Genomic DNA, 57,194 nt, shown 5'->3' with positions numbered 1-57,194 from the left:
CCTACAGAACCTGCTCCGCTGTAGGGTGGATAAGGCGCGCCGCTCGGTGTCAGGACCCCGGCACGGAGGTCGCGCGCGCCGCATCCACCTTAGGGCAGCGCGATGTCGCCCAAATTCGGAATTGCTGTCCGCGGCGACGTGCCGTTGGGGTTGCCCCTGCGCCAAGCGTACTTTGGCGGCCTCCCGCTGTTGCGCCCGCTCCAGGCGCGAGCGGTGCTTCACGACTACCCGCGGGCCGTCCGCCGCGTCGCGCCCGATGGCATCGACCCCCGTGTCTGCGCTACAGTCGAGCCCGGCAGGACCTTCGATCATGTTCCGTTCCCCTCGGTTGGTTTGCACTGCCAAGGGTACGCAATTTCGGGGGTCCTGCCACTCCCCCGCAGGTGATTAACCAAGCCTTAGACTGGGTCTTGGCCGGATTTATGATCAAGGCCGTCGTCGATCAAGGACCGTAACTCGGTGGCGAGTTTGCCGTGTCCGGCTCGCGCCTCGTGGGCGGCAACCTGCATCGCGATCGAGTAGAAGCGCTCCTCGTCCCCCTCCGCGTGGGACTTTAGCAGGGCCTTAAGTTGGTCGGCGCTCGGCATGGGTTGACGTTCGGTTGATGGTGACCAAGGAAACGGGTGCCTGAGGCCAGGCGAGGCTGCTCGGGGCGGATGATGTGAATTGAATCATAGCAGGCAGCAATAACGTGCGAGTCAGGAATCGTCCGCAGCCAACAACGCATGGTATGCGGCAGGACAAGAACGCGCGTGGAGGCGGTATCGTCAGACACCCATAAAAAAGCCCCGCCAAAGCGGGGCTTTTTCTCACCAAACCGGTGAAGCCTTGCGGCTTACATCATGTCCATGCCGCCCATGCCACCCATTCCGCCGCCGCCCGGCATGCCGCCGCCGGCGTCGCCCTTCGGCTCTTCAGCGACCATGGCCTCGGTGGTGATCATCAGACCGGCCACGGACGCGGCGTTCTGCAGCGCCGAACGGGTGACCTTGGTCGGGTCCAGGATGCCCATTTCGACCATGTCGCCGTATTCGCCGTTGGCGGCATTGTAGCCGTAATTGCCGGTCCCCTCGGCGACCTTCTGCAGCACCACGGACGGCTCGGCGCCGGCATTGGCGACGATCTGACGCAGTGGCTCTTCCATTGAACGGCAGCCGATGGCGATGCCGACGTCCTGGTCGTGGTTGTTGCCCTTGATGGTGTTCTTGATGGCCATCAGCGCACGAATCAGGGCCACGCCGCCGCCGGGGACGATGCCTTCCTCGACTGCCGCACGGGTGGCGTGCAGGGCATCTTCGACGCGCGCCTTCTTTTCCTTCATTTCCATTTCGGTGGCGGCACCGACCTTGATCAGGGCCACACCGCCGGCCAGCTTGGCCAGCCGCTCCTGGAGCTTCTCCTTGTCGTAGTCGGAGGAGGTTTCCTCGACCTGGGCGCGGATCTGCTCGCAACGGGACTTGATGTCGGCCTCGGAGCCGGCGCCGTCGATCAGGGTGGTCTCTTCCTTGGTGACCTGGACCTTCTTGGCGGTGCCCAGATCGTTCAGCGTGGCCTTCTCCAGCGACAGCCCGATCTCTTCGGAGATAACCGTGGCGCCGGTCAGCACCGCGATGTCCTGGAGCATGGCCTTGCGACGGTCACCAAAGCCGGGGGCCTTGACCGCGCATACCTTGATGATGCCGCGGATGGTGTTGACCACCAGGGTGGCCAGGGCTTCGCCCTCAACATCTTCGGCGACGATCAACAGCGGCTTGCCGGACTTGGCGACGGCTTCCAGTACGGGGAGCAGGTCGCGGATGTTGGAGATCTTCTTGTCGTGCAGCAGGATGAAGGGCGCTTCGAGCTCGACGCTCTGGCTCTGCTGGGTGTTGATGAAGTAGGGCGAGAGGTAGCCGCGATCGAACTGCATGCCCTCGACCACGTCCAGCTCGTTATGCAGGGACGTGCCTTCCTCAACGGTGATGACGCCTTCCTTGCCGACCTTTTCCATTGCCTGCGCGATGATCTCGCCGATGGAGTCATCGGAGTTGGCGGAGATGGTGCCGACCTGGGCGATCGCCTTGGTCTCGGTGCAGGGCTTGGACATCAGCTTGAGCTGCTCAGTGGCCGCCGTGACGGCCTGCTCGATGCCGCGCTTCAGATCCATCGGGTTCATGCCGGCGGCAACGGCCTTGAGGCCTTCGCGGACCATCGCCTGGGCCAGGACGGTGGCGGTGGTGGTGCCGTCACCCGCGACATCGGAGGTGTGGGAAGCGACTTCCTTCACCATCTGGGCGCCCATGTTCTGGAACTTGTCCTTGAGCTCGATCTCCTTGGCCACGGACACGCCGTCCTTGGTGACGGTCGGGGCGCCGTAGGACTTCTCGAGTACCACGTTCCGGCCCTTGGGACCCAGGGTGACCTTGACCGCGTCGGCCAGGATGTTCACGCCTTCCATCATCCGGGCGCGGGCTTCGCCGCCGAACTTAACGTCTTTTGCGCTCATAGGAATCTATCTCGATCGAAATTTGTTGTCAGGTGGAAATGCGGACGGGACGGCGGGCCGATCAGACCTCGACCACGCCCATGATGTCGTCTTCGCGCATCACCAGGAAATCTTTGCCGTCGAGTTTGACCTCGGTGCCGGAATACTTGCCGAACAGGACACGGTCGCCGACCTTCAGGTCCAGCGGACGGGTCTCGCCGTTGTCCAGAATCTTGCCGTGGCCGACAGCGATCACTTCGCCCTGGATCGGCTTTTCGGTGGCGGAATCGGGGATGACGATGCCGCCCGCGGTGGTGCGCTCCTCTTCCATACGGCGGACGACGACGCGATCGTGCAGGGGACGAATGTTCATGTGGTGTCTCCTTGAAGGGTGTTGGCGGAGGGGAGTGCGTGCGCGGCGCTGGTCGCGGCCGGGATTGTTAGCACTCATCAGAAGCGAGTGCTAATAGTAGGGCCTAAACGACGAGTGTCAAGGTTTAAGCGGTGCTCAGTCTTCGCGCCGCCACCGCCCCTCGATAACCCGCGGCCCGCGATCCGGGCCCGCGGTCGGGACCGGGACGATGTGGATATACCGGCGAATCAGCCGGCGACGCAGCGGCGGGACCAGAAGCAGAAACCCGACGAGGTCGGTGAGAAAGCCGGGCAGCAGCAGGAGCAGGCCGGCCACCAGGATCAAGGCGCCGTCCAGGAGTTCCAGCGCCGGAATCTGATCGCGCGCCATGCTGTCCCGGACCCGCATCAGCACGCCGAAACCCTGGTGACGCACCAGCCAGGTCCCGAGGATGGCGGTGAGGATGGCCACGGCGATCGTCGGGAAGGCGCCGATGACCGAGCCGACCTTGATCAGAAAGTAGACCTCGATCAGGGGCAGGCCAATAAACAGAAGCAGCAGAAGGAGAGGCACGGTGAAGTTCTCTGGGTGGGTTGCGGCGGTTCGCCGCGGAGTGGTATCCGATGTCCGGCCAACGCTTAAGGTCTGTGCCAGGGCTACGCGTTCAAGTAGCAGCCAAACACGCGCGGACACCGTATCATCCCACATCCGCCGTCGGCACCGCGCCAACCGCCGGTCCGCCACCTGCCCGACCGAGTGATTCATGACCACCGACACCGACTGCCGACTGGTATTCTGCACCTGCCCGGATCAGGAGACCGCCGCCCGTATCGCCGAGCGGCTGGTCGGCGACCGGCTGGCCGCCTGTGTGAACCTGCTGCCGGGCCTCACCTCGATCTATCGCTGGCAGGGTGAGGTCCAGCGGGAGGCCGAGGTCCTGTTGCTGATCAAGACGGTGGCGGCGCGCGTCCCCGCGCTGAGCGAGACGTTGCGCGGATTGCACCCCTACGAGCTGCCGGAGATCATTGCCCTGCCCATCACCGACGGACTGCCCGACTACCTGACCTGGATGACGACATGCACGCAAACAGACGACTGAGCCGCGGGTTCCAGCCTGCCGACCGTTGGATCCAGGCGGTGGTGCTTGTGCTTCTGGTCTTTGGTACCGCCGCGTCCATGGCGGTCGATGAGGAATTCCTGCTGCCGGAGCAAGCCTTCCAGGTCACCGCCACGGCGGACGGCGCCGCCGCGGTGCGGGCACGCTGGACCATCGCCGACGGCTACTATCTCTACAAAAGCAAATTCCGATTCACATCGCCCTTCCCAGACGTGGAACTCGGCGACCCGGAACTGCCGACGGCGCAACGCAAACAAGACGCGTTTTTCGGCGAGGTCGAGGTCTACCGGGGCCAGGTGGAGGTCCGCATCCCGGTCACCCGGCGGACAAACACCGACGCGCTGACGATCGAGGCGACCTCCCAGGGTTGCGCGGACGCGGGGCTCTGTTATCCCCCGCAGCGGCAAACGCTCGTGGTGCGCTTGCCCCAGACCGCCGCGGAAGCCGCCCCGCTGCGCGTCGCCGCCGCCGTGCCGGACGTCGCGCCGGCGCCGCTCACCGGCCATCGCCCCGGCGGGCCAATCTCAGGCATCGCGCAAAGCCTGGTGTCGCAAGTGGGACCTGGAATCGACGACGATCTCCTGACGGCTGAACAGGCATTCGTCTTCCAGGCCGAGCTGGGCGCCCCGGAGCGGATCGACCTGACCTGGGACATCGCCCCCGGGACCTATCTCTATCGGGAGAAAGTAGAGATTGCCCTGGACGGCGCGACCGACGTCTCCCTGGGCGCTTTCCAACTCCCCCCCGGCGAGATCAAGCGCAACACGATCCTGCCGGACGGCAGCACCGGCGATGTCGCGGTCTACCATGATCGGGTTGCACTCGCCCTGCCGTTATTACGCCATGGTCCGGCAGAGAGCGCGGTCACCGTGGTCGCCAAGTACCAGGGCTGCGCCGAGCGCGGCATTTGCTATCCGCCACAGACCCAGCGGGTCACGCTCGCCCTGCCGCCGGCCGCTCAGGTCGCTGCCGCCGGGCAGCAACAGGCCCAAGACCCGTCGGTCAGCGCGCCACCGGCGACCGACCGGTCAGTCAGTGCGCCGGAACCGGTCGCTGAGCAGGACCGCATCGCGTCCGTGCTGGCCGAGCGCAACCTGTGGACGGTCATCGCCCTGTTCTTTGGCTTCGGCCTCTTGCTCGCGTTCACCCCCTGCGTCTTCCCGATGATCCCCATCCTCTCCGGGATTATCGCGGGCGTCGGCCCCGGTATCACCACCCGTCGGGCCTTCACCCTGTCCCTGGTCTACGTTCTGGCGATGGCGCTGACCTATACCGTCGCCGGGGTGCTGGCCGGGCTGTTCGGCGCCAACCTTCAGGCGGCCTTTCAGAATCCGTGGATACTCTCGGCCTTCGCCCTGATCTTTGTGTTGCTGGCGCTCTCGATGTTCGGGTTCTATGACCTGCAACTGCCGTCGAGCCTTCAATCCAGGCTGGCGGAGGTCAGCAACAAACAGGCGGGCGGCACCCTGATCGGCGTGGCCATCATGGGCCTGCTCTCAGCCCTGATCGTCGGACCCTGTGTCGCCCCGCCGCTGTTTGGCGCACTGATTTATATCAGTCAGACCGGCGACGCGGTGCTGGGCGGGGTTGCGCTCTTCGCGCTGAGCCTGGGGATGGGCGCACCCCTGGTCGCCATCGGCACCTCGGCCGGCAAGCTGCTGCCCCGCGCCGGCGCCTGGATGGATGCGGTCAAAGCGGTGTTCGGAGTCGCCCTGCTGGCGGTGGCCCTGACCATGCTGGAGCGGATCCTGCCCGCGGCTGTGGCGCTGCTGCTCTGGGGGCTGCTCCTGATCTGCTCCGCGGTTTACCTGGGGGCGCTCAATCAGATCCCCGCCGAGGCGAGCGGCTGGACCCGGTTATGGAAGGGACTGGGCGTCGGGTTGCTGATCTACGGCGCTTTGATGCTCGTCGGCGCCGCGGCGGGCGGCAAAGACACCGTTCAGCCATTGCGCGGTCTGCTGGTCGGCGGCGGGGCCGGCAGTGCCCTGCCCCATGCGCAGTTCAAGCGGATCAAAACCACGGCAGACCTGGATCGGGAACTCGCGGCTGCAACCACTGCCGGTAAACCAGTGATGCTCGACTTCTACGCCGACTGGTGCGTGTCCTGCAAAGAGATGGAGCGTTACACCTTCAGCGACCCGACGGTGATCCAAGAGCTTGGCCGGTTTGTGCTGCTCCAGGCGGATGTGACCGCCAATGACGCCGCCGACCAGGCACTGATGCAGGGCCGCTTCAAACTCCCCGGCCCTCCGGCCATCCTGTTCTTCGATTCCGCCGGTACCGAGACGCCGGGGCTGCGTCTGGTCGGGTTCAAACCAGCGGACGCCTTTGCCGCCCACCTGCGGCGGATCGCACCATGAACGCGTTCAAGGTGGTCGGAGTCACCCTGTTGGCGGCAGGGATCAGCGTGGGCACCGCCCTTTTCGGCGAGCGCTGGCTGGCACGCGAAGGTCCGGCTGACCAAAGTACGATGGGGGGTGCTGCGCTCTTGCATGGCTTGCCCGACTTCAAACTGCCGGATCTCGGGGGACGCGAGGTGGCGAGCACCGCCTGGGCCGGGAAGGTGTTGGTCATCAACTACTGGGCGAGCTGGTGCCCGCCCTGTGTGCGTGAGATGCCCCTCCTCATCCAGACGCAGCAGGCGCTGGGTGATCGTGGGGTCCAGATCGTCGGAATCGCCATTGATCGGGTGGCGGACGTCAGGCAATTCATCGCGAAATATCCGGTGAACTATCCGGTCCTGATCGGTAACCCGGAGGCGGTCGAGATCTCGCGGCGCCTCGGGAACAGGCTCCAGGGGATGCCCTTCACGGTCATCTTCAATCGGCGCGGTCAGCGCGTCTTCAGCCGGATCGGCGAGGTCAGCGCCGCGCAATTGCAAACCCAGCTGGACCGGCTGCTGGGCGATACCCCGGTCCAGGCGCCGCCGGCCACTCCCGACGGCCCCGCATAACTGGACATGATCGCGCGAAATCCGGACAATTCGCGGCGAATCCCCGCCAGAGCGCGTCGTACCCGTCACGGCGCCCTGACGGCCTCGCGGCCGCCGCCAAACTCCCGCGGCGGCCCCATCCTAACCCCGACCCTGATAAGGGCCAGACACGCGACATGGCAAGCATCCTGGTCCTTAATGGACCCAATCTGAACCTCCTGGGCAGCCGTGAACCGGGCCACTACGGTCAGGCGAGCCTGGGCGAAATCGAGCGGCGCCTGCACGACCAGGCAATGGAGCAGGGCCATACTCTGGCCTTTGCCCAAAGCAATGCGGAACACGTGCTGATCGAGATGATCCACGCTGCCGCGCGTGAGGGCGTGCGCTTCATCATCTTCAACCCGGCTGCCTTCACTCATACCAGCATTGCCCTACGCGACGCACTACTCGCCGTTGCCATCCCCTTCATCGAGGTGCACCTCTCGAACGTGCACGCCCGTGAGGCATTTCGCCGCCACTCCTATTTTTCGGACATCGCGGCGGGAGTCATCAGCGGGCTCGGTGCATTGGGATACGAACTGGCATTGAGCGCTGCTCTGAACCGGCTGGCCCAAGTTAATTCCACCGAGAACCACTGAGCATGGACATCCGTAAGGTCAAGAAACTGATCGAGCTCTTGGAACAATCCAATGTATCCGAGATCGAGATCCACGAAGGCGAGGAGTCCGTGCGCATCAGCCGGCATGGCGGCGTGGCGTCCTTCATGACGCCGCAGACCATGCCCATGCAGCTGACCGCCGCGCCGACCGCAGCGGCCGGGCCACCAAAACCCGGCGATGAATTGCTCGACGGCCTGGCGGGAGAGGTCGTCCGCTCGCCCATGGTCGGAACCTTCTACCGCGCGTCCACCCCAGGCTCCGGACCCTTCGTCGAAGAGGGTCAGAAGGTCAAGGCCGGGGATACGCTGTGCATCATCGAGGCGATGAAGATCCTCAACCAGATCGAGTGCGAACAAGCCGGAACCGTGCGTCGCATTCTCGTGGAAAATGGACAGCCGGTCGAATATAACCAGCCGTTGTTCATTATCGAATGAGCCCTCCCCGCGTCCTCCGCCGACGGCCGCGCACAGCGGCCACGGATTCCGCGTGTCTTGCCGCAGCCAGCGGCCATCGCCCAGAGGCTACCCCCGCATGCCCGCCATGATCGAAAAGATCCTAATCGCCAACCGGGGTGAGATCGCGCTCCGGATCCTGCGCGCCTGCCGTGAACTCGGCATCCGCACCGTCGCGGTGCACTCCGAGGCGGACCGGGACCTCAAGCACGTGCTCTTAGCCGATGAGACCGTGTGTATCGGACCCGCCGCTTCGCGCGACAGTTACCTCAATGTCCCGGCGATCATCAGCGCCGCCGAAGTGACCGACACGGTCGCAATTCACCCGGGCTACGGTTTCCTGTCCGAAAACGCGGACTTCGCCGAGCGGGTCGAGCGTTCGGGGTTCATTTTCATCGGCCCGCGTCCGGAAACCATTCGCTTGATGGGCGACAAAGTCTCGGCCATCGCCGCCATGAAGGCAGCCGGGGTGCCCTGCGTCCCCGGCTCGGACGGTCCGATCGACGACGAGGACAAGAAGCGCACCCTGGATTTGGCCCGCAACATTGGCTACCCGATCATCATCAAGGCGGCCGGCGGCGGCGGCGGTCGCGGCATGCGGGTGGTGAATTCGGAGGCGACGCTGCTCAATGCCATCTCGTTGACGCGGGCGGAGGCCGGAGCGGCCTTCAATAATGAGACTGTCTATCTGGAAAAGTACCTGGAGAATCCCCGCCATATCGAGTTTCAGCTGCTGGCGGATCAGCACGGCCACGCCATTTATCTGGGCGAACGCGATTGCTCCATGCAGCGCCGTCATCAGAAAGTGGTGGAAGAAGCCCCCGCCCCCGGGATTACCGAGACCCAACGCCGCGAGATCGGCGAGCGCTGTGCTCAGGCCTGTCGGGATATCGGTTACCGCGGCGCCGGCACTTTCGAATTTCTGTACGAAGACGGGCGCTTCTACTTCATCGAGATGAACACGCGTGTACAGGTGGAACACCCCGTCACCGAGGTCGTCACGGGGGTCGATATCGTACGGGAACAAATCCGAGTCGCCGCCGGGGAGCCACTGCATTACCGCCAGGAAGATATCGTCATCCGGGGCCACGCGGTGGAGTGCCGCATCAATGCCGAGCACTCGGAGACCTTCCGGCCCAGCCCAGGAAAGATCACGGAATTCCACGCGCCCGGTGGACCCGGTATTCGCCTGGACACCCATATCTACTCCGGCTATACGGTTCCGCCCCACTATGATTCCATGATCGGCAAACTGATCGCTCACGGGGAAGATCGCCAGTGCGCCATTGCCCGCATGTGCAATGCCCTGCGCGAAACAGTCATTGAGGGAATCGACACCAACATCAAACTCCAGCGCTCCATCCTCCGGGATGCGGCCTTCCAGGCCGGCGGGGCCAACATCCATTACCTGGAGAAAAAGCTGGGGTTATGACTGGCGACAGCGCGACGCGCTGTCGCTCACGCCTGACCCCGTTCGGGTCCGCTGCCCACCCGCCCCTTAGGTAATCACATGCCCTGGCTGCAAATCACTTTTACCGTCGAGCAGGGCCGCGCGGCGCTGTTCGAGGCCGCGCTGGAAAACGCGGGTGCCCTTGCCGTGACCTTGGGCGATGCCGGCGACGATCCCCAACTCGAACCGCCGCCTGGTGCCATGCCCCTGTGGCAGGCGGTGCGGCTGGTCGCGCTGTTTGAGGATGGGTGCGACGTACAGCGCATCGCTGACGGCCTGGCGCCGCAGAGCCTGACCTCACCCCGGATCGAAATCGTCGCCGACCGTCCCTGGGAGCGGGTCTGGCTCGATGACTTCAAGCCCACCCGCTTCGGTCGGCGACTCTGGGTCTGCCCGCAGGGACAACCGGCCGGGTCGCCCGATGCGATCGTGGTTGACCTGGACCCGGGACTTGCCTTCGGGACTGGGCATCACCCCACCACGGCCCTGTGCCTGGAGTGGCTCGACGGGGACGATCTGGTCGGCAAGACTGTCCTCGATTATGGCTGCGGCTCCGGGATCCTGGCGATTGCCGCACTCAAACTCGGCGCCGCACGGGTGATCGCGGTTGATCACGACCCGCAAGCCATCGAGGCGACGCTGTCGAACGCCGCCGCCAATACGGTCACTGCCGGCCTGAGTGTCTGTCTACCCGCCGAACTGGCGACCGTCCTGACCGGCCCGCCGGTCGATGTGGTGATCGCGAACATCCTGGCCGGACCCTTGATTGAGCTCGCCCCGTTGCTGATGGAGCGTCTGCGCGCGGGCGGCGATCTGGTGCTCTCCGGGGTGCTGGAGGAGCAGGTGCCGGGCGTAACCGCGGCCTACAGCGCGTGCGTCGAATTTACGCCGGTCCGGGTCCGTGAAGGCTGGGCGCTCATCACCGGACGCAAGTGCGCGACCCGGCACCCATGCACCTGATCACTCACGACGGACAGCGGCGGGGAGCAGCGCGCATCGAGCAGGTTGAGTCTCTATGACCAAGGCACTCCGCCCGGCACCCTTGCGGCCGTTCATGATCGGACCCTACCGGCTTCCCAACAACCTGGTCCTGGCCCCGATGGCGGGGGTCAGCGACCGACCCTACCGGGTCCTGTGCCGCCGGTTCGGGGCCGGGCTTGCGGTCTCCGAGATGGTGTCGTCCGATATTCGGCTGCGTGGATCGACGAAATCCTTGAAGCGCCTGGATTTCGCGGGCGAGATCGGACCCATTTCGGTACAGATCGTCGGCACCGACCCTCACGCCATGGGTGAGGCCGCCCGCTTTCACCAAGACCTGGGCGCACAGATCATCGACATCAACATGGGCTGCCCGGCCAAAAAAGTGTGCCGGGTGGCGGCGGGATCCGCATTGCTGCGCGACGAGGCGCTGGTTGGGCGCATCCTCACGGCAGTGGTGCAGGCGGTCGCGGCCCCGGTCACGCTCAAGATCCGCACCGGCTGGTCGCCGGAACAACGCAATGCGGTCACGATTGCCCACATCGCCCGCGAGTCGGGCATCGCGGCACTCACCGTGCACGGCCGGACCCGTGCCTGCAGCTATGGTACACCGGCCGAGCACGAGACCATCCAGGCGATCCGTGCACAAGTTGACATTTCGTTGATCGCCAACGGCGATATCGACTCACCACAGGCCGCACTCCGGGTACTGGACTCCACCGGTTGCGATGCTATCATGATCGGACGCGCAGCCCAGGGACGCCCCTGGATCTTCCGCGATATCGCCGCCTTCCTGGCAACTGGCGTCATACCCGACGCGCCTGCGCCGGACTGGATCAGAGACCTCCTGATCGAGCATCTGGACGGGCTTTATCAGTTCTATGGAACCTATGCCGGAGTGCGGATCGCGCGTAAGCATATCGCCTGGTATTGTCGCGGACTGCCCGGCGCGGCCGTCTTCCGGGTCGGCATCAATCGCGCAAACTCAACGCGAGACCAGGTATCGCAGGTTCTCGCCTTCTTCAACCAAGATTCAGGAAGAGAGGACGTGGCGGCATGACGACGGCGATTAAGGATGACGAGTCTGCTCCGGCGGCCCATCATTTGCGGGTGATCCAGGCCGATGGCACTGACCCGTTGGCGAAGTGCGTTGCGGATGCCCTGGAAACCTATCTGCGGAACATGGATGGGCACGCGGTCAGCGATCTCTATCGCCTGGTCATTGTGGAGGTCGAGCGCCCGCTGTTCGAGACGATCGTGCGTCACGCCAATGGCAACCTGACCCAGGCCGCCCGGATGCTCGGCCTGACCCGCAGCACACTGCGCAAGCGCCTGACCGAGTATGGCCTTGCGGGACGCTGAGGCGCGCCCGCCCAAGGCCTGCTAATTCACACGCGCGGACCAGGCAACCCCCAGCACCGCGAACCGAGCCTTCCCTGCACCTTACGTCAGACCCTACTCTGACCCTGTGGAAATGAATTGATGCAACCCATAAGACGCGCCCTGATCAGTGTTTCGGATAAGACCGGTGTCATCGACCTGGCCCGCGGCTTGGCCGCCCGCGGGGTCGAGATTCTATCCACCGGCGGCACCGCCGCGCTGCTGAGCGAGCAGGCGATACCGGTCGTCGAGGTCTCAGACTACACCGGCTTCCCGGAGATGATGGGTGGGCGCGTCAAGACGCTGCACCCGCGGTTGCACGGCGGCATCCTGGGGCGTCGCGGGATCGATGACGCGGTCATGCTCGAACACGCGATTCCGCCCATCGATCTGGTCGTGGTGAACCTCTATCCATTCGAAGCAACGGTTGCCAAACCCGGCTGCGACCTGGCGAGCGCGATCGAGAACATCGACATCGGCGGACCGACCCTGCTGCGCGGCGCCGCCAAGAATCACGCCGCGGTGACCGTGGTGGTAGACGCCGCGGACTATCCGCGGATATTGACCGAACTCGCCGAATCCGGCGGCGTCAGTGAGGCCACGCGCTTCGACCTGGCAGTGAAGGTCTTCGAGCACACTGCCGGCTACGATCGGGCCATCGCCAACTATCTCGGCACGGTGATCGAACACCCCGAGGGCAAGGCCGAAGGCTTTCCGCGCACCATCAATCTTCAATTCCACAAGCGCCAGGCCATGCGCTATGGCGAGAATCCGCATCAGCAGGCGGCCTTCTATGTCGGCCGCGATCTGGCTGAGGCATCCGTCTCCACCGCGCGTCAGATCCAGGGAAAGGAACTCTCATTCAACAACATCGCCGACACGGATGCGGCCATTGAGTGCATCAAGCAGTTCAATGAGGCGCCCGCCTGCGTCATCGTCAAACACGCCAACCCCTGTGGTGTCGCCGTCGGCGCCAACCTGATGGAAGCCTATGATCGGGCCTATGCGACCGACCCGGAGTCCGCGTTCGGCGGCATCATCGCCTTCAACCGGGAACTGGATGGTGAAACGGCCCGCGCGATTTGCGAGCGCCAGTTTGTCGAAGTGATCGTTGCTCCGCGCATCTCGGCATCCGCCTCCGCCGCGGTCGCCGCCAAGAAAAACGTCCGACTCCTGGAGTGCGGTGAATGGAGCACCGAGGTGGTCCCACGACTCGACTTCAAACGCGTCAATGGCGGCCTGCTGGTCCAGGAAGCAGACCTGCACCTGATTGACGCCCTGCGCACCGTGACACAACGCGCGCCGACCCCGCAGGAAGAGCAGGACCTGATCTTCACCTGGCGGGTGGCCAAGTACGTCAAGTCAAATGCCATCATCTACGGCCGCGACGGCATGACCATCGGCATCGGTGCCGGACAGATGAGCCGGGTGAATTCAGCCCGCATCGCGGTGATCAAGGCGGAATTGGCCGGTCTGGCAGTTGCCGGATCGGTCATGGCATCAGACGCTTTCTTCCCTTTCCGCGACGGGATCGACCAGGCCGCTGCGGCCGGAATCACTGCTGTCATCCAGCCCGGCGGATCGATGCGTGACGACGAGGTCATTGCCGCGGCAGACCAGCATGGAATGGCCATGGTGTTCACCGGAATGCGGCACTTCAGACATTAGGACAGTGAAGATACACCCCACCGCCATCATCGAGGCCGGCGCTCAGGTCCATGAATCAGTGAGCGTCGGCCCCTATTCGATCATTGAGGCCGGAGCGGTGATCGGCGAGGGTTGCCGTATCGACAGTTGCGCCCGTATCTTCAGCCCGACCCGAATGGGCGCATTCAACCGCGTATGTCACGGCGCCACGCTCGGCGCCGATGCCCAGGACTTGGCATTCGACCCGGCCCACGCGCGACCACTGATTATCGGTGACCATAACTGTTTCAAGGAAGGCGTCAATATCAGTTGTGGGACCAAGAGCGAGGAAGGCACCCGCATCGGCAGCCATAACTACTGGATGGCGTATTCACACGCTGGTCACGATTGTGTCGTCGGGGACCACAACATTTTCGCCAACACCGCGACCTTGGCCGGTCATGTTGAAGTCGAACACCATTGCTTCCTCTCCGGCCAGGTGGCAGTGCATCAGTTCTGCCGGATCGGCGCTTATGCCATGATTGCCGGGGTGAGCGGATTACCTCAGGATTGTCCGCCCTTCGCGTTGGCCGATGGTCATCGGGCACGCATCGTCGGACTCAATGTCGTGGGGTTGCGCCGCGGCGGTTTCAGTCAGGAGCAACGCAGTCGGATAAAGGCGGTCTTTCATCTGCTGTTCCGCTCGAATCTGCGCCTTATGGAGGCATTGGCTCGCGCAGAAACCGAGCACAGCAGCCCGGAGACGGAACAAATTGTGCGGTTCGTTCAATCGAGTCGCCGGGGGTTGATCTCCGCGGCCTGAGCGCCCTGGGATGACTGATGCGATGACTACCTCAGGTGATCGAGGTATTTCGGAACCCCCTCCATTTCCAACCGCGCGGAACGTGCCTCGACCAACAAGGTGGTTGACGCTCCTTCCAATCGCAGCGCACAACGAATCAGGCCCCTGCTTGAAAAAGGGATCGGAATCATATCCCGATAAGTGTAAACGTTGTCGTCGATGTCACCGCCGGCACAGACCACTGAACCCGCATTCCAATCAGGCGGATTGCTGACATCTTCCAGCACCAGCACACCAGCCTGACTCCAACGGGTCCGCTCTTTCGAGCCCGTCATGTTTTTGATGATCAGGGCACACGGAAAGGCGATACGTACCGTGGACGATGTTGATTCAATCAGCTCGATTTCCGAGCCCTTCAGTTCAATGTAGCTGCTGTCCATCGAAACCCATGCGGCCTGTTGAATGCTGTAGTGTATCAATGATCACGAGGGTCTCCGAGCAGATCCGTGAGCCCCGCGGCTCACGCCTCTTCCGGATCACGCCCCAAGTCGAGTTGGAGTTCCTTGATTTTGCGCGTGAGTGTATTACGGCCCCAACCCAACAGTCGCGCCGCATCCTGCCGCCGTCCGCCGGTGTGCTCAAGCGCTGTTTGGATCAGAATCGTCTCGAATGCCGGCAACGCCTGATCCAAGAGTGCACCTTGCCCGCGTTTGAGACTTTGCCGCGCCCAGCGTCGAAAGACCATCTCCCAAGGCTCATCGCGACCAACCTCGGTACTTACGGTGTTCAACTCGGGCGGCAGATCCTCCGCGTGAACCTCTTTGCTCGATGCCATCACCGTCAGCCAGCGCGCGGTATTCTCGAGTTGACGCACATTTCCCGGCCAATCGAGCCGCTTGAGTTGTTCAATCGCGGTCGGCAGCAGGATTTTCGAGTCACAGCCCAGTTCGCGAGCGGCTTGAACCAAGAAATGCCGCATGAGCAGCGGGATGTCCTCACGGCGATCGCGCAAGGCGGGAAGCTGGATGCGGATGACGTTGAGGCGGTGGAACAGGTCCTCGCGGAATCGCCCCTGCCGCACCAGGTCTTCCAGATTCTGGTGGGTCGCCGCGATGATCCGCACGTCGACCCGTATCGGCGCGACCCCGCCGACCCGGTAGAACTCACCATCGGACAGAACACGCAGCAGTCGGGTCTGAAGCTCGGCCGGCATATCACCGATTTCGTCTAGAAAGAGCGTCCCACGATCAGCCTGCTCGAACCGACCCTCGCGTCTGGCCTGTGCCCCGGTGAAAGCACCGCGCTCGTGCCCGAAGAGTTCGGACTCCAACAAGTCGCGCGGGATCGCGGCCATATTGAGCGCAATAAAGGGCCGATCGCTGCGTGGACTATGGCGATGCAGTGCGTGCGCCACCAGCTCTTTACCGGTCCCTGATTCACCATTGATCAGCACGGTAATGTTCGAGCGCGCCAATCGGCCGATCGCGCGAAACACCTCCTGCATCGCCGGTGCCTCACCGATGATGTCAGGCCCATGCAGAACCACCGTCTCTTCCGGGACATCAGAACGCACGCGGCGACAGGCCCGCCCGACCTGGCTGACCGCCTCGTCGATATCGAACGGCTTGGGCAGATACTCGAATGCGCCCCCGTGAAACGCTGAAACAGCGCTGTCCAGGTCGGAATGGGCGGTCATGATGATGACCGGCAAACCCGGATAGCGAGAAGTCACCTGCCGCAACAGGTCCAGCCCGTCGATCCCGGGCATCCGGATATCAGAGAGAATGACGTCCGGCTGTTCCCGCTCCAAGGCTTCCATGATGCCGACGCCGTTGGAGAAGCAGGTCACATGCATCTCGGCCTTGCGCAGGGCACGCTCCAGCACCCAGCGAATGGATCGGTCGTCGTCGATCACCCAAACCCGGGGTTCTCTAGGCATGTTCTGGCTCCAGCGGTAAATAGACATAGAAGTGGGTGTCGCCTGGACGACTCTCACATTCGATCAATCCCCCATGCTGATTGATGAGATCCTGGGCGATCGGGAGTCCGAGGCCACTTCCCCCCGGATGCCCGGAGACCATCGGGAAAAAGATCTGGTCCTTGATCTCCTCGGGAATTCCCGGCCCGTTATCGCTGATCTCGGTCAGCAGCACGAGTCGATGGCGCCTGCTCCCAATAGTGAACTGGCGTAACACGCGGGTACGAAGCTTGACGAGACCGTGGGCGCCGGTCGCGGCAGCAGCGTTACGGGCAATATTCAGGAAGGCCTGTATCAGCCGATCCTGATCCGCGCTGAGTTCGGGCAGGCTCGGATCATAATCCCGACGCACCTGCGGACCGGAGGGGAACTCGGCACTGATCAAACCACGCACATGTTCCAATACCGTATGGATATTGACCTTCGCACGGGTCGGCATCCGATTGGAACCGATCATCCTGTTCATCAGCGCCTGTAACCGATCGGCCTCATCAATAATGATGCGCGTGTATTCGCGTAATCCTGGATCAGGCAGTTCCCGCTCCAACAGTTGAGCCGCGCCGCGAAGTCCGCCAAGCGGATTCTTTATCTCATGGGCCAGACCCTTGATCAGCGCCTGCGTCGCTTGATGCTGAGACAGCAGGTGCTCCTCACGGGTGATCCTGAGTTGTCGGTCGACCTGATGAAGTTCAACGAGGATTTCCGGCTCTGCATCAAAATGATGCAATGGAAGCACGGTGCAGTTCACCGTAATGGTGCGCCCGTCCAGGAGAACAACGTTCAGTTCGCGTTCCGTAAAGGGATGGCGCGAGGTCAGGGCATCGCGAAGACGCCGCTCCACTTGGGTCCCAGGACAGGGAAGGACATTACCGGCGTGGAGGCCAACCACATGGCGCGCACTGAACTGAAAAAGCATTTCCGCAGCCGGATTCAGATACTTGAGGCACAAATCGGCACCAAAAAGCATCACCGCCGTACTCAAATGATCGACGACCGTTTGTTCAAGTGGAGAAGGGGTAACGCGATTTATGCTCATGCTGAATGCCGATAAGAATCCATGACACACGCCGGTAACCGAGAAAAACCAAACGAGAGCCCAGCGAAGACAACCGCCCACGCAGTTGCGCAGCTGTTCACGAAGAGAGCGTCCCTGGAAACCCTGGAACGGGCGATTGGGAAAACAGATGCAAGAACCTCGCCAATTAGTCTGAAGCGATCAAAGATCGTGACAGTCTCGATGAAGGGCGATCTACGAACGGTGCGAAGCAGTGGGATCGGTTTAGGGGAGTACGCCAGGGGGAAGAGGCTTGCGTAAGTGAAACCTCACCGGAGTGGTCCGGGCAATAGTATCGCCCTTGGAATCGTGTATCTCGGCGAAAACCTGATGGCTTCCCCAAGGCACGTCCGTCAGGCTCATTTGCGTTGCGGAGGCCTGATCGACAGCAATAGGGACACTGTCCATCACGAGATTGAGCTGATGCCCAGGCATTAGCGGGGGGTCGATAATCAAACTGACGGGCAAGTTTTGCTGTGCCAGACGTAAGGTTTGATTTGGTTCGGGAGAAACGACTTCGAACGCCGTGTAGGGACCAAGCACGGATTGAGACGCTGCGCCGTCAACGCTTGCTGATTCACCGGTGCTATCCGAAGCACCGGCACCTTTCAGGTCGATTGCTTGCGCGTCCGGTTGTGGACGGTCAGAGAACTGGGTACGCCCTTCGGAATCGACCCACTTGAAAACCTTCCCGAACGCCACTGGGGAAATCGGGAGGAGGAAAGCGGAGAGCAGGATGATGTGTGTAACCCTGAACATACCCCCAAGCATAGACGAGTCTTTGCGACGACTCAACACGGCATTGATGCCTTTTGGCGATTTCTGTCGAATCCTGTACCACCCCGCTGGTCTTCGCGCCCGCCTGCCGCACCGCGCCGACAGTCGCATAGCCCAGCTATGTTCCTATCGGCGCGCTTCACTGCGGACGCACATCCTTCGCGATCTGATACAGGATTCCCCGGCTTTCGCCTTAGGTCGTTGCTGATCAAAAGCCTTCGGATCAGAGGCTGTAGTAAAGATCGAACTCGACCGGATGCGTCGTCATCCGCAGGCGGGTGACTTCCTTCATCTTGAGGCCGATGTAAGCGTCGATCAGATCATCCGTGAACACACCGCTCGTCGTCAGGAACTCCCGATCCTGATCAAGCGCGGTCAGCGCCATGTCCAGGGCATGGCAGACGGTCGGGATCGCCTTTTCCTCTTCGGGAGGCAAGTCATACAGATCCTTGTCCATCGGATCGCCTGGATGGATCTTGTTCATGATCCCATCGAGGCCGGCGAGCATCATCGCAGAGAAGGAGAGATAGGGGTTGCCGGTACAATCCGGGAAGCGCACTTCGATCCGACGCCCCTTAGGGCTGGACACGAACGGGATACGAATTGACGCGGAACGGTTGCGCGCCGAGTACGCAAGCATCACCGGCGCTTCAAAACCCGGGACCAAACGCTTGTAGGAATTCGTCGACGCATTCGTGAAGGCATTCAGTGCCCGCGCGTGCTTGATGATACCCCCGATGTAGTAAAGCGCGGTCTCGGAAAGACCACCATACTTGTCTCCGGAGAACAGATTCACGCCGTCTTTCGCAAGTGACTGATGGACGTGCATCCCGGTGCCGTTGTCGCCAACCATTGGCTTCGGCATGAAGGTCGCCGTCTTGCCGTAGGCGTGAGCCACGTTCCAGACAGCGTATTTCTGGATCTGCGTCCAGTCCGCGCGCTCGACCAGCGGAGCAAACTTGGTCCCGATTTCGCACTGCCCAGCGGTAGCAACTTCGTGATGATGAACCTCCACGGGGACGCCCATTTCCTCGATGGCAAGACACATCGCGGCACGCAGATCGTTGAGCGAGTCGACCGGCGGAACCGGGAAGTAGCCGCCCTTGACGCCAGGCCGGTGGCCCATATTGCCGTCTTCGAAAACGCGCTCGGAGTTCCACTCGGCCTCGTCAGAGTCGACCTTATAGAAACAGCCACTCATGTCCGAGCCCCACCGGACGTCATCGAACACAAAGAATTCGAGTTCCGGGCCAAAAAAGGCGACGTCAGCGATGCCGGTGGACTTGAGATAAGCCTCAGCACGCTTGGCGACCGATCGCGGATCGCGCTCGTAGCCCTGCATCGTGTTCGGCTCGAGGATATCGCAACGAATGATCAGCGTATTCTCATCGGAGAACGGGTCCATCACCGCTGTCGCCGCCTCCGGCATCAGGACCATGTCCGATTCTTCGATGCCCTTCCAGCCGGCGATCGACGACCCGTCGAACATTTTTCCATCCTTGAACATATCCTCGTCGATCTGGGATACAGGCATCGACACATGCTGTTCCTTTCCCTGTGTGTCCGTAAAGCGAAGATCGACGAACTTCACTTCATGTTCTTTGATCATCTTCAAGACATCTGCCATGGATTTCTCTCCAGTGCTGAAAAATGGGCACGCCGTATGGGTAGCGTCGCGTCGTTTCGATTTGCCGACTGCCGCATCCCCCAGCAGCGGAGCGTAACAGGCCAGCGGCAGCGCTGCATGCTGGACCCGTCCGGCGGGCCCCTGTCCGTTGCACGAGCCAGGAACATCGCTCAGGGTTGTCGTTTGGGGAAAGTCGGCAGGCGTGCGATATGCTGCATTTATCGGGCCATGTCTTATAAAACCGGATCGTAGCAAGGAACCTAAAGTGTCGGTAGGTGTCGGTGCCGATGATGCCGGTTTGACAGGAAGGCAATCCCGGATGGTACCGGCAAGAGTCTGTTTTCCGGCCGCTGGGCGGGGATTCTGACCGTCTGCTTTCGGGTGCGGTCCGACGTTCGGATCGGCAACAGGGCAGACTGCTGCCATTGACGCACCAAGCTGGACCTTTTTGGTGCAGGACGCCCCGTTTTAGGGCGTCGCGCAGCGACTGGAATATCGGTCAAGGGCTGGAAAACTGGTTCTAGGATCCAGCTTACAGATATACTTTCGCTCTTCGCAGTTCGGTAAGCAATGGTGGTATACCTTGAAGTTGGAGTCGGCAGATGTTTCCACGTTCCAAGGCATGATTTTTGCACTTGAGCGTTATTGGGCCAGCTTAGGATGTGTCGTTGTTCAGCCACTCGACATGGAGGTTGGGGCAGGTACCTTTCATCCCGCGACGTTCCTGCGCGCCATCGGACCAGAGCCTTGGCGGGCCGCATACGTTCAACCTTCACGACGTCCGACCGACGGGCGCTACGGAGAAAACCCCAACCGTCTACAACACTACTATCAGTTTCAGGTGTTATTGAAACCGTCACCGTTGGACATCCAGGATCTTTACCTCGAGTCCCTCAGGTATCTCGGCATCAATCCGCTTGTTCATGATATCCGGTTCGTGGAGGATAACTGGGAGTCGCCATCCCTAGGTGCTTGGGGCCTCGGCTGGGAGGTCTGGCTAAACGGCATGGAGGTCACTCAGTTCACCTATTTTCAGCAAGTGGGAGGATTGGATTGCCGACCAGTCAGCGGGGAAATCACCTACGGCCTCGAACGGCTTGCTATGTACCTGCAATCCGTCGAGAGCGTGTATGACATCGTTTGGGGTCGATCTGCTGGCAGCGTCGTGACCTATCGCGATGTTTTTTATCAGAACGAAGTAGAGCAATCCAACTACAACTTCAAAGAAGCGGACGTCGACACGCTGTTTAGCGCTTTCGATGCCAGCGAACGCATCAGTCAGCGACTCGTCGAAGCAGAGCTGCCTTTGCCGGCGTACGAGCAGGTACTCAAGGCCTCTCACGCGTTCAATCTGCTGGATGCCCGCGGCGCCATTTCGGTGACCGAGCGGCAGCGGTTTATTCTGCGGATCAGATCCTTAGCCCGTGCCGTGGCTCAAGCTTACTATGCCAAGCGGGAATCGCTCGGATTTCCGATGCTCAATCAAGAAACGCGTGATGTGACTCGATAATGAATAAGGAATTGCTTTTTGAAATCGGTACTGAAGAGTTACCTCCGACGTCATTGCGTGAGTTGGCCGGCGCTTTAGCAGCGGGACTTTCAGCACAACTCGACGAACAGGGAATCGATCACGGTAAGGTGCTCCAGTTTTGCACGCCTCGTCGGCTCGCGGTCATCGTGGAAGATGTGGCTGTGCGGCAGGCGGAGCAGGCGCGCTTTCGAAGAGGTCCTTCAGTAGCCGCAGCATTCGACCTGAATGGCAAGGCAACGAAGGCTGCGATCGGATTCGCGCAGTCATGTGGAGTCGACCTTGATGACTTGGAGAGAGAGCGCTCCGACAAAGGAGAATGGCTCGTCTTCAAGAAATTGGATGAGGGCCAGCTGACGGCGGTGCTATTACCGCGGATCTTCGAGAAAGTCCTGAACGACCTGCCGATTGCAAAGCGCATGCGATGGGGAAACGGGAGCGCCGAATTCGTACGGCCAATTCACTGGGTGTGCATGATTCTTGGAGAGCAAACCGTTGGCGGTGAGATCTTTGGCGTCACGATCGGGCAGGTCACCTTTGGTCATCGCTTCCATGCCCCGGGGCCAATTCGCGTGCCGACCGCATCGCATTACCCCGCACTGCTGAGGGAGCAAGGCTATGTTGAACCATCTTTCAGTGACAGGCGAGCGGCAATTGAAAACCAGGTTGCGGCATTGGCGTCCGAACACGAAATGAAAGCAGATCTGGCGGCGAGTTTGCTGGACGAGGTGACTGGGCTGGTCGAGTGGCCGGTCGCCATTTTTGCCTCTTTTGATTCTCAGTTCCTCGCAGTACCAGCCGAGGTACTGATTGAGACGATGCGCAAAAATCAGAAGTATTTTGCGCTTCGCGATGTCGCTGGTCACCTGCTGCCGAATTTTATTGCTGTCGCGAATATTGTCAGCGAAGCTCCTGAACAAGTGCGACTAGGGAACGAACGCGTTATACGACCACGATTCAGTGACGCGAAATTCTTTTGGGAACAGGACTTGGATCAACCTCTGCAGGACCATTTCGACCGGCTCAAGACCGTCGTCTTTCAAGAGCGGCTCGGTTCCGTTGCTGAGAAATCGCAGCGCGTTGTCAGACTCGTAAGGGAAATCTCCAGCCTACTCGGTGATAGCCCGAAACACGTTGAACGTGCAGCTTTTCTCGCCAAATGTGATCTGGTGACATCCATGGTCGCTGAGTTCCCCGCGCTGCAAGGGACCATAGGCAAGTATTATGCCAGAAACCGGGGCGAAGATCAGGAGGTTTGCGACGCATTAGAGCAACAGTACCTTCCGCGCTTTGCTGGGGACTCGCTCCCTGCCGGTCGCTGTGGGATCATCCTTGCGCTTGGGGATCGGCTGGACACCTTGGTGGGTATCTTCGGAATAGGGCAGAAGCCAACCGGCACAAAAGACCCCTACGGTTTGCGAAGGGCATCGATCGCGGTGCTACGAATTCTCATAGAAACGCCGCTTGATCTGGACCTGGGTGTATTGCTAAGGACAGCGGAACAGGGGTTTGATCAAACGACGATCGCTTTAGGTACGGCGGATAGCGTGCAAAAGTACGTATTCGACCGACTTATAGGATTTTATCAAGAGCAAGGGATTTCCCTGGATACGGTGGATGCGGTTATCGCGACAAATGAAACCGTTATCAGCCGGTTAGATCTCAAGATACATGCGGTGCAGCAGTTTCGCAATGCAGCGGGATGTCCGTCACTCGTTGCCGCGAATAAGCGTATTCGCAATATCGTGGCTAAGAGCGGGATGGTCATCGACGGCTCGATGGCACCCGACGCCGCGTTTTTTTCGGAGGCGGCTGAAGAGAGCCTTTGGCGGAGGGTGGCCGCTGCGGAGATAGAGATTCGCCCGCTGGTTGCGAGAAACGATTATAAGGCTGTACTCCAGACACTTGCGGATCTACGCGTTGAAGTCGATACGTTTTTTGATCAGGTGCTCGTGATGGATGATGACGCGAAAATCCGGGAGAACCGCCTGCGCCTACTGATGCGGCTTGCGGGGTTATTTCTCAACGTAGCAGATATTTCTTTCCTTCAGTAGAGTATGGCAGTGGAACGTTTCGTTGCGATAGATCGCGATGGTGTGATCAATGAGGACTCGGATGAGTACATTAAGTCCGAGTCTGAATGGAATCCGATCGCCGGCAGTATTGACGGAATAGCAAGGCTGACCCAAGCCGGATTTCGCATAGCGATCGTGACTAATCAATCCGGTCTCGCCCGTGGGCTTTTTGATCTTTCCGCTCTGAACGGAATTCATAAAAAGCTGCAGGATTGCTTATCCCGTCAAGGCGGCCGGGTAGAGATGATCTTTTTTTGCCCGCATGGTCCGACCGATCACTGCAACTGTCGAAAACCAAAGCCGGGGTTGCTTTTGGCAATCGAGGATCGGTTCAATCTTGACTTGACGGGGTTGCCGTTTATTGGGGATTCGTTTTCAGATATTGAAGCGGCGAGAAACGTCGGAATGGAGCCAATACTCGTACGGACAGGAAAGGGTGAACAGACTTTGCTCGATCATTCGCGAAGGCTTTCCGGTATTCGCGTCTTTACCAATCTGAACGAGGCAACACATGACCTGTTGAATCGTTGGAGAAACGCTTGACTATCTTGAGGTCGTTCATCTATCTGCTCTATCTCATCCTTTCAGTTGTCGTTTTTGGATCCGCTATCGTGGTGGTAGGCCGCGTTCTCTCATACCGACGCCGCTCCCGTCTTGCTCAGCTTTGGGCTAAGTCCAATCTCGAAGCGCTAAGGCTCACGTGTGGCCTTGGGTATCACGTCCGTGGATGGGAGTTATTGCCCTCCACCAACGCCATCGTGCTATGTAAGCATCAATCCGCATGGGAAACCATCGCGTTGAGGGCGCTCTTACCGGTTGAGCAAACCTGGGTCCTTAAGAAAGAACTGCTCCGGTTGCCGCTGTTTGGTGCTGCGTTGAACAGCTTCTCGCCCATCGCCATTGATCGCGCTGCTGGGATGATGGGGATGAAGCGATTACTGAAGGATGGAAAAAAATCTCTGAACTCAGGGAAATGGGTGATCGTCTTCCCCGAGGGCACGCGCGTCCGGTCGGGTGAGCGTCGTGCCTACAACATCGGAGGCGCTGTCCTTGCCGAGCGCAGTGGATATCCTGTCGTGCCAATCGCTCACAATGCCGGGATGTTTTGGGAACGGCAAAGTTTTCTAAAACGACCGGGGGAAATCGACCTAGTCATCGGCCCGGAGATCGCGACACAAGGGAAAACCGCGTCTCAGATCAACCGGGAAGCCGAAGATTGGATCGAATCGACAACATCAGCGTTGGAGGGGAGATGAGTCGCCGCCGATGTAACCAATCCTGAGTTCCCCTCACCCTGATGCGATGACGCAATCGAGTCGAACTACACGTCCAGATTCTCTACATCCAATGCGTGGCGTTCGATAAACTCACGTCGCGGCTCGACATTATCCCCCATAAGCGTCGTAAATATCTGGTCGGCTGATACAGCATCTTCTATGGTGACTCTCAAAAGTCTGCGCGACTCAGGGTTCATGGTAGTATCCCATAACTGCTCTGGGTTCATTTCGCCGAGACCCTTGTAGCGCTGAATGCTGTAACCGCGTTGCGCTTCGGTTAATAGCCAGCGGATACCCTGCCCAATATCGGCAATAGACGTTGTCCGCTCGCCGCGTGAAACATATGCGGTCGAATCAAGAAGTCCAGCAGTTTTTTCTCCATACCCTGAAATACGCTCGTAATCGGCGGTATTAAAAAACTCGTGCGGAATTTGCCGGATTTCAGATATCCCATGGACCCATCGAACCAATTCTAAATGTCCCGGTTTGTGGATATCACCTTTTGTACTCTTCAGTGTAAACCGCAGGGCCGAGATATTCTCATGTTGAGCGTTCATTCTGTTCTCAACGTCTTTACACCATGTGACCAGCCGCTCTAGATCTGACAGCAGATTGTGATCGACCACCGGAGCACGGACTAACTCCTGAAGAAAGATCGGATCATAACGCACTGAGAGTCGGCGCGAAATTCCCGCAAATATCTGGTAGTCCCGAGCCAGTGTCTCAAGAGCGGTACTCGCCAAGGGAGGTGCATCTGCCGACACAAAAAGGCTTGATCCATCCAGCGCCGTTTGAAGCATTGCGGCGTTGAGCTCCGTATCGTCCAAGAGATAGTCCTCCTGTTTCCCTTTCTTGAGTTTATAGAGCGGCGGCTGAGCGATATAGATATAGCCACGATCGATCAACTCCGGCATTTGCCGATAGAAGAAGGTCAACAGCAAGGTTCGGATATGGGCTCCGTCCACATCCGCATCCGTCATAATGATGATGCGATGGTATCGAAGGTTATCCGGGTTATACTCGTCGCGACCGATTCCGCAACCCAGGGCGGTGATAAGTGTACCCACCTCGGCGGATGAGATCATCTTGTCGAATCGCGCTTTTTCTACGTTTAGAATTTTTCCTTTCAATGGAAGGATTGCTTGAAACCCGCGATCTCGACCTTGCTTCGCTGACCCTCCAGCAGAATCGCCCTCTACAAGATACAACTCCGATTTCGACGGATCTTTCTCCTGGCAATCTGCCAATTTTCCGGGCAATCCCGCGATATCGAGAACGCCTTTTCTGCGGGTCATTTCACGAGCTTTACGGGCCGCTTCCCTGGCACGCGCTGCGTCGAGCATCTTTCCAGCGATAATTTTCGCCTGGCTCGGTTGTTCCTCAAGAAATGCATTGACGTGGTCTACAACAAGAGACTCGACGATCGCCTTCACCTCGGAAGAAACCAGCTTATCCTTTGTTTGAGATGAGAACTTTGGATCATGGAGTTTCACCGACAATACTGCGGTCAGACCTTCTCGTGCGTCGTCACCGACCGCCCGGACCTTCTGCGTCTTTTCAAGGCCTTCGCGTTCGATATAACCGTTCAAGGTCCTGGTTAGTCCGGCGCGGAGACCAGCAAGATGGGTACCTCCGTCACGCTGAGGTATGTTGTTTGTGAAACAAAAAATTGTTTCTTGGAACCCCTCATTCCATTGGAGTGCGAGTTCTACTTGGATTGAGTTGCGTTCGGCCGAAAAATAGATCACAGATGGATGGATTGGTGACTTATTTCGGTTCAGATAATCGACGAAAGCTGCGATACCGCCTTCATGTTCGAAGACATCTTGCCGCCCACTCATTTCCTCGGTGAGCATGATCCGCACACCGGAATTCAGGAATGATAGGTCACGAAGACGCTTTACTAAAATATCGTAGTGGAAACTTAGGTTTGAAAAGATCTCCGGAGACGGATAGAACCGCACCTCAGTTCCTGTTTCCAGGGTCTCGCCAATCTCCCTGAGCGGATATTGCGGAACGCCAAGGTGATACTCCTGGTCATAAGCCTTGCCGCCTCGACAAACCCGCAGCAGGAGCCGCTCGGAAAGTGCGTTAACGACTGAAACGCCGACACCGTGCAAACCACCTGATACTTTATAGGAGTTATCGTCGAATTTACCCCCGGCGTGAAGCACGGTCATGATGACTTCGGCTGCTGACCGGTTCTCTTCGGCATGAATATCGACAGGAATCCCCCGTCCGTTGTCAGTCACACCGACTGAGCCATCACGATAGATAGTGACTTTGATTTCAGAACAGTGCCCAGCAAGCGCTTCATCGATCGCGTTGTCGACGAGTTCAAACACCATATGATGTAAGCCCGTACCATCGTCGGTATCGCCAATATACATGCCTGGACGTTTTCGGACCGCGTCTAGACCGCGAAGCACTTTGATGTTGGTTGAGTCGTAAGTCATTTCAAACGTTTGCTCGACAATATGGCAGGACCGATGGTTGCCATAGATGATAGAGACCGAATCGGCTTGTTTGTGTTCGCTATTTTCGGCTTTTCGCGATGTTCCACGTGGAACAATCGGACGGGTTCCATCCAGCAGATCTTGCCATCAACCAATGTTCCACGTGGAACATCAAATCGCAGAGCCCTGTCAACAGCCAGATCTCCTTCCAAAACACCTTACAAACCATACCTATCAGACAACATTGCGTCCTAAAGTCGCATCGGCATCACCACATACGTCTCCCCAGTTGCATCCTTCCCCCTCCAGAGCGAACTACTATTGCCATCTTCAAACCGAACCTCCACGCTCTCGCTGTCCACCGCGTTCAGCAGATCCGAAAGATAAGAAACGTTAAATCCGATCGTGGTGGGTTCCCCAACGTAAGCCAGCTCCATTTCCTCCACCGCTTCCTCCTGCTCTGGATTATGCGCGACCAACCTAAGCAAATCCGGCTCAAACACCAGTCGAACGCCACGATACTTCTCGTTTGACAAAATCGCGGTGCGAGCAAGCGCACGCTTAAGCGCATCTTTGTTAGCATACGCCACCTTCGAAAGCCCTGACGGAATAACCCGCTCATATTCCGGATACCGACCATCAACAAGTTTCGACGTTGTCATGGTCTTTCCCACGGCGAACCTGATCAAACGCTCCCCTATCTCTACCTGAACACTTGATGACCCTAAACCCAATTGACGCCTCAACTCGTTCACGGTCTTGAACGGGATGATCAGCGAACGCTGTTCACTCAAATCCAGGGAACACGCACTCTCAAAAGCGGCGAGCCGGTGTCCATCGGTGGCAACCGCCCTAACGACGTCTTTCTCGACCTGCAACAGCAACCCGTTCAGATAATACCGAACGTCCTGCTGAGCCATTGCAAATCCGGTCTTTTCCAACAACCTCTTTAAAGTCGCCTCCTCCACGGTGAAGGTCTCTTGCGCAGGCTGAGCCTCAACGCTAGGAAAGTCCGCCGCGGGCAGCGTGCCAAGCACATACCGCCCTCGCTCCGCTGTTAATACGCATCGATCTCCCGTGACCTTAAAACGAATATCCGCACCGTCTCCAAGCGACCGACAAATATCCGAGAGCTTTCTTGCCGGGATGGTTACCCGTCCACCCTCGGTCACTTTAGCCTCACTGGAGGATCGGATCTCAATCTCCAGATCAGTACCGACAATATTCACCTGACCTTCTTCAGCGGAAACCAAAAGGTTCCCTAAGATCGGTAATGTCTGTCTGCGTTCCACGACCCCCACCACCTTGTTGAGAATCGGAAGCAAATGTTCCCTGTTGACCGTGATATCCATGCATTTAACCTCTTCTACTCTGTATATATTCTAAAAAAGTAATAGTAATAAGGGTTGTGGGTATGTTATCAAAACCGAATTCCGCAGAAATTACAGCTAGATACGCATCAAACTGACGCTTGATATCGATGCTTGAAATCTGTGCATAACACGTGATCAAAAACGCCAACCCCAACTCTACGAACCTTGCTCCCATCTTATCCACAGCTTTCACGACAGCCCACGCAGCAGATTTCGATAATCCTCTTCAACGGCAGAATCACTTTCTTTTAACTCCTTAATCTTTCTGGTTGCATGCAGCACCGTTGTATGATCCCGCCCACCGAACGCGGTTCCAATCTCCGGCAAACTATGCTTGGTCAGTTCTTTTGCCAGCGTCATCGCGATCTGTCTTGGCCGAGCGATCGATCGATTTCTCTTAGCCGACAGCAAATCCGATGTTCGGATTTTATAATACTCTGCAACAGCCTTTTGGATGCTTTCGATAGTAACGCGCTTGTCCTGCGCTGCCAACATATCCCGCAGCGCCTCTTTTGCAAATTCCACCGTAATGGCACGACCCATGAATTGCGCGTTTGCCACGAGCCGACGAAGCGCCCCTTCCAACTCACGGATGTTGGACCGAATCCGCCGGCCAACGAAGAAACTGACATCTTCCGGTAGCGATACGCCGAGCAAACTCGCCTTGCTCTGCAGGATCGCCACACTTGTTTCCAGATCCGGTGGCTCGATAGAGACCGTCAACCCCCAGCCGAATCGAGATCTCAGTCGCTCTTCGAGCCCTACCACTTCCTTCGGAAATCTGTCGCTTGATAGTACAATCTGCTGCCGTGACTCAAACAGGGCATTAAACGTATGAAAAAATTCTTCTTGAGATCGCTCCTTACCCGCAAAAAACTGCACATCATCGATCAATAGTGCATTTAACGAGCGATAGGTTTTCTTGAATTCGTCGATTCGATTGTTCTGCAATGCCCTGATCATCTCAGCAACAAAACGCTCCGAATGCAAATAGGCCACTTTCGCCGTCGGATTTCTCTCCAACAGCATATTTCCTACAGCATGCATTAAATGCGTCTTGCCAAGTCCGACACCCCCATAAATAAAAAGCGGATTATAGGCCACCCCCGGCGATTGGCTGATCTGCATTGAAGCGGCCCGCGCAAGCTGATTCGACTTACCTTCCACAAAGGTATCGAAACTAAAGTCCGGATTGAGCCTCGACTCCGTCCGTCGCTCCACAAACCGCTCCGGGTCGTCGACCGTCTCAACGGGCACAGGTGTTGCCGTGTTGTCGGCCCTGTCGATCCCCCCGACGTCGAACCGGATCCGGTTGACCGCGCCGTTACTGGCATGCCGGGCGAACTCGATCAAACGCTCCTCGTAGTGCTGTCGTGCCCAATCCTGCACGAACTTATTCGGCGCGAACAATCGAAGAACCTCACCTTCACATCGTGCCTGCAGTGGCAGAATCCAGGTGTTGAATTCTGCCGCCGTCAACTCCCCCTTCAACCGCAAGACACACTGTTGCCACAAATCCATAATCCACCCAATATTGCCCTACGTTGATCGCTGCCGGACCCTATGAAGAAAACCTGGTGCGGTGCGATCGTCCAAATTCAGGTAAAGCCTGGCTCAGCCCAAGAGTCTTGAGCCGCCAAACCAAGCCGCAGATTGCAAGTCTAGCCCTGAGTGCGAAAGTTATCCACAGGAAGAGCAACGCCCATGCGACTTTGAAGTCGTTGACATCTCCCTTGAAACCGTTTAAATTTCGAAGTCTTTTTCCGAGCGCGTCATAGTAGCGCCAGAACGCACGCCCTAGAGACCACCATGAAACGTACCTACCAGCCAAGTCGCATCAAGTGCGCGCGCACCCACGGTTTTCGTGCACGTAATGCAACCAGAAACGGCCGCAAAGTCCTCAGCGCGCGACGGGCGAAGGGCCGAGTCCGCTTAACGCCGTAAAGCAACGACGTAAGGGAACCCGATCGGCTTCAACGCACGCGTGCCGCTCGATAATCCTCTCGGCCTGCCGCGGACCCGTCGGCTCGTCAATACACTTCAGTACCAACGAGTCCTCAAAGGTGGATTCCGCTTCGGTGTCGGCGTTTTCCTAGTGTTCGCCTGTCCTAACGATCTGGGCAGCCCTCGACTAGGACTTGCGATGTCCAAGCGGTATGCCCGACGCGCTTACGATCGCAACCGACTCAAGCGCATTGCCCGTGAGAGCTTTCGAATCCACGGCTCAGAGTTACCCGCGGTCGATATCGTGGTGTTAGCGACAGCCAAGGCACCGAATTCGACCAGTAAAACCCTCTTTTCCGCGCTGGGCCAGGCGTGGAACTCCATCAGGAATGCGTCATGGGTAAAGCCCTGATCTGGTTAGTCCGAGCATATCAGTATCTGATCAGCCCGGTGATCGGACCGCACTGTCGGTTTTACCCATCTTGCTCCGCGTACGCCATCGAGGCCATCGACCGCTACGGCCTGTTGCAGGGGGCTTATCTGGCTGTCCTCCGACTGTTGCGATGCCATCCCTGGCACCCCGGCGGATGCGATCCTGTTCCGACGAAGAAGCAGTGACAACCCATGGATAATATCCGCTTAATCCTAATTTTTTCGCTCGCCGCAGTCTCACTGCTGATCTATCAGGCGTGGGTGCAGGACTACGGGCCCGCCACCACTGCCCGCCAACTCGCCTCGACCACTGAAAAGCCCGCGACATCTCCTGGCGGATCCGAGGGCGTCCCTGGCCTTCAAAATGAGACACCCAAACCACCTAGCAGCGCTCTACCTGTCTCTACGAGTCCTGCGACCGGTGATTCAGGCCGGATCATCACGGTCCAGACGGACCTGATGAAGGTCGAAATTTCGACCAAGGGCGGAACCATCGCCAGCGCCTGGCTGACCGAGTATGCGTTAGCTCCCGAAGAGCCGGACGTGAAGTTTCGTCTCTTGAAACCCGACACGCCGAACATGTTCGTGGTGCAGTCCGGTTTGATCGGCTCGGCTTCCGATTCTCTGCCGACCCATGAAGCCTTGTTCACCACCGAGTCCAGCCAATACACACTGGAGCCCGGCCAGACATCGCTGACGGTGCCGCTTACCTGGACCTCTCCCAACGGCGTCCAGGTTCGGAAGAACCTTCGGTTCCAGCGCGGGAGTTATGTCGTCGAGTCGACCCAGGAAGTGCTGAACAATTCTGTCCAACCGTTGATCGCTCGCGAGTACGCCCAGTTACAGCGTACCGATTTGATCGACCCGAATGCATCGCGCTTTGTCAGCACCTACACCGGCGGGGTCTATTACACCCCAGAAGATAAATACACCAAGATCTCATTCGATCAGATGCGCGAGCAAAAGCTCGATCGCTCTGTCACCGACGGTTGGGTCGCAATGATCCAGCATTATTTCATGTCCGCCTGGATACCACCGCGGGGCGTTAGCGAGACGTTTTACACGAATGTCCTGGACGGCTCACGCTACATCATCGGCAAGTACAGCCCACCTGTTGTCGTCAACGCCGGCGCGACGCATACGTTTACCAATCAGGTTTACATCGGACCGAAACTTCCATCAACGCTGGCAGCGGTCGCGCCTGGTCTGGAACTCACGGTAGACTTCGGTTGGCTGACAGTGATTGCTCAGCCGATCCATTGGCTCCTCGACATGATCTACACGATCGTCGGAAACTGGGGCTGGGCGATCGTCGTTCTCACCATCCTGATCAAGCTGGCTTTCTATAAGCTCTCCGAAGCCAGTTATAAGTCCATGGCAAAGATGCGGCAGATAACGCCGCGAATGCAAGCGCTGAAGGACCGGTATGGGGATGATAAGGAACGTCTGAACCAGGCGATGATGGAAATGTATAAAACGGAGAAGATAAACCCGCTCGGCGGCTGTTTACCGATCCTGGTACAAATTCCGGTTTTTATCGCTCTGTACTGGGTCTTGCTTGAAAGTGTCGAGCTTCGCCAAGCACCGTTCATTCTCTGGATCGACAACCTGTCAGCCCCCGATCCCTATTTCGTCCTGCCGCTGATCATGGGCATCTCCATGTTTGTGCAGTCGAAACTGAACCCTGCGCCACCGGATCCGATCCAGGCAAAGGTCATGATGAGCCTGCCGTTCGTGTTTACGATCTTCTTCGCATTTTTCCCCGCCGGGTTGGTGCTGTATTGGACCGTCAACAACTTGCTATCGATTGCTCAACAGTGGCATATCACACGGAATATCGATAAGGAAGCAGCCAAACGCAACCGCTGACTTTCATCTTGCCAGGATCACAAATCGCGTAAATGACCGCCGATACCATTGCTGCTATTGCCACGGCACCTGGGGTCGGCGGTCTTGGCGTGGTTCGTGTCAGCGGCCCTGATGCACGGGCGATAGCGCTTGCGGTGACGGCTCGCGCGCTACGTCCGCGTCGCGCGAGCTTTTGCGGTTTTCTCGCGAGCACAGGTCAACCGATTGATGAAGGCATCGCCCTCTTTTTTCCGGGGCCACGCTCATTCACCGGTGAGGATGTGCTGGAACTCCAGGGACATGGCGGTCCAGTAGTGCTGGACCTCCTGCTCTCCCGTTGTCTTGAACTTGGTGCTCGCCCCGCCAGACCAGGTGAGTTCTCGGAACGCGCATTTTTGAATGGGAAACTCGATCTGACGCAGGCGGAAGCCATTGCGGATCTTGTCGAAAGCACCACCAGTCTCTCCGCCAGGCTCGCGATGCGTAGTCTTCAAGGGGCCTTTTCCAGGCGGGTCCACGCATTAGTGGACGATCTCGTTCGTCTTCGCACTGGCGTTGAAGCGACCCTTGATTTTCCAGAAGAAGATATTGACGATAACTTATCGCGCGATCTGCGTGAACGGCTCATTGCTTTAATCGTCGCAACCGATCAGGTGTTGTTTGAGGCGCATCAAGGCGAACGCATTCGTGATGGCCTGCACGTGGTGATCGCAGGCCGCCCGAACTCGGGTAAGTCGAGCCTGCTCAATGCGCTGGTTCAATACGATGCGGCTATTGTGACACCAGTCCCCGGTACGACCCGCGATCTGCTACGCTGCAATATGGAGATCGCGGGCCTCCCGGTCACGGTCATCGATACGGCTGGTATCCGGGAAACCCAGGAACTGGTCGAGCAGGAAGGCGTGCGGCGCGCCCGAGCACAATTAGGCAAAGCGGATCAGATCCTTTGGGTTTACGATGGCTCCCTGGGCCTCGACAGCGAGGAACTCAGTGGGCTCCCTCAAGCTGCAAAAGTGACCTTGATCCGCAATAAGATCGATCTGGTTACACCCCTCCCTGCCCCAGTAAATACTCACGGATTCATTGAGATCTCGATATCCGCGTTGACCGGGGCTGGAATCGATGACCTGAGGCGACACCTGCGCGCAACGTCTGGGGTGCAGGGGCTTGGTGAAGGCTCCTTTGTCGCGCGTCGTCGGCATCTGGATGCGCTACGGCGAGGTTTGACCGCACTGCATTCATCCAAAGTGTCTTTCGAAACACGATTAGGACCCGAAGTCGTCGCCCTGGAACTTCGGGACGCTCAACACGCGTTCGGAGAGATTACCGGAGAAGTCACTTCGGATGATCTCTTAGGCAAAATATTTTCTACGTTTTGTATCGGAAAATGATCGTCTCTGTTTTGTCGGGACGAACGCTTTAACCAGTCGAGAGAGGCTCTGAATATCCGCGGCTGTCGGGTTCGGCATGTAGCGTCCGCGGATATACAGGTCAGTAATCGCGTTGACCCTCGGTGCGAAGTCAGGCCGAGCGACGGCGACGCGGGCGGCGAAATCAAGCGGTCCTTCATGCGCGTGCCTTACCAACCCAACCGCTGCCAATCGGCGACACAGTAAGGCAAAACAGTGAGTGGCCGGATCGATCGCGTCGGGTTGACGAATCAGGCCGACGAGAATCAGTCCCATGACCACGGTGACCGCGGTCACCATGATCCCTGCCAGTGCGAATTCCCCGTAGTCCGCCAGCCCCAACCGATCGAGCAGGCGGGTTTGCTCGGCGGCTGAATAGTCCAGGATCGAACGCTGCCAGGCGGCATCAATGCTATCGGCCAGCAACCGTAACTGACGAATCGCGATCGACAGGACTCCGCTGGAATCGATGTGGAAGCGAGCCGGTGTGTAGGCCCCGAGCAAGCGGGATGCACCGCGATTGTCCACGCGGGATGGGGCTACAGCGCTCGTTGGATCGACCCGTACCCATCCCCGTCCGGCGATCAACACCTCAACCCAGGCGTGCGCATCCGACTGCCAGATCAAATGATAGCCGCCGATGCGATTGGGCTCACCGCCGAGATAACCGAGGACGACCCGCGACGGCAGGCCGGCGATCCGCATCAACACCGCGAAGCTCCCGGCATAGTGTTCGCAAAAGCCGCTGCGTGTTTCAAAAAGGAATTCATCCCAGGGATTGGCCCCAAGCTTCGGTGGTAACAGCGTGTAATGAAATTCCTCACGGTTGAAAAAGTCCAACCCCTTTTGGACCAGCGCCCAATCTGAATCTGTTTCGAGCTGCCACTCCTTGACGATCGCATGCATCCGCGCGCTCGTGTTTGCCGGTAAGCGCAGGGCATAGCGCTGCTCGGCCTCGACGGGTACCGCAGTCCGAAAATCGAGAGCAGAAGTGAGCCGATAGCGTTTCGCCGTCGTGATGGGGCGATCCGACAGCAATTGAAAGTCACCGCTCAGCACGGTATTCGGCGGATGTTCGATCGGGAGATCCAAACTGAACATCCAGCGCTGTTGGGAAGGTTCAAGCACAATCTCGTAATCGATTCGCTCCGCCGCTTGCGTCAGTTCGGGGTCGGCTGGTTGATACTGACCGGCGCGTCCCGGTGACCATTTCCGGTTATCGACCTCCCAAAGCACCAAGCCGCGCCAATAGAGCTGATCGGACCTTGGCGGACGTTGGTCAAAGCGCGCACGAAAGGCGAGATCTCCGTTGATCACCAGTTCGCTGATCGAGCCGGGTTCCATCGACTCACTCATGCCCATGGTTGCCCGATCCTGGTCAAATCCAAGGCTCCACAGCGGGCTTGTCAGTCGGGGGAAAAGCGCGAACAGAACGACCGTCAGTGGCAGCGCCTGGAGGGAGATCCGCAGCACCACCGGCATGGCCCGGCGGATTGGGTTTGAACCCATACCGCCGTTCAAATCCACGAGCAGCGCGACAATCATGAACGCAATGCCGCCCAAGTACAGCGTCAATCCCATGCTTTGGTCGAACAGAAACTGCACCACGACCACGAAACAGAGCGCGATGGCGCTGATTCGATGGTCGCGGCGCGCGCGCAATTCAAGCAACTTTAACGCCAGCATGGTTGCAAGCAGTGATGTGCCGCCAACCTTGCCGATCAGGGTGTGATTGGCCAGCAGGCAGTTCGCCACCCCGACGAAGGTCAACGTCAGCAACAGCCACCGGCCGGGAGCAGCGGCCGGCCAACGCACCGCGGCAAACCGCAGGAGCAGTACCAAAGCGACGAATGCCGTGACGCGCCAATTCAGGTAACGCGCCAGCGGCAGGTAGGCCGTGCTTACCGTCATGACCAGCGCGAGCGTTTGATAACGCTCAGGCTGTTCGTCAATGGGGAGGAGGTGTTGTTTGGCCATCATCAAAAAGTGCGAGTTCGCGCAGACAACGCTGCATCTGACTGGCGCCGCTGGCGAGGCCGATCTCGGTGCCCGGCAGTCTCATCCCGAACCGCAGGTTTGCCGCCTCGGCATCCAGCACCTGTCGCGTCAATAGCCGAATACGTTCTTCCGCATCGGGCGTACGCAACGCCGCCCAGTCGATCCAGACCTCGAGTCCATCATCGCCGCCGAATTGCTTGACCACCAGACCACGTTGGCGCGCAAAGGCTTTCCAATCCAGATGTCGGGTCGAATCGCCGTGGCGATACTCACGGCTGCCGATGTAGTCATCCGCGCCTTCCCCGGTTCGCGCGGCCGGTCGGTGCGTATCACCACTGTCCTGAACAGGCGGCGGTGCCGCGACCGCCGGGCGAGGATAGACCAGAACGCTCGCCTGCCCCCGCGCGTAGCACCAGGCGCGAAACAGGTGCATCGGGTGTCGGGTTTCGACCTCGAGATCCGTCAGCCACAGCAGACCGCGTCGGCGCGTTGGTTGCGCGAAAACGATGCCCCGTTGGTCGTGCGCATTGAGATAGACAGGGGTGCTCGCATCCAGACCTCCGCTCAAGCGCAGATCGTAGCGTGACCCTGCCCGCTCATTGCTCAAGGTGACCTCGAACAGGGCCGCGGCGCCATCAAACACCGCGGGACCCGAGCGCACTGAAATGGCCAATCCAAGGAGGTTATACCAGCAATGGTGCATTGCCACCAATCCCACCGACGCCATAAAGAACGCGAAGAGCAAACCGATATTATTCTGATAATTCAGTGAACCCAGCAGCATCACCAAGACAGTTGTGGCATAGAGCATGCCAATGCGGGTCGGCAGAATATAGATCTGCCTGGCCGCAATGCGTGCGACCCCATCCTTGCCCATCGGCGCTTTGCGCAGGAGCCCTTTGAACATCCGCTTCACGGCGGATCGCAGCGACTCGACCCTGCGCCTCGCCTTGGGGTGCTCGCTGTCGGTTATAGGCGCAGGCCGAAACCGATGCATCTGGCGTTCGAAGGTCACGGTACCGCAACCGCCGTCAGGATCAAGGTTGACACCTCGTCGTGGTCGAGCCGCCCGGTCCCATCGTTGCCGATCAAGCGATGAATGACGCAAGCCGGCAATACCGCCTGAATATCTTCCGGGATCAGGAAATGACGCCCGTCGAGGAGTGCCCACGCCTTTGCCGCGCGCAACAGCCCGACCCCGGCTCGTGGCGAGAGGCCATGGACGAACCGTTCGCAACGCCGGCTGAACGCCAGGATTCCGTGACAATAGTCGATCAGTGGGGCCGCCACATGGACGTGACCAACCGCCGTCTGAAGGGTAGCGATCTCGGTCGCGGACAACACCGCTGACTGCTGCAGCACCATGGCCCGGCGATCCTCTCCGGCCAGCAACTCCTTCTCTTGTGCCGTGGCCGGATAACCCAGGCGGATGCGCATCAGGAAACGATCCAACTGGGACTCCGGAAGTGGAAAGGTGCCGACCTGGTAGGAGGGGTTCTGGGTCGCAATGACAAAAAATGGCGCGGGCAGTGGCCTGGTCTCGCCGTCGACCGTGACCTGCCGCTCCTCCATGGCCTCCAACAGCGCGCTCTGCGCCTTCGGCGTCGCCCGGTTGATCTCATCGGCTAGCACCAACTGCGCAAATACCGGACCAGGGTGAAAACGAAAACACTCGGTCCCCCGCTCGAAGACGGACACGCCGACCACATCCGCCGGCAGCAGATCGCTGGTGAATTGGATACGTGAATACTGCAGCCCGAGCAACCGCGCCAGCAGGTGGGCCAGCGTGGTCTTGCCCACCCCCGGCAAATCTTCAATCAGGAGGTGGCCCCGCGCCAGCAGGCAGGTCACCGCCAAGCGGATCTCGTGTTCCTTACCCAGAATAATGGTGCCCGCCGTATCGAGGAGGGTTTCGATCAGCTTCACCTGCGGATGCGGGGTCGATTGCGGCATGTGGTCTCTGTGCGTGTCGTTCTTGGCCGGTGCCTTGCCGGTGGTCCCCGGTGGCCGGGATGCCTCCGAAAACCGCCGACATTCCAGCGTCTTGTAGCGGTCGACTTAGAGTAAACTGCCACCTTCGCTGAGCTTGTGCGATGATTTTTACCATGTTTGCGACCGATCACTATGACGTTATCGTCATTGGCGGAGGACACGCCGGGACCGAGGCGGCCCTGGCCGCCGCGCGTTTGGGTGTGCGCACCCTCCTGCTCACCCACAGCACCGACACCATCGGCAGTATGAGCTGCAACCCGGCCATCGGCGGCATCGGCAAGGGTCATCTGGTAAAAGAGATCGACGCGCTCGGTGGCCTCATGGCCCAGGCCGCGGACCGCGCCGGTATCCAGTTCCGTATCCTCAACGCCAGCAAGGGGCCAGCCGTGCGGGCCACGCGTGCACAGGCGGATCGTGCACTGTACAAAGCGGCCGTCCGCACCGCCTGTGAGGGACAGTCGAACCTCTCGATCTTCCAGCAGGCCGCTGACGATCTGCTTCTGGAGGAATATGGGGGCAAGAGTCGTGTCCAGGGTGTTCGCACCCAGATGGGACTCAGTTTCAAGGCGCGGGCCGTCGTTCTGACCGCAGGGACCTTTCTAGCCGGCCGCATCCATGTCGGTCTTGCCAATTATGAGGGCGGCCGTGCTGGCGATCCACCGGCCAATGCCCTCGCCCGCCGATTGCGCGAGCTGCCGTTCCGGGTCGCGCGGCTCAAGACCGGGACGCCGCCGCGCATCGACGGCCGCACCATCGATTATCGGCAACTCAAGGAGCAACCGGGCGATCAGCCGACCCCCGTGTTCTCCTTCATGGGCAGCGTGGCCGATCACCCGCGCCAGGTGAGTTGCTTCATCGCCCAGACCAATGCGCGCACCCATGACGTGATTCGCTCCGGCTTGTCGCGTTCGCCCCTGTTTACCGGTCTGATCGAGGGGATCGGCCCGCGCTACTGCCCCTCCATCGAAGACAAGATCGTGCGCTTCGCCGACAAATCGAGCCACCAGATCTTTGTTGAGCCGGAAGGGCTCTCCACCCATGAGGTCTATCCTAACGGCATTTCCACCAGCCTGCCCTACGACATCCAGCAGGCCCTGGTCAGATCCATGCTCGGCTTCGAGCACGCCCACATCACCCGTCCGGGATACGCCATCGAGTACGATTTCTTCGACCCGCGCGACCTCGCCGTAACCCTTGAGACCCAGCCGGTCGAGAACCTCTATTTCGCCGGTCAGATCAACGGCACCACCGGCTACGAAGAGGCGGCGGCTCAAGGGCTCCTGGCCGGAGCCAATGCCGCCCTGCGCGTGCTCGGCCGCGATCCCTGGTACCCGCGTCGGGATCAGGCCTACCTTGGTGTCCTGGTGGATGACCTGATCACACGCGGCACCACGGAGCCTTACCGGATGTTCACCAGCCGGGCGGAGTACCGCCTGTTGCTGCGGGAAGACAACGCCGATCAGCGGCTAACCGAGATCGGCTACGGGCTTGGCCTGGTCGCAGAGGCGCAATGGCGGGCGTTCGACCGCAAGCGCGAAGCCATCGCCCGCGAGCAGCAGCGGCTGCGCGACACCTGGGTCCGGCCTGACGCCGTCCCGCTGGCCGATCAAATCGCCGTCCTCGGCGAGCCCCTGCGGCGTGAGATTCGCGCGCTTGACCTCATGGCCCGACCGCAGGTCGACTATCGCGGCATCGTCCGTCTGACCGGCGAGCCGGAGTTGCCCGTCGATCCGGTGGTTGCCGAGCAGATCGAGATTCGCTGTCACTACGACGGCTACATCGTTCGTCAGCAAGCGGAAATCGACCGCTCCCGAGATCAGGAATCCAAGTCGCTCCCGCCAAACTTCGACTTCTCGGGAGTCCGCGGGCTTTCCACCGAGGTCCGCGAAAAGCTCACCCGGGTGCGCCCGACCACCCTTGGTCAGGCGGCCCGGATACCTGGGGTCACGCCCGCCGCGGTGTCACTGCTGTTGATCCACCTGAAGCGGCACAGCGCGTGATCCGGAATCCAGACGCTCCCGACCTGAACAAAGACCCGAGCATGGCCCCCACCCTGCCCGTCCCACCGCGGGCGCGACTCACCGACGGCGCCGCCGCGCTCGGCATCGCGCTGACCCCGAGCCAGATCGACCGGATGTTCGCGTTCCTTGAACTGCTGGCCCGTTGGAACCGCACCTACAACCTCACCGCGGTGCGCGACCCCGACGAGCAACTGTCCCGACATCTGCTCGACAGCCTCGCAATCCGCCCGTTTCTGTTCGGCGACACCGTTCTCGACCTCGGCACCGGTGCCGGATTACCCGGACTGCCGCTGGCCCTCTGCGACCCGGACCGCCGCTACTGCCTCCTCGACGGCAGCGGCAAGAAGATCCGTTTCGTGCGCCAAGCCGTCATGGAATTTGGCCTCACCCAGGTCGAGGCCGTGCACAGCCGCATCGAGTCATACCGGCCGGGGCGAAAATTCAGTACCATAGTCACCAGGGCCGTCGCGGAGATCGCTGAGATACAGCTGCTGGCGGCCCCCCTGCTCGACCGTCCGGGGCGCTTGTTGATCATGAAGGGTCGCTATCCGCACGACGAGCTCCGCAACCCGGCGCTCAGCGACCTTAACCTGACCGTGCACCCCCTGTGCGTGCCGTTCCTTGAAGGCGACCGCCACCTCATTGAGATCCGCTGTGAGTGATCCTGCCATGGTCCGTATTATCGCCGTTGCCAATCAGAAAGGCGGGGTCGGAAAAACCACCACTGCCGTCAATCTGGCCGCTGCCCTGGCGTCCATGAAGCGGCGTGTCCTGCTGGTCGACATGGACCCGCAGGGCAACGCCACCATGGGATGCGGGGTCGACAAGCACACCATTGAACACTCCAGTTGCGACCTCTTGCTGTCCGACATCCCCTTTGCGGCCTGTCTGCAACGCGTCGCCGAACCGGCCCCCGGCTTTGACCTGTTGCCGTCCAACGCCGACCTGACCGCCGCTGAGGTCGGACTGATCGGCTCCGCCGACCGGGAGCGGCGACTCGCCAAGATCCTGGCGACGGTCGTTGACGACTACGAGCTGATCATCATCGACTGCCCGCCGTCGCTCAACATGCTGACGCTCAATGCGCTGGTTGCCGCTCACGGCGTGCTGATCCCGATCCAGTGCGAGTATTACGCTTTGGAGGGACTCTCCGCCCTGATCGACACCATCGCCCAGGTCCGTGAAAGCCGCAACAGCGGGCTCCAGATCGAGGGTATCCTGCGCACCATGCACGATCCGCGTAACAATCTGGCCAATCAAGTCTCGACCCAGCTTGTCACCCACTTCACCGATCAGGTCTACCGGACCATTATCCCGCGCAACGTCCGCCTGGCGGAGGCCCCGAGTCACGGCCTGTCGGTCCTGCTCTACGACCCCGTCTCGAAAGGCGCTGTCTCTTACCTGGCTTTGGCGAGCGAAGTGCTGCGCCGCAACCATAAACGTCACCCTGTCTCCTGAGGCGCCCGACTGATGGACCCCGTGGAAGAAGCCGGCAATGCGCCGCAAAAAAAACGTGGCCTTGGTCGCGGTCTTGATGCCCTGCTCGGCGCGACCCGCCTGCCCCCGGTGTCCGTCGCGCCGCTGAGCACCGAGCGGCCATCGCCCGTTGATCCCGCATCCCCGATCGGCGAGCGCATCACCCGGCTTCCGCTCGAACAAATCCAACGCGGCCGTTATCAGCCGCGTCGTGATTTCGATGCGGATGCCCTGCGCGAGCTGGCGGATTCGATCGCCGCCCAGGGCGTCATCCAGCCGGTGGTCGTGCGGCCGATCGGTGCGGACCGCTACGAACTCGTCGCCGGGGAGCGGCGCTGGCGGGCCTCCCAGCAGGCCGGGCTCATCGACATTCCGGCTGTCATCCGTGATTGCGACGAACTCACCGCGGTGGCCATCGGACTGATCGAGAACATTCAGCGCGCCGACCTCAATCCGTTAGAAGAAGCCGGGGCTCTGGAGCGCCTGCTGACCGAGTTCCAGCTCACCCATCAGCAAATCGCCGAGGCCGTGGGCAAATCCCGCACCACGGTGACCAACATGCTGCGGCTCCTGGAACTGAACCCCGACGTCAAAACCCTGGTCGACCACTCCCAAATCGAAATGGGCCACGCGCGTGCGCTGCTCGGTCTCAAAGGCCCGGCGCAAAGCACTGCCGCCCGGCAAGTCGTGGCCGGCGGTCTCTCGGTGCGGGAGACCGAGCGGCTGGTGCGCCGCCTGCAGCAGGCGGACGAGGCCCCGCCGGAGCCGAACGCCAAGCGGGATCTCGACCCCAATGTCCGCCGCCTTCAGGACGATCTGGCCGACCGCCTCGGGGCGCGCGTCCAGATCCAGCAGGGCACGCGCGGCACCGGCAAGCTGGTCATCGCCTACCACAGCCTGGAAGAACTGGACGGCATACTTGCACACATTCAGTGATCACCGCTGCCGGGTTCGGTATTCTGCAATGATTAGAATAAGCTAGATCCAGGGAACTCGCGGTCTCTCTTGCGTTGACCCAACATTTTTGACCCCGTATACTGCGCGTTCGGCAAGGATTAGTCCTCGCAGCATGTTCCGAATCCGATGCAACAGGCAGATGCCCTGCTGGCCAAAAAGACTCTGCAGGTTCAAGTCATTCTTGGTTTGAGCGCATTGCTGATCGCCATCCCCTTCGGTTGGGAGATGGTGATCTCGGTCATGATCGGCGTTGGTTCCTGTCTGTTCGCCAACTTCCTCTTCGCGGTCTTGGTCTTCCGGGGCTACCGCGCCCAGGAACCAGGTCGGTTGTTGCTGAACATTTATGGCGCAGAGGTCGCGAAGCTCGTAGTTTTAATCGGTCTCTTCGGCGTGGCATTTGCAACGCTCGACGGCCTGAACGTTCCGGCACTGTTGGTTGCTTACCTGGTCATTCAGGTCGCTTCCACCTTGATTGCGGCCCAACTGAGCACCCGTGCGGCGCCCGGTCGGGCACCCAAGACACGCACTGAGAGATGATCGATGTCGACCGCTGAAACGCTGACCGCTCAAGGATATATCCAGCACCATCTCACCAATCTCACCCTGGGCGTGCATCCGGAGCATGGGCTCGGTTTTGCGCACAATGCCCAGGGTGCGGCCGAGATGGGCTTCTGGGCCATCAATGTCGATACCATGTTCTTTTCCATCCTGCTCGGATGGCTCTTCGTCCGCTTCTTTCGCGGCGTCGCTGAGCAGGCGACGGCCGGAATTCCAGGACCCGCGCAAAATTTCGCCGAATGGATTGTCGAATTCATCGACGAAAACGTCCGTGGCTCATTCACCGGCAAGAACCCGTTGGTCGCGCCGCTGGCCTTGACCATTTTCGTCTGGGTCTTCATGATGAACCTCATGGACCTGATTCCGGTGGATCTGCTGCCCTGGCTGTTCGGGCAATCAATGGCCATCTTTGGCGCCGATCCGCATCACGTCTTCCTCAGAGTCGTGCCCACCACTGATCCCAACACCACCTTTGCCTTGGCCTTAGTGGTATTCGGCATGGTGCTGTACTACAGCTTTAAAATGAAAGGCGTCTTCGGGTTCCTCGGTGAGTTGAGCCTGCAGCCGTTCGGCGTTTGGGGTATGCCGGCCAATTTAATTCTGGAAGGCATCAGTCTGCTCTCCAAGCCGGTCTCACTCGCCCTGCGACTCTTCGGCAACATGTACGCCGGTGAGATGATCTTCATCCTGATCGCACTGATGTTCGGCGGCGGCTGGGCGCTGGGGCTCACCGCGGGTGCCCTGCAGTTCGTCTGGGCGGTGTTCCACATCCTGATCATCACGCTCCAGGCATTCATCTTCATGGTGCTGACCGTCGTCTATCTCGACATGGCCCACCAGACGCATCACTAGTCCTTAATCACCCTTTATTCTCAACCGCCTGACCAACCACCGGAGTTACCCATGGAACTCGAAGTCGCACAAGCATTCGCAACTGCTATCAGATTCATCGGCGCGGGCCTGATGCTCGGCCTCGGCGCGGTCGGCGCGGGCGTCGGCATCGGTGTGCTCGGTGGTCGTTTCCTGGAAGGCGCTGCCCGTCAACCTGAACTGATCCCGATGCTGCGTACCCAGTTCTTCATCGTCATGGGTCTCGTGGACGCGCTGCCGGTCATCGCGATCGCCATGGGCCTTTACCTGATGTTCGCCGCCTGACATAAGAATCGGACGCGCCTGACCTGAAGGAACTTCAGAGGCACCCCGAGGCACCCCGAGGCATACAAGTGAACTTCAACCTGACACTCATCGGCCAGATGATCTCCTTCGGGGTCTTCGTCTGGTTCACTATGACCTATGTCTGGACGCCTATCGTCAAGGCGCTCAGCGACCGCAAGGCAAAGATCGCCGAGGGTCTCGCCGCCGCCGAACGCGGGCACCAGGAGAAGAGTCTCGGCGAGCAGCGCGCTCAGGAAGTCCTGAACACTGCAAAGGCCCAAGCCACCGAGATCCTCAGCCAGGCCCAGAAGCGCGCCGGAGAGATCGTCGAAGAATCCAAGGTCGACGCCCGCTCCGAAGGCCAGCGGCTGATTGCCGCCGCCCAGGCGGAGATCGAGCGCGAGACCAATCGCGCCCGCGAAGAGCTGCGCGAAAAGGTCGCGACCCTGGCCGTAGCCGCTGCCGAAAAGATCCTGAAGAAAGAAATCGACGTGCGTGCTCATCAGTCGCTCGTCGACGACTTCGCCAGACAGATCTAAAGGACCAACCATGGCCGGAGAAATCACTACCATTGCGCGGCCTTATGCGGAGGCGGTGTTCAAGCGTGCGCAGGAACTCGGCACTGTGGACCAATGGTCCGCGAGCCTGAATACGCTTGCCGCAACCGCGGCCGACCCGCTCATGGCCGCCCAGATCGCCAATCCCAATTGCCCGCGTGAGCGTCTCCGTGACCTGATCATCCAGATCGGCGGCGAATCCATGTCGGCTGAACTCGGCAACCTGGTCAGACTGTTGGCAGAGAACTCCCGTCTCGCCGCACTGCCCGAGATCGCCCAGCTCTACGAGCAGCGGCGCGTGGCCGCACAGGGCGTTCGCCAGGTGCTGGTCCGCAGCGCTTTTCCGGTCGATGCCGACCAGGAGCAGGTGCTGGCCACAGCCCTGGCGCGGCGACTCGGTGCTCAGGTGGAGCTGACGGTGGAACAAGACCCGGACCTGATCGGAGGCGTCGAGATTCATGCCGGCGACCTGGTGATCGACGACTCGGTCCGCGGCAAGCTCAAGCAGCTTTCCAACGCTTTGCAATTCTGAACGGGCCTCCATTGAACAGGCCCATTGTGAACAGGACACGGTCATGCAACTGAATCCTTCCGAGATCAGCGATCTCATCAAACAGAAGATCGAACAGTTCGAGCTGAAGACGGAGGCCCGTACCGAAGGCACCATCGTCAGCCTGACGGACGGTATCGTGCGCGTGCATGGCCTGTCCGACGCCCGCTATTATGAAATGCTGGAGTTTCCCGGCGACACCTTCGGGCTCGCCCTCAACCTCGAGCGGGACTCGGTCGGCGCGGTCGTACTGGGCCCTTACACCCATCTGACCGAAGGCGACTGGGTCCGTTGTACCGGTCGCGTGCTGGAAGTCCCGGTGGGTTCCGGTCTGCTTGGCCGTGTGGTCGACGCACTGGGCAACCCGATCGACGGCAAAGGCCCGATCGATGCCGTCGGCACCTCCCCGATCGAAAAAGTGGCGCCGGGCGTTATTGCCCGCCAGTCGGTCGACCAGCCGGTGCAGACCGGCATCAAAGCCATCGACACCATGGTGCCGATCGGTCGCGGCCAGCGCGAGTTGATCATTGGTGACCGCCAGACCGGCAAGACCGCGGTCGCGGTCGACACCATCATCAACCAGAAAGGCACCGGGGTTAAGTGTATCTATGTTGCGATAGGCCAGAAAAACTCGTCTATTGCCAACCTGGTGCGCAAGCTCGAAGAGTTCGGCGCGATGGATCACACCATCATCGTCGCTGCCGCCGCCGCCGACTCCGCCGCCATGCAGTTCATCGCGCCCTATGCCGGCTGCACCATGGGCGAGTATTTCCGCGATCTCGGCCAGGATGCGCTGATCATCTATGACGATCTGACCAAGCAAGCCTGGGCCTATCGTCAGGTTTCTCTGCTCCTGCGTCGGCCGCCGGGCCGCGAGGCGTATCCCGGCGACGTCTTCTATCTCCATTCCCGTCTGCTGGAGCGTGCCGCGCGCGTCAATGCGCATTACGTCGAAGAGATCACGGGCGGCGCGGTGAAAGGCCAGACCGGTTCCTTGACGGCCCTGCCGATCATCGAAACGCAGGCCGGTGACGTGTCGGCCTTCGTACCGACCAACGTCATCTCCATCACGGACGGCCAGATCTTCCTTGAGACCGACTTGTTCAATGCAGGTATCCGCCCGGCCATCAACGCGGGTCTGTCGGTGTCCCGTGTCGGCGGCGCCGCGCAGACCAAGATCATCAAGAAACTCGGCGGCGGTATCCGTCTGGCACTGGCCCAGTATCGTGAGTTGGCGGCTTTCTCCCAGTTCGCGTCCGATCTTGACGAGGCGACCCGCAAGCAACTGCAACGCGGCGAGCGTGTCACCGAGCTGATGAAGCAGGTGCAATACTCCCCGATGAGTGTCGCCCAGATGGCCATGTCGCTCTTCGCGGCCAACGAAGGCTATCTGGATGACGTGGATGTCAAAAAAGTCGTGGACTTTGAGCACGCACTTCAGTCCTACATGAAGTCTGCCCAAGCGGCCCTGCTCGAGCGAATCAACACCACCGGTGATTTCAACGACGAGATCCAGGCGGCGATGCACGCGGCGATCAAGGAATTCAAGGCCAACAACACCTGGTAATGAGACGCCAGCCTCACACGGCCATCCGCCAGCCGGGGGTGGTTGGGCGAGGTTTGAGCGTTTCATCATTGCGATTCACCCTGCCGTCTCCGCCATCCAAGCTGGCGGTTGACGGCTGGAAGCTGGGAGCTTGAGCAAATGGCCGGCGCCAAAGAAGTCCGAACCAAGATCGCGAGCATCAAAAGCACGCAGAAGATCACCAAAGCCATGCAAATGGTCGCGGCGTCGAAGATGCGCCGTGCCCAGGAGCGGATGGCCGCGTCCAAGCCCTATGCGCAGAAGATGCTCGAGGTGATCAGCCACCTGGCCCGCGCGACGCCCGAGTATCGCCACTCGTTCATGGCCGTCGAACGCAGCCGCAAGCGGGTCGGTTATATCGTCGTCTCGTCCGATCGCGGGCTGTGCGGCGGTCTCAACAGCAACCTGTTCCGGCGACTGATTGCCGAAATCAAGGAGCAGCGTGCACTCGGGGTCGATCCCGCATTCTGCACCATCGGCACCAAGGCATTGGGATTCTTCAAACGCTTCGGCGGCAGCGTGCTGGCCCAAGCCACGCACCTCGGCGACAAGCCACACGTCGAGGAACTGATCGGCACGGTCAGGGTGATGCTGGACGCGTTCGAAGAGAAGAAGATCGACGCGATCTATATCGCCAGCAACGAGTTCGTGAACACCATGACGCAAAAGCCGGTGATTCGCCAACTGGTACCGCTGGTACCGGGCGAGCGCCAGTCCATGCCGCTGCACTGGGACTATATCTACGAGCCCGATGCCCATACCGTGCTCGATTCGCTGCTGACGCGCTATATTGAGTCGCTGGTCTATCAGTCGGTGGTCGAAAACGGTGCCTGTGAGCAGGCCGCGCGAATGGTCGCGATGAAATCCGCCTCCGACAACGCCGGCAACCTGATCAGCGAGTTGCAGCTTGTCTACAACAAGGCGCGTCAGGCCGCGATTACCCAAGAGATCTCCGAGATCGTGAGTGGCGCGGCGGCTGTCTAGCCGGCCCCGGCGATAACGTCCAGCGCGATCACGGCTTCAAGGTTACAACAGCATCCGCAGACGCCTGCCCAGGCGACGAATGAGGAAGAGACTATGAGTTCCGGTAACGTCACCCAGATCATCGGCGCCGTCGTCGACGTGCAGTTTGCCCGCGGCGAGATGCCGAAGGTCTATGAGGCGCTGCATATCGATTCCGTCGGTCTGACCCTCGAGGTTCAGCAGCAACTCGGTGACGGTATCGCGCGTACCATCGCCATGGGTTCCACCGACGGCCTGCAGCGCGGCGCCGCGGTCACCGCAACCGGCGCTCCGATCAGCGTGCCGGTGGGTCAGGCGACCCTGGGGCGCATCATGGACGTGCTCGGTCACCCGATCGACGAACTCGGCGCGATCGGCACCGACGAGCGCTGGGCCATCCATCGCGAGGCTCCCAAGCTCGAAGACCAGGCGGCCTCCACTGAAATCCTCGAAACCGGCATCAAGGTCATCGACCTTATCATGCCGATCGTCAAGGGCGGTAAAGTCGGCCTCTTCGGCGGTGCCGGCGTGGGCAAGACCGTCACCCTGATGGAGCTCATCAACAACATCGCCAAGGCTCACGGCGGCTTCTCGGTGTTCGCCGGCGTCGGCGAGCGGACCCGCGAGGGCAATGACTTCTATCATGAGATGAAGGACTCGGGCGTTCTCGACAAGGTCGCCCTGGTGTACGGTCAGATGAACGAGCCGCCGGGCAACCGTCTGCGCGTCGCCCTGACCGGCCTGACCATGGCCGAGTATTTCCGTGAAGAAGGCCGCGACGTGCTGCTCTTCGTGGACAATATCTACCGTTACACCCTGGCCGGCACCGAAGTGTCCGCGCTGCTCGGCCGTATGCCGTCCGCGGTGGGCTACCAGCCGACGCTGGCTTCCGAGATGGGCGCCTTGCAAGAGCGCATCACCTCGACGCGCACCGGATCCATCACCTCCTTCCAGGCGGTCTACGTGCCCGCGGACGACCTCACCGACCCGTCCCCGGCCACCACCTTCGCCCACTTGGATGCGACCCTGGTTTTGTCCCGCCAGATTGCCGAACTCGGCATCTACCCGGCGGTGGACCCGCTGGACTCTACCAGCCGCATCCTCGACCCCAACGTAGTCGGTGCCGAACACTACGAAACGGCCCGTGCGGTTCAGGGAACGCTCCAGCGCTACAAGGAGCTCAAGGACATCATCGCCATCCTCGGCATGGACGAACTCTCCGAGGTCGACAAACTCACCGTGGCCCGCGCCCGTAAGCTCCAGCGCTTCCTGTCGCAGCCCTTCACGGTGGCTGAGGTCTTCACCGGCGCACCCGGCGCCTTCGTCCACGTGGCTGACACCATCAAGGACTTCAAAGCCATCGTCAACGGCGACTACGACCACCTTCCCGAGCAGGCCTTTTATATGGTCGGCGGTATCCAGGAGGCCGTGGCCAAAGCCGAGAAGATGGCCGGCTAAGGGGAGATACCCATGGCAACGATCCAAGTCGACATCGTCAGCGCCGAGGGAGCCATCCACTCCGGAATCGCCTCCATGGTCTACGCCTCTGCCGAGTTGGGAGAGGTCGGGATCGCGCCCCGGCACACGGCCTTCATCAGTCGGCTGCGCCCTGGTGACGTGCGAGTCGAGAATGAAAAGGGCGAGCAGGAGCATTTCTATGTATCCGGCGGCGTGCTGGAGGTCCAGCCGATGGCCGTGACCGTCCTGGCCGACACCGCGATCCGCGCCCATGACCTCGACGAGGCGGCCGCCTTAGAGGCTAAGCGTCGCGCCGAGGACGCGCTTGCCGGTCAAACGGCCGAGTTCGAGTATGCCAAGGCGCAATCCGAGCTGGCCGAGGCCATTGCTCAGTTACGCGCCATCGAGAAGCTGCGCAAGATGCGACGCGGCTAGCCGGATGGGGCGGCCGTGGGTCGCGCGCCGTCCTTCCGGGCAACGCCCCCGTCGCCACGCGCCGGGGGCGTTTTACTTAGGAGTGTGCTTTGCTTGAACTGATGCAAGCGGGCGGTTGGCTCATGTGGCCGATCGCTGCCTGTTCCGTCATAGCGACCGCGCTGGTCATCGACCGTGCCTGGACATTGCGCCGCGCGCGGATCATGCCCGAGGACCTGGTCACCCGCATTTGGCAACTGCACCGCCAGGGGCAGCTCAGCGCGGAAAAGATCGAAGCGATCCGCAGCGGCTCCCCGCTGGGGCGAATGCTGGCGGCTGGCCTGGTCAACCGCAATCATTCCCGCGAGGTCATGAAAGAGGCTATCGCCGATACCGGCCGCCATGTCGTGGCCCGTCTCGAACGTCACCTTGACACCCTCAGTACCATCGCCTCGGTCGCCCCCCTGCTCGGACTGCTCGGCACCGTCTTCGGCATGATCGACATCTTCGGTGTCATCATGAATGCCGGGACAGGCAACGCCGGGGTTCTCTCGGGTGGTATTGCCAAAGCGCTCATCACCACCGCGGCGGGTCTTTCGGTCGCTATCCCGACCTTGCTCTGCCATCGCTTCTTCGATAGCCGAGTGGGACAATTCGCCATCGACATGGAAATGCAGGCCCTGCGCCTGGTTGAAGTCATGAAGGGCGAACGCGAAGAGGGCGGCGAGTCCTGATGCATCTGCGCACCCGCCGCTCCCAACCGCCCGAGATCAACCTGACGTCGCTGCTGGACGTCGTCTTTCTGCTCCTGATCTTTTTCATGGTCTCCACCACCTTCAAGGATGAATCGGGCCAAGAGCAGACGCGCCTGCGGGTGAACCTGCCTCAAGCCCAGGGTCAGGACCAGCCAGACAAAGAAGCCGAATCGATCCGGATCATCATCGACGAGAGCGGAACCTTTTATGTCAATGATCGTCTCGTCGTCGACCAGCAGGCGCTCACCCTGGTGCGCGCACTCACCGGCGCCTTGGACCAGCGCAAAGGCTTACCCGTCCTGATCCAGGCCGATGCCAAGACCCCCCACCAGGCGGTCATGACGGCGCTGGATGCCGCTGCGGAGGTTGGATTGAATAAAGTCTCCTTCGCGACCGCGCGCCAGAGCCCGCCGACCGCACCGCAATGACCCAAGAGATACCCCAACTGGCGGCCCGCCAGGTGTATGGACGCTTGCTCGGCTACGCCAAGCCCTATTGGCGCATGTTCGCCGTCTCGATCTTCGGCATGTTGATCTATGCCGCGACCGAGCCGCTCTTTGCCGCGATGATGAAGCCGCTGATCGACGGCAGTTTCGTGCACAAGGACGAATCCATTGTCCGCCTGATGCCGCTGGCCCTCATCCTCATCTTTCTGGTGCGCGGCATCGCCGGATTCATCAATGACTATTTTTTAAGCTGGGTCGGTCGACGCGTGGTGGCGGATCTGCGCCAGGCCATGTTCGAGCACCTGCTGCGCGCCCCGACCCGCTATTACGACCAACACGGATCCGGCCATATTCTGGCCAAACTGACCTATAACGTCGAGAACGTGGCGAGCGCGGCCACCTCCGCCGTCACCACCCTGGTGCGCGACGGTGCCTCGGTCATTGGCCTGATGGCCTACATGCTCTATATCAATGCCACCCTGTCGGCCATCTTTCTGATCATTGGTCCGGTCATGGTCGGTGCCGTCAAGTACGCCACCAAGCGGTTCAGACGCTACAGTCGCCGCATTCAGGACCGGGTCGGCGAACTTACGCATGTGGCCCAGGAGGCGATCGACGCCCATCGCGTCGTCAAATCCTTCGGCGGGCAGGCGCAAGAGACCGCCGAGTTCGGCTATATCAATGAGAAGACCCGCTCATTGCAGATGAAAATGATCGCCACCGAATCGGCGAGCGTGCCCCTGGTGCAATTGATTTCGGCGCTGGCTATTGCACTGATCGTCTATCTCTCGACCATGCAGGGGTTGCGCGCGGACATCACGGTCGGCACCTTCATGTCCTTCGTGGTCGCCATGGGTCTGTTGCTTCCTCCGGTCAAGCGCCTCACCGGTGTCAATGCGCACCTGCAGCGCGGCATCATCGCGGCTGAGAGCCTGTTCGAACTGCTGGATTCAGAGACCGAGGACGATCAGGGTACCCGTACCCTCGGCCGCGCCAAAGGCCGTATCGAGTACCGTGATGTCACGCACCAATATTCGCCCGACAAGGCGCCGGCAATCCGCAATCTCGACCTCATCATCGCTCCAGGGGAGAAGGTAGCGCTGGTCGGCCGCTCGGGCAGCGGCAAGACCACCATCGCGAGCCTGTTGCCGCGCTTCTACGATCCTACCGGCGGTGAGATCCTGATCGACGGGGTCCCGATCCGGGAATTATCGCTGGCCGAACTGCGCAATCAGATCGCCCTGGTCAGCCAGGATGTCGTGCTGTTCAATGACAGCATCGCCAACAACATCGCCTATGGCCGGCCCGTGCCGCCCACGCAGGAGGCATTGGAGCACGTGGCCGAAGCCGCCCATGCGTTGGAGTTTATCCGCGCCTTGCCCCAGGGATTCGGCACCATGATCGGCGACCGCGGCGTCCTGCTCTCGGGCGGCCAGCGCCAGCGTCTGGCCATCGCCCGGGCCATGCTTAAAGACGCCCCCATCCTGATCCTGGACGAGGCCACCTCCGCACTCGACACCGAGGCCGAGCGCCACATCCAGGCCGCCCTCCAGGTCTTGATGGCGCAGCGCACCACCCTGGTCATCGCCCACCGTCTGTCCACCATCGAGAACGCCGACCGTATTCTGGTCCTGCTGGAGGGTCGTATCGTTGAACAAGGCCGCCACGCTGACCTGATCAGCCTGGGCGGTTACTACGCCCGGCTGCATCGACTCCAGTTTCATGATGTACTCGCTGACGTCTAAGTATTGGTGCCGCGCCACGCGACGGTCCGCTGTGGGAACGGCCTCCGGCCGCGATGAGGCCGTGCTGAGGCCGTGCTGAGGCCGCGCGGGATCTCCGCGACGTCGCGGTGGTCCCGATCGCGGCCGGAGGCCGCTCCCACGGGGTCACGGTATTCTCGTTCTCACGCTCCAGCGAGCGAATGCCGTCTGGCCGCTCCAGCGGCCGGTAACGCCATGCGACGGCTTCCGCGTTACGCCTTGCCTCCGCGGGATCGCGGTGCGACTGTTACGGTAACAACCCTTGGACCCAACGCACATCTGGTATGGCCGACATCCGCTGGCACTAGCCCTGGCGCCGCTGGGCTGGCTGTACTGCGCCATCGCCCGGTTGCGCCGCAGGGGTTACCGCAACGGACCCTTCGCCGTCCGGCGGCTGCCGATTCCGGTGGTGATCGTCGGTAACCTCACCGTTGGCGGAACGGGCAAGACACCCCTCGTGCTCAAGCTCGCGCAGCTCACCACGGAACGCGGGTGGCGGCCCGGCATCATCACCCGCGGCTACGGCGCCCGGTCGGTTCATTGCCCGCGTATCGTGGACCCTGCCGATGACCCCAACCTGGTCGGCGACGAACCAGTCCTGCTGGCCCGGCGTGCGCCCTGTCCGGTGGTGGCGGGTCCGGACCGGTATTCCGACGGCGAACTGGCAACGAATCGACTCGGCTGCGACCTGCTGCTCTGCGACGACGGACTCCAGCATTACCGTCTGGCCCGTGACCTCGAGATCGCCGTGGTCGACGGTGACCGCGGCCTGGGCAACGGTCGCTGCCTGCCGGCTGGTCCCTTGCGTGAACCCCCCGAGCGGCTGGAAACCGTGGACCTGGTGATCCACAACGGCGGCACCGCCCCTGGGCACCGTTTCAGTCTGGTTCCAGGCGCGGCCGTCAATCTGCACGACCCGACCCGTACCCAACCCCTGGGCGCCTTTCGTGACCGGCAAGTCACCGCGGTGGCCGGCATCGGCAATCCCGCACGCTTCTTCGCCATGCTGCGTTCTCACGGCATCCAGGCAGCCGAACGGCCCTATCCGGACCATCATGCATTCACCGCTGCCGACGCCTACAGCTGGCCCCCCGGACCCGTGCTGATGACCGAGAAGGACGCCGTCAAATGCGCCCGGTTCACACGCGCCGACCTGTGGGCTTGTCCGGTCGAGGCAGTCCCGGACGACGCCTTCATCGCCGCCTTCTTCGCGCACTTGTCCGACCGTCATTTTCCTCGCCAACCATCCCGCGGATACGGCAAGATCCGTCGCTAACAGCCCGTTTCCGTCCATCCGGAACCCGCCGAAGGTACCCATTTCGTGAACACCCTGCAACGCCCTGCGCCCCCACCACCCGAGCCAATACCCGCCGTGCACCCGGACTTCAAGGTCGTGATCCCGGCCCGCTTCGGCTCCACCCGACTGCCCGGCAAGCCGCTGCTGCTCATCCACGGCAAGCCCATGATCCAGCACGTGGTGGAGCGTGCGCGGGCGAGCACCGCGGGCGAGGTGATCGTCGCGACGGACGACCAGCGCATCGTCACCGCTTGCGCCGCCTTTGGCGCCGAGGCGCAACTCACCGGGGCCGACCATCGCAGCGGTTCCGACCGGATTGCCGAGGTCATCGCGCGCCGCGGCTGGTCGGAGGACACCATCGTCGTCAACCTGCAGGGCGACGAGCCTTGCATGCCGCCCGCGCTGATCGACCAGGTTGCCCGTAACCTCAGTGCCCACCCCGGAGCCAACATGGCGACCCTGGCCTTCGCGATTACCGACGGCGAGACCCTGTTCGACCCCCATGTGGTCAAGGTGGTCACCGATGCGGCCGGTTTCGCCCTGTACTTCTCGCGTGCCCCCCTGCCCTGGCACCGTGACGAGTTCCTGGGAAAGCGCGGGCACCTGCCGACCTCGGTCACGTTCCTGCGTCACATCGGGCTCTATGCCTACCGGGCGGCCTTCCTCGGGCGCTATGTCACCTGGGAGCCGTCGCCGCTGGAATTGGCCGAGGCCCTGGAACAATTGCGTGTCCTGTGGCACGGCGAGCGCATCCACGTCGGCATCGCCGCGCAGCCGCCCGGACCCGGTGTCGACACCGCGCACGACCTAACGCGCGTCGCCGCGCTGCTCGGCGGCTGAGGCCTGCGGTCGCACCCCGTCGACGTTCCGGCAGGATGCCGGAAGCCCGGTGCCAGGACGGCATCGCTCAGCCGACCCGGCACCCCGCCACCACGATCGCCCTAAACCGAAGTTCCAGACCGGTGCCTGAAAGTTTTCTTTCCGAAACATAATGATATAGTGAATTTTCGCGCACTTACATGGGAACGTGTACCCATGTGGCGGTCGATTTGTGCTCGGACTCGGGCTATAGTCAGTCTTAGCGAATAAATCGCTTACCTGTACCCAGACGCTTGCACGCGAAAATTTTTCAAGATTCTGATTCGCCTAAGAAACTTCTGTCTTGAGCCTGGAACTTCGGCCTAAACCGCGACGAGCGCAATCCATAAGGACCCCAAGCCATGCAATCCCTGATCGCCCGCCTCCAGACCCGTCAATCCCTCATCGGCATCCTCGGCCTCGGCTATGTCGGCCTGCCCCTCATGCTGCGCTTCGCCGAAGTCGGCTACCGCGTGCTCGGCTTCGATATCGACCTCGCCAAGGTCACCCGGCTCAATGCCGGAGAGTCCTATATCGAACACATTCCTGCGGAGGTCATCCGCACCGCCGTCGCCGCCGGTTTCCGCGCCACCACCGACTTCAGCCGCGCCCGCGAGTGCGACGCTCTCATCCTGTGCGTGCCCACGCCGCTCAACAAATATCGCGAGCCCGACCTCAGCCACGTGCTCGACACCACCGACTCCATCGTCCCGCATCTGCGCCCCGGCCAGGTCGTCTCACTGGAAAGCACCACCTGGCCCGGCACCACCGACGAGGAACTGCGCCCGCGCCTGGAGCGCTCCGGCCTTCAGGTCGGCCAGGACCTCTTCCTGGTTTTCTCCCCCGAGCGCGAAGACCCCGGCAACCCCAAGTACCGCACCCGCACCATCCCGAAAATCCTGGGTGGCGTCACCCCGGCCTGCACCCAGGTCGGCCAGGCCCTCTACGGCCAGGTCATCGACCAGGTGATCACCGTCAGTTCCACCCGCGCCGCCGAGATGACCAAGTTGCTGGAGAACATCCATCGCGCCGTCAACATCGGCCTGGTCAACGAACTCAAGATCGTCTGTGACCGCATGGGCATCGACATCCACGAGGTCATCCGCGCCGCCGCCACCAAACCATTCGGCTTCACGCCCTACTACCCTGGCCCCGGACTGGGCGGCCACTGTATCCCGATCGATCCCTTCTACCTCACCTGGAAGGCACGCGAATACGGGCTCAGCACCCGCTTCATCGAACTGGCCGGCGAGGTCAACGCCAATATGCCCCAATGGGTAGTCGGCAAAGTCGTGGACGCCCTCAACGACCGCGGTCAGGCGCTCAAGGGTGCGCGCATCCTGGTGCTGGGCATCGCCTACAAAAAGAACGTCGACGACCGCCGCGAATCCCCGGCCATCGAAATCATGGAACTGCTCCAGCACAAAGGGGCCAGTATCAGCTACTCCGACCCCCATGTGCCCAAATTCATCCCCATGCGCAAGTACGACTTCGACCTGGAATCGACCGCACTGACCCCCGAAACCCTCGCCGCCGCCGACTGTGTTTTGCTGATCACCGACCATGACCGCTTCGACTATGATCTCATCAAGACCCATGCCCGGCTCATCGTGGACACCCGCGGGCGGTACTGTGAACCGGCCGACCACATCGTCAAGGCGTAACATTAGTTCCGGGCTAGCGCCTGTTTGATGACGCCCAAGACCCTGCCGTTAATACCTCGCGGCGGGAGACCTTTCTCTTCCAGGGGTCTCCCGCCTTTGTCCGTTCGCCCCGTCTCCCCCCGGCCCAAGGCTGAAGCCTTGGACTCCTGGCGAGCCCCGGCCATGCCCGCCACTGACCGGGTAGGGCGATAGCGTGCCCAGACTCGTTCCAACGCCCCACCTCGGTCGCCTCGCGTACCTGCTATAGCCTTCCTGCCTGATATCCGGACAGACCCTTGGTGTAGGGTCCGTAGCGTCATTCCACCATAATGCGGGAAGGAAGCCGCTAAAGCTGCTGGATTATCGTGACCGCACGGCCGAACTGGAGGCCAGCCCCAACCCCTTTGCCCTGCTCGTGTTGGCGTACTTGGCGGCCACCGCGACCCGGCCGCGCGGCTTGAACACAAGATCGGCTTAACGCGCCGACTCTATCGACTCGGGCTGGCGCGCGATGCGATCTTGAGTCTCTATGCCTTCATCGACTGGGTGTTAGCGGCCAAACCACCTTGCCGCCGCGCCCCATCCGCGTTAGCATAGCCCCTCGTTTAAGGGCTGAACGACCATTTCGAACAGGTGCGAACAGCTGACCTCGGCCATGCCCGCCACTGACAGGGTAGGGCGGTAGCGTGTCCGAACCTGTCTGAGTGCTCCGCACGGGT

At 60.6% G+C, this 57,194-nt stretch carries 54 protein-coding genes and 1 pseudogene; 39 read left to right on the top strand and 16 right to left on the bottom strand.

The features are described 5' to 3' along the window. The 5 genes and pseudogenes from QZY03_RS21070 to QZY03_RS21050 all read right to left on the bottom strand — a co-directional run. Positions 1–312 (bottom strand): annotated as a pseudogene (locus tag QZY03_RS21070) (hypothetical protein); the annotation flags it as partial. Between the two features lie 86 nt (positions 313–398). Beyond that, positions 399–587 (bottom strand): hypothetical protein, encoded by a 189-nt coding sequence (locus tag QZY03_RS21065; protein WP_295584288.1) that lies wholly within the window; start codon positions 585–587, stop codon positions 399–401. 248 nt (positions 588–835) lie between these two features. Beyond that, on the bottom strand, positions 836–2,485 hold the full coding sequence (gene groL, locus QZY03_RS21060) for a chaperonin GroEL (RefSeq protein WP_295584287.1): 1,650 nt from the start codon (positions 2,483–2,485) through the stop codon (positions 836–838). A gap of 61 nt (positions 2,486–2,546) precedes the next feature. After that, positions 2,547–2,837 (bottom strand): co-chaperone GroES, encoded by a 291-nt coding sequence (gene groES, locus QZY03_RS21055; RefSeq protein ID WP_295584285.1) that lies wholly within the window; start codon positions 2,835–2,837, stop codon positions 2,547–2,549. 135 nt (positions 2,838–2,972) lie between these two features. Beyond that, positions 2,973–3,389 (bottom strand): FxsA family protein, encoded by a 417-nt coding sequence (locus QZY03_RS21050; protein WP_295584283.1) that lies wholly within the window; start codon positions 3,387–3,389, stop codon positions 2,973–2,975. 190 nt (positions 3,390–3,579) lie between these two features. On the opposite strand from QZY03_RS21050, the gene cutA reads away from it, so the two are divergent. From cutA to lpxA, 11 genes are all read left to right on the top strand, one after another. After that, positions 3,580–3,915: a divalent-cation tolerance protein CutA gene (cutA, locus tag QZY03_RS21045; protein WP_295584281.1), complete on the top strand. Its 336-nt coding sequence runs from the start codon at positions 3,580–3,582 to the stop codon at positions 3,913–3,915. A 77-nt stretch (positions 3,916–3,992) separates the two neighbouring features. Continuing rightward, positions 3,993–6,293, top strand: a complete 2,301-nt coding sequence (locus QZY03_RS21040) for a protein-disulfide reductase DsbD (RefSeq protein ID WP_363168718.1) — start codon at positions 3,993–3,995, stop codon at positions 6,291–6,293. Next, entirely contained in the window at positions 6,290–6,886 is a 597-nt protein-coding gene (locus QZY03_RS21035) for a TlpA disulfide reductase family protein (RefSeq protein ID WP_295584276.1), read from the top strand. Before QZY03_RS21040 ends, QZY03_RS21035 begins: the two co-directional genes overlap by 4 nt. A 155-nt stretch (positions 6,887–7,041) precedes the next feature. After that, complete coding sequence (gene aroQ / locus QZY03_RS21030) at positions 7,042–7,503, top strand: type II 3-dehydroquinate dehydratase (protein ID WP_295584274.1); 462 nt, start codon at positions 7,042–7,044, stop codon at positions 7,501–7,503. Positions 7,504–7,505: 2 nt separating this feature from the next. After that, on the top strand, positions 7,506–7,958 hold the full coding sequence (gene accB, locus QZY03_RS21025) for an acetyl-CoA carboxylase biotin carboxyl carrier protein (protein WP_295584272.1): 453 nt from the start codon (positions 7,506–7,508) through the stop codon (positions 7,956–7,958). Between the two features lie 106 nt (positions 7,959–8,064). Further along, positions 8,065–9,408 carry an acetyl-CoA carboxylase biotin carboxylase subunit gene (gene accC / locus QZY03_RS21020; RefSeq protein WP_295584294.1) on the top strand — a complete coding sequence of 448 codons (1,344 nt, stop codon included), beginning with the start codon at positions 8,065–8,067 and terminating at the stop codon, positions 9,406–9,408. Between the two features lie 78 nt (positions 9,409–9,486). Then, positions 9,487–10,386: a 50S ribosomal protein L11 methyltransferase gene (gene prmA / locus QZY03_RS21015; protein ID WP_295584270.1), complete on the top strand. Its 900-nt coding sequence runs from the start codon at positions 9,487–9,489 to the stop codon at positions 10,384–10,386. A 55-nt stretch (positions 10,387–10,441) separates the two neighbouring features. Beyond that, entirely contained in the window at positions 10,442–11,464 is a 1,023-nt protein-coding gene (gene dusB / locus QZY03_RS21010; RefSeq protein WP_295584268.1) for a tRNA dihydrouridine synthase DusB, read from the top strand. Beyond that, positions 11,461–11,766, top strand: a complete 306-nt coding sequence (locus QZY03_RS21005; RefSeq protein ID WP_295584266.1) for a helix-turn-helix domain-containing protein — start codon at positions 11,461–11,463, stop codon at positions 11,764–11,766. Before dusB ends, QZY03_RS21005 begins: the two co-directional genes overlap by 4 nt. Positions 11,767–11,886: 120 nt before the next feature. Continuing rightward, positions 11,887–13,452 (top strand): bifunctional phosphoribosylaminoimidazolecarboxamide formyltransferase/IMP cyclohydrolase, encoded by a 1,566-nt coding sequence (purH, locus tag QZY03_RS21000; RefSeq protein WP_295584264.1) that lies wholly within the window; start codon positions 11,887–11,889, stop codon positions 13,450–13,452. 4 nt (positions 13,453–13,456) lie between these two features. Further along, entirely contained in the window at positions 13,457–14,233 is a 777-nt protein-coding gene (lpxA, locus tag QZY03_RS20995) for an acyl-ACP--UDP-N-acetylglucosamine O-acyltransferase (RefSeq protein ID WP_295584262.1), read from the top strand. A gap of 26 nt (positions 14,234–14,259) precedes the next feature. On the opposite strand, the gene QZY03_RS20990 is transcribed toward lpxA, so the two are convergent. From QZY03_RS20990 to glnA, 5 genes are all read right to left on the bottom strand, one after another. Then, the gene (locus tag QZY03_RS20990) at positions 14,260–14,652 is read right to left on the bottom strand and encodes a hypothetical protein (RefSeq protein WP_295584260.1); all 393 of its coding nucleotides are present in this window, start codon (positions 14,650–14,652) and stop codon (positions 14,260–14,262) included. 80 nt (positions 14,653–14,732) lie between these two features. Next, positions 14,733–16,151: a nitrogen regulation protein NR(I) gene (ntrC, locus tag QZY03_RS20985; protein WP_295584258.1), complete on the bottom strand. Its 1,419-nt coding sequence runs from the start codon at positions 16,149–16,151 to the stop codon at positions 14,733–14,735. Further along, a complete protein-coding gene (glnL, locus tag QZY03_RS20980) occupies positions 16,144–17,226 on the bottom strand; it encodes a nitrogen regulation protein NR(II) (protein WP_295584256.1) in 1,083 nt (360 codons plus the stop codon). The genes ntrC and glnL overlap by 8 nt, the downstream gene beginning before the upstream one ends. Positions 17,227–17,469: 243 nt before the next feature. Next, positions 17,470–18,015, bottom strand: coding sequence for a DUF4124 domain-containing protein (locus tag QZY03_RS20975; protein ID WP_295584254.1), 546 nt, complete (start codon positions 18,013–18,015; stop codon positions 17,470–17,472). A 229-nt stretch (positions 18,016–18,244) separates the two neighbouring features. Next, complete coding sequence (gene glnA, locus QZY03_RS20970; RefSeq protein WP_295584252.1) at positions 18,245–19,648, bottom strand: glutamate--ammonia ligase; 1,404 nt, start codon at positions 19,646–19,648, stop codon at positions 18,245–18,247. Positions 19,649–20,231: 583 nt separating this feature from the next. Here glnA and glyQ point away from each other — a divergent pair. From glyQ to QZY03_RS20950, 4 genes are all read left to right on the top strand, one after another. Continuing rightward, entirely contained in the window at positions 20,232–21,158 is a 927-nt protein-coding gene (gene glyQ, locus QZY03_RS20965) for a glycine--tRNA ligase subunit alpha (protein WP_295584251.1), read from the top strand. Next, positions 21,158–23,230, top strand: coding sequence for a glycine--tRNA ligase subunit beta (gene glyS, locus QZY03_RS20960; protein WP_295584249.1), 2,073 nt, complete (start codon positions 21,158–21,160; stop codon positions 23,228–23,230). The genes glyQ and glyS overlap by 1 nt, the downstream gene beginning before the upstream one ends. A gap of 3 nt (positions 23,231–23,233) precedes the next feature. Continuing rightward, positions 23,234–23,794 (top strand): D-glycero-beta-D-manno-heptose 1,7-bisphosphate 7-phosphatase, encoded by a 561-nt coding sequence (gene gmhB / locus QZY03_RS20955; protein ID WP_295584247.1) that lies wholly within the window; start codon positions 23,234–23,236, stop codon positions 23,792–23,794. A gap of 68 nt (positions 23,795–23,862) precedes the next feature. Then, entirely contained in the window at positions 23,863–24,507 is a 645-nt protein-coding gene (locus QZY03_RS20950; protein ID WP_363168716.1) for a lysophospholipid acyltransferase family protein, read from the top strand. Between the two features lie 65 nt (positions 24,508–24,572). On the opposite strand, the gene gyrB is transcribed toward QZY03_RS20950, so the two are convergent. The 3 genes from gyrB to dnaA form a co-directional block, all read right to left on the bottom strand. Further along, entirely contained in the window at positions 24,573–26,984 is a 2,412-nt protein-coding gene (gene gyrB / locus QZY03_RS20945; RefSeq protein ID WP_295584243.1) for a DNA topoisomerase (ATP-hydrolyzing) subunit B, read from the bottom strand. Between the two features lie 251 nt (positions 26,985–27,235). Beyond that, on the bottom strand, positions 27,236–28,336 hold the full coding sequence (gene dnaN, locus QZY03_RS20940; RefSeq protein WP_295584241.1) for a DNA polymerase III subunit beta: 1,101 nt from the start codon (positions 28,334–28,336) through the stop codon (positions 27,236–27,238). Between the two features lie 210 nt (positions 28,337–28,546). Then, entirely contained in the window at positions 28,547–29,878 is a 1,332-nt protein-coding gene (gene dnaA / locus QZY03_RS20935; RefSeq protein WP_295584240.1) for a chromosomal replication initiator protein DnaA, read from the bottom strand. A gap of 288 nt (positions 29,879–30,166) precedes the next feature. Here dnaA and rpmH point away from each other — a divergent pair, with 288 nt between their 5' ends. The 5 genes from rpmH to mnmE are packed head-to-tail and all read left to right on the top strand — an operon-like array spanning position 30,167 to position 33,972. Next, entirely contained in the window at positions 30,167–30,301 is a 135-nt protein-coding gene (rpmH, locus tag QZY03_RS20930) for a 50S ribosomal protein L34 (RefSeq protein ID WP_295584238.1), read from the top strand. Between the two features lie 40 nt (positions 30,302–30,341). Then, positions 30,342–30,713 (top strand): ribonuclease P protein component, encoded by a 372-nt coding sequence (gene rnpA / locus QZY03_RS20925; RefSeq protein WP_295584236.1) that lies wholly within the window; start codon positions 30,342–30,344, stop codon positions 30,711–30,713. Continuing rightward, positions 30,698–30,919: a membrane protein insertion efficiency factor YidD gene (gene yidD / locus QZY03_RS20920; RefSeq protein ID WP_295584234.1), complete on the top strand. Its 222-nt coding sequence runs from the start codon at positions 30,698–30,700 to the stop codon at positions 30,917–30,919. The genes rnpA and yidD overlap by 16 nt, the downstream gene beginning before the upstream one ends. 6 nt (positions 30,920–30,925) lie before the next feature. Then, positions 30,926–32,602, top strand: coding sequence for a membrane protein insertase YidC (gene yidC / locus QZY03_RS20915; protein WP_295584232.1), 1,677 nt, complete (start codon positions 30,926–30,928; stop codon positions 32,600–32,602). A 32-nt stretch (positions 32,603–32,634) separates the two neighbouring features. Then, positions 32,635–33,972, top strand: a complete 1,338-nt coding sequence (gene mnmE / locus QZY03_RS20910) for a tRNA uridine-5-carboxymethylaminomethyl(34) synthesis GTPase MnmE (protein ID WP_295584230.1) — start codon at positions 32,635–32,637, stop codon at positions 33,970–33,972. On the opposite strand, the gene QZY03_RS20905 is transcribed toward mnmE, so the two are convergent. The 3 genes from QZY03_RS20905 to QZY03_RS20895 form a co-directional block, all read right to left on the bottom strand. After that, positions 33,934–35,970, bottom strand: a complete 2,037-nt coding sequence (locus tag QZY03_RS20905) for a DUF3488 and DUF4129 domain-containing transglutaminase family protein (protein WP_295584228.1) — start codon at positions 35,968–35,970, stop codon at positions 33,934–33,936. The genes mnmE and QZY03_RS20905 overlap by 39 nt on opposite strands. Further along, positions 35,939–36,895 carry a DUF58 domain-containing protein gene (locus tag QZY03_RS20900; RefSeq protein WP_295584226.1) on the bottom strand — a complete coding sequence of 319 codons (957 nt, stop codon included), beginning with the start codon at positions 36,893–36,895 and terminating at the stop codon, positions 35,939–35,941. Before QZY03_RS20900 ends, QZY03_RS20905 begins: the two co-directional genes overlap by 32 nt. 104 nt (positions 36,896–36,999) lie before the next feature. Continuing rightward, complete coding sequence (locus QZY03_RS20895; RefSeq protein ID WP_295584224.1) at positions 37,000–37,941, bottom strand: AAA family ATPase; 942 nt, start codon at positions 37,939–37,941, stop codon at positions 37,000–37,002. A 152-nt stretch (positions 37,942–38,093) separates the two neighbouring features. On the opposite strand from QZY03_RS20895, the gene mnmG reads away from it, so the two are divergent. The 19 genes from mnmG to QZY03_RS20800 all read left to right on the top strand — a co-directional run bounded on the left by mnmG (position 38,094) and on the right by QZY03_RS20800 (position 56,496). Beyond that, entirely contained in the window at positions 38,094–39,980 is a 1,887-nt protein-coding gene (gene mnmG / locus QZY03_RS20890) for a tRNA uridine-5-carboxymethylaminomethyl(34) synthesis enzyme MnmG (protein WP_295584222.1), read from the top strand. Beyond that, positions 39,977–40,663: a 16S rRNA (guanine(527)-N(7))-methyltransferase RsmG gene (rsmG, locus tag QZY03_RS20885; RefSeq protein WP_363168704.1), complete on the top strand. Its 687-nt coding sequence runs from the start codon at positions 39,977–39,979 to the stop codon at positions 40,661–40,663. The genes mnmG and rsmG overlap by 4 nt, the downstream gene beginning before the upstream one ends. A gap of 7 nt (positions 40,664–40,670) precedes the next feature. Next, positions 40,671–41,459, top strand: coding sequence for a ParA family protein (locus QZY03_RS20880; RefSeq protein ID WP_295584221.1), 789 nt, complete (start codon positions 40,671–40,673; stop codon positions 41,457–41,459). A gap of 12 nt (positions 41,460–41,471) precedes the next feature. Next, a complete protein-coding gene (locus QZY03_RS20875; RefSeq protein WP_295584219.1) occupies positions 41,472–42,413 on the top strand; it encodes a ParB/RepB/Spo0J family partition protein in 942 nt (313 codons plus the stop codon). 147 nt (positions 42,414–42,560) lie between these two features. Beyond that, the gene (locus tag QZY03_RS20870; RefSeq protein ID WP_295584217.1) at positions 42,561–42,971 is read left to right on the top strand and encodes an ATP synthase subunit I; all 411 of its coding nucleotides are present in this window, start codon (positions 42,561–42,563) and stop codon (positions 42,969–42,971) included. A gap of 3 nt (positions 42,972–42,974) precedes the next feature. Beyond that, on the top strand, positions 42,975–43,844 hold the full coding sequence (gene atpB / locus QZY03_RS20865; protein ID WP_295584215.1) for a F0F1 ATP synthase subunit A: 870 nt from the start codon (positions 42,975–42,977) through the stop codon (positions 43,842–43,844). Between the two features lie 51 nt (positions 43,845–43,895). After that, positions 43,896–44,147: a F0F1 ATP synthase subunit C gene (gene atpE / locus QZY03_RS20860; protein ID WP_020506449.1), complete on the top strand. Its 252-nt coding sequence runs from the start codon at positions 43,896–43,898 to the stop codon at positions 44,145–44,147. 68 nt (positions 44,148–44,215) lie between these two features. After that, positions 44,216–44,686, top strand: a complete 471-nt coding sequence (locus QZY03_RS20855) for a F0F1 ATP synthase subunit B (RefSeq protein ID WP_020506450.1) — start codon at positions 44,216–44,218, stop codon at positions 44,684–44,686. Positions 44,687–44,696: 10 nt separating this feature from the next. Beyond that, positions 44,697–45,236 (top strand): F0F1 ATP synthase subunit delta, encoded by a 540-nt coding sequence (locus tag QZY03_RS20850; protein ID WP_295584212.1) that lies wholly within the window; start codon positions 44,697–44,699, stop codon positions 45,234–45,236. A gap of 43 nt (positions 45,237–45,279) precedes the next feature. Continuing rightward, positions 45,280–46,821: a F0F1 ATP synthase subunit alpha gene (gene atpA, locus QZY03_RS20845; RefSeq protein WP_295584210.1), complete on the top strand. Its 1,542-nt coding sequence runs from the start codon at positions 45,280–45,282 to the stop codon at positions 46,819–46,821. Between the two features lie 138 nt (positions 46,822–46,959). Then, on the top strand, positions 46,960–47,823 hold the full coding sequence (gene atpG, locus QZY03_RS20840; RefSeq protein ID WP_295584208.1) for a F0F1 ATP synthase subunit gamma: 864 nt from the start codon (positions 46,960–46,962) through the stop codon (positions 47,821–47,823). A gap of 93 nt (positions 47,824–47,916) precedes the next feature. Continuing rightward, complete coding sequence (gene atpD / locus QZY03_RS20835) at positions 47,917–49,299, top strand: F0F1 ATP synthase subunit beta (RefSeq protein WP_020506454.1); 1,383 nt, start codon at positions 47,917–47,919, stop codon at positions 49,297–49,299. Between the two features lie 12 nt (positions 49,300–49,311). Continuing rightward, positions 49,312–49,734: a F0F1 ATP synthase subunit epsilon gene (locus QZY03_RS20830; protein WP_295584204.1), complete on the top strand. Its 423-nt coding sequence runs from the start codon at positions 49,312–49,314 to the stop codon at positions 49,732–49,734. Between the two features lie 89 nt (positions 49,735–49,823). Beyond that, entirely contained in the window at positions 49,824–50,447 is a 624-nt protein-coding gene (locus QZY03_RS20825; RefSeq protein ID WP_295584202.1) for a MotA/TolQ/ExbB proton channel family protein, read from the top strand. Further along, the gene (locus tag QZY03_RS20820; RefSeq protein ID WP_295584200.1) at positions 50,447–50,896 is read left to right on the top strand and encodes a biopolymer transporter ExbD; all 450 of its coding nucleotides are present in this window, start codon (positions 50,447–50,449) and stop codon (positions 50,894–50,896) included. The genes QZY03_RS20825 and QZY03_RS20820 overlap by 1 nt, the downstream gene beginning before the upstream one ends. Next, on the top strand, positions 50,893–52,659 hold the full coding sequence (gene msbA / locus QZY03_RS20815; protein WP_295584198.1) for a lipid A export permease/ATP-binding protein MsbA: 1,767 nt from the start codon (positions 50,893–50,895) through the stop codon (positions 52,657–52,659). The genes QZY03_RS20820 and msbA overlap by 4 nt, the downstream gene beginning before the upstream one ends. Before the next feature lie 280 nt (positions 52,660–52,939). Beyond that, positions 52,940–53,953, top strand: a complete 1,014-nt coding sequence (gene lpxK / locus QZY03_RS20810) for a tetraacyldisaccharide 4'-kinase (RefSeq protein ID WP_295584196.1) — start codon at positions 52,940–52,942, stop codon at positions 53,951–53,953. A 96-nt stretch (positions 53,954–54,049) separates the two neighbouring features. After that, positions 54,050–54,814, top strand: a complete 765-nt coding sequence (kdsB, locus tag QZY03_RS20805; protein ID WP_295584290.1) for a 3-deoxy-manno-octulosonate cytidylyltransferase — start codon at positions 54,050–54,052, stop codon at positions 54,812–54,814. Positions 54,815–55,194: 380 nt separating this feature from the next. Continuing rightward, positions 55,195–56,496: a nucleotide sugar dehydrogenase gene (locus tag QZY03_RS20800; protein WP_295584193.1), complete on the top strand. Its 1,302-nt coding sequence runs from the start codon at positions 55,195–55,197 to the stop codon at positions 56,494–56,496. The last annotated feature ends 698 nt before the right edge of the window (positions 56,497–57,194 follow it).

This window comes from uncultured Lamprocystis sp. (assembly GCF_903933125.1).
GTDB lineage: Bacteria > Pseudomonadota > Gammaproteobacteria > Chromatiales > Chromatiaceae > Thiodictyon.
This window is presented reverse-complemented; position numbering and strand designations above follow the sequence as displayed.

Bases quoted from the DNA above. Each gene is read 5' to 3' on its own strand.
- QZY03_RS21065 (WP_295584288.1), bottom strand. From the start codon at position 587: ATGCCGAGCGCCGACCAACTTAAGGCCCTGCTAAAGTCCCACGCGGAG.
- groL (WP_295584287.1), bottom strand. From the start codon at position 2,485: ATGAGCGCAAAAGACGTTAAGTTCGGCGGCGAAGCCCGCGCCCGGATG.
- groES (WP_295584285.1), bottom strand. From the start codon at position 2,837: ATGAACATTCGTCCCCTGCACGATCGCGTCGTCGTCCGCCGTATGGAA.
- cutA (WP_295584281.1), top strand. From the start codon at position 3,580: ATGACCACCGACACCGACTGCCGACTGGTATTCTGCACCTGCCCGGAT.
- QZY03_RS21040 (WP_363168718.1), top strand. From the start codon at position 3,993: ATGGCGGTCGATGAGGAATTCCTGCTGCCGGAGCAAGCCTTCCAGGTC.
- QZY03_RS21035 (WP_295584276.1), top strand. From the start codon at position 6,290: ATGAACGCGTTCAAGGTGGTCGGAGTCACCCTGTTGGCGGCAGGGATC.
- aroQ (WP_295584274.1), top strand. From the start codon at position 7,042: ATGGCAAGCATCCTGGTCCTTAATGGACCCAATCTGAACCTCCTGGGC.
- accB (WP_295584272.1), top strand. From the start codon at position 7,506: ATGGACATCCGTAAGGTCAAGAAACTGATCGAGCTCTTGGAACAATCC.
- accC (WP_295584294.1), top strand. From the start codon at position 8,065: ATGATCGAAAAGATCCTAATCGCCAACCGGGGTGAGATCGCGCTCCGG.
- prmA (WP_295584270.1), top strand. From the start codon at position 9,487: ATGCCCTGGCTGCAAATCACTTTTACCGTCGAGCAGGGCCGCGCGGCG.
- dusB (WP_295584268.1), top strand. From the start codon at position 10,442: ATGACCAAGGCACTCCGCCCGGCACCCTTGCGGCCGTTCATGATCGGA.
- QZY03_RS21005 (WP_295584266.1), top strand. From the start codon at position 11,461: ATGACGACGGCGATTAAGGATGACGAGTCTGCTCCGGCGGCCCATCAT.
- purH (WP_295584264.1), top strand. From the start codon at position 11,887: ATGCAACCCATAAGACGCGCCCTGATCAGTGTTTCGGATAAGACCGGT.
- QZY03_RS20990 (WP_295584260.1), bottom strand. From the start codon at position 14,652: ATGGACAGCAGCTACATTGAACTGAAGGGCTCGGAAATCGAGCTGATT.
- ntrC (WP_295584258.1), bottom strand. From the start codon at position 16,151: ATGCCTAGAGAACCCCGGGTTTGGGTGATCGACGACGACCGATCCATT.
- glnL (WP_295584256.1), bottom strand. From the start codon at position 17,226: ATGAGCATAAATCGCGTTACCCCTTCTCCACTTGAACAAACGGTCGTC.
- QZY03_RS20975 (WP_295584254.1), bottom strand. From the start codon at position 18,015: ATGCTTGGGGGTATGTTCAGGGTTACACACATCATCCTGCTCTCCGCT.
- glnA (WP_295584252.1), bottom strand. From the start codon at position 19,648: ATGGCAGATGTCTTGAAGATGATCAAAGAACATGAAGTGAAGTTCGTC.
- glyS (WP_295584249.1), top strand. From the start codon at position 21,158: ATGAATAAGGAATTGCTTTTTGAAATCGGTACTGAAGAGTTACCTCCG.
- gmhB (WP_295584247.1), top strand. From the start codon at position 23,234: ATGGCAGTGGAACGTTTCGTTGCGATAGATCGCGATGGTGTGATCAAT.
- gyrB (WP_295584243.1), bottom strand. From the start codon at position 26,984: ATGACTTACGACTCAACCAACATCAAAGTGCTTCGCGGTCTAGACGCG.
- dnaN (WP_295584241.1), bottom strand. From the start codon at position 28,336: ATGGATATCACGGTCAACAGGGAACATTTGCTTCCGATTCTCAACAAG.
- dnaA (WP_295584240.1), bottom strand. From the start codon at position 29,878: ATGGATTTGTGGCAACAGTGTGTCTTGCGGTTGAAGGGGGAGTTGACG.
- rpmH (WP_295584238.1), top strand. From the start codon at position 30,167: ATGAAACGTACCTACCAGCCAAGTCGCATCAAGTGCGCGCGCACCCAC.
- yidD (WP_295584234.1), top strand. From the start codon at position 30,698: ATGGGTAAAGCCCTGATCTGGTTAGTCCGAGCATATCAGTATCTGATC.
- yidC (WP_295584232.1), top strand. From the start codon at position 30,926: ATGGATAATATCCGCTTAATCCTAATTTTTTCGCTCGCCGCAGTCTCA.
- mnmE (WP_295584230.1), top strand. From the start codon at position 32,635: ATGACCGCCGATACCATTGCTGCTATTGCCACGGCACCTGGGGTCGGC.
- QZY03_RS20905 (WP_295584228.1), bottom strand. From the start codon at position 35,970: ATGATGGCCAAACAACACCTCCTCCCCATTGACGAACAGCCTGAGCGT.
- QZY03_RS20900 (WP_295584226.1), bottom strand. From the start codon at position 36,895: ATGTTCAAAGGGCTCCTGCGCAAAGCGCCGATGGGCAAGGATGGGGTC.
- QZY03_RS20895 (WP_295584224.1), bottom strand. From the start codon at position 37,941: ATGCCGCAATCGACCCCGCATCCGCAGGTGAAGCTGATCGAAACCCTC.
- mnmG (WP_295584222.1), top strand. From the start codon at position 38,094: ATGTTTGCGACCGATCACTATGACGTTATCGTCATTGGCGGAGGACAC.
- QZY03_RS20880 (WP_295584221.1), top strand. From the start codon at position 40,671: ATGGTCCGTATTATCGCCGTTGCCAATCAGAAAGGCGGGGTCGGAAAA.
- QZY03_RS20875 (WP_295584219.1), top strand. From the start codon at position 41,472: ATGGACCCCGTGGAAGAAGCCGGCAATGCGCCGCAAAAAAAACGTGGC.
- QZY03_RS20870 (WP_295584217.1), top strand. From the start codon at position 42,561: ATGCAACAGGCAGATGCCCTGCTGGCCAAAAAGACTCTGCAGGTTCAA.
- atpB (WP_295584215.1), top strand. From the start codon at position 42,975: ATGTCGACCGCTGAAACGCTGACCGCTCAAGGATATATCCAGCACCAT.
- atpE (WP_020506449.1), top strand. From the start codon at position 43,896: ATGGAACTCGAAGTCGCACAAGCATTCGCAACTGCTATCAGATTCATC.
- QZY03_RS20850 (WP_295584212.1), top strand. From the start codon at position 44,697: ATGGCCGGAGAAATCACTACCATTGCGCGGCCTTATGCGGAGGCGGTG.
- atpA (WP_295584210.1), top strand. From the start codon at position 45,280: ATGCAACTGAATCCTTCCGAGATCAGCGATCTCATCAAACAGAAGATC.
- atpG (WP_295584208.1), top strand. From the start codon at position 46,960: ATGGCCGGCGCCAAAGAAGTCCGAACCAAGATCGCGAGCATCAAAAGC.
- atpD (WP_020506454.1), top strand. From the start codon at position 47,917: ATGAGTTCCGGTAACGTCACCCAGATCATCGGCGCCGTCGTCGACGTG.
- QZY03_RS20830 (WP_295584204.1), top strand. From the start codon at position 49,312: ATGGCAACGATCCAAGTCGACATCGTCAGCGCCGAGGGAGCCATCCAC.
- QZY03_RS20820 (WP_295584200.1), top strand. From the start codon at position 50,447: ATGCATCTGCGCACCCGCCGCTCCCAACCGCCCGAGATCAACCTGACG.
- msbA (WP_295584198.1), top strand. From the start codon at position 50,893: ATGACCCAAGAGATACCCCAACTGGCGGCCCGCCAGGTGTATGGACGC.
- QZY03_RS20800 (WP_295584193.1), top strand. From the start codon at position 55,195: ATGCAATCCCTGATCGCCCGCCTCCAGACCCGTCAATCCCTCATCGGC.